The organism is Planctomycetia bacterium (assembly GCA_015200345.1).
In the GTDB taxonomy this organism is placed as follows: domain Bacteria; phylum Planctomycetota; class Phycisphaerae; order UBA1845; family UTPLA1; genus PLA3.
Genome location: CP054187.1, coordinates 3,575,388 through 3,632,907 on the forward strand (window position 1 = coordinate 3,575,388; position 57,520 = coordinate 3,632,907).

The following is a 57,520-nucleotide window of genomic DNA, read 5'->3' on the forward strand; positions in this document are numbered from 1 at the left end:
GCGTTGTCACAGATGACATCCTGCGTCGAGCCGGGGTTGTTGGGCCAGTCGCTGATCATCACCTTCTGATCGCCGCAGACCTGCATCCACATGTCGATGTGCTGCGTGGCGTCGACCGTGGTCGGAAAAGGATCGAAGAACATGTGGTTCAACCCCTAGTACGTGTTCCAGATGTTCGTGATCTGCGGCTCGGTCAATAAAGGATTCTCGTTGACGGTCAGGCGCGTGGCGAACGACTGCGTATTCGCGCTCAAATGGAAATTCCCGCCCCCGTGGATCAACTCGTTCGGCGAGTACAGCGTCTGCAATTCATAATAGCCATGCTTCTTGTAATTCGAGAAGGCGGTCGGAATCACGTCGTCATTGGGTCGCGGCCGGTTGTACCGGTGATCGACAATCACGCGACAATCACCTTGGTACACATAGCGCGGACCGTAATCGCGAATCCAAACCGTGTCCGTCGTCGCGATGAGAAACTTCACGCGGCTCATGTTGGTGCCATTGCCGGACAGCGTGGTTGTGGCCGATGATTGCGCCGTGGCATTGGCCACGACGATGTAAGCGTTTGCATTGCCGGTCGTCGTGATCAGCCGGGCCATCTCGGCGATGATGCTCGTGTAGGACCGCCAATTCAGCAGGATGCCGTCCATTGGCTCGTATTCGGCGACGCAATGCAACGCGCCGGTCGGCGCCGCCGTCGCCACGCGCGGGACGGCCGGGCCGCCGGGGTTCTCGGCAAGCCAGCGCCGCTCGGTCTCGGTCAGGTATCGCGGGATCACGGCATCCGGCGGAAAGACCAGTTCCCCGTCGACGATGACCGGTTCATCCACTTGTGCGATCGCGGAGGAAGAGGCAAGCAGGAATGCAGACAGGCAAAGGATGCCGCACAAAACCAGGCGCATGAGATACTCCGATTCACGGGAGTGTCGACTCCCGAGAGGGACGATGTCGATCCGATCGACGGCGGGGTTGGTGTGGGGCCGGGCACCCTGGTCGATCGATTCCCCAATCCACGTCGGCCATTCTACCGTAAACGTGCGAATCGGATCAAGACAATTCCCCGCCGTCGCTCGGTGCGTTGGCGGACCTAAGCCCAGCGGATAACATCACTTGCATGAGCGCCGCATTCCTTCGCTGCATTCGACCAGCCTGCGCCGCGGCGTACGATCTGGGCGACGAACGCTACGAATGCGGTCGTTGCGGCGGGCTGCTGGATGTCGCGTACGACTGGACTCGTTTGAAGCCGCCGGCGTCATTATCGTTCTTTGAGTCACGCTGGAGCCGCCGGGTCGCGTCGCTCGACTTTTCGGGCGTGTGGCGGTTTCGCGAATTGCTGCCGTTCGCCAACGCGGATGACCTCGTCACGCTTGGCGAGGGCCAGACGCTGTTGCAAGCGGCGAACCCCGCCACGATGGACCTGCCGCTTCAGCCGGGCCGGCTGTACCTGCAATACGAGGGCATGAACCCGTCGGGCAGTTTCAAGGACAACGGCATGGCCGCGGCCTTCACGATGGCCCGGCGATTGGGGCGACCGCTGGTCGGGTGCGCGTCGACGGGCAACACCAGCGCGAGTTTGGCGATGTACGCGGCAAACACGCGGCTGCGCGACGGCCGCGCGATGAAGTCGGTTGTCTTTATCGGCGCAGGCAAGATCGCATTCGGGAAACTCTCCCAGGCGCTGGATCACGGCGCGATCACGCTTCAGATCGACGGCGATTTCGACGCCTGCATGGCGCGCGTGCGCGAGGCGGCCGGGCGGCTGGGTCTCTACCTGATGAACTCGGTGAACCCGTTCCGGCTCGAAGGACAGAAGTCGATCATGTACCGCGTGCTGGAGGGGCTGGGGTGGGAAGTCCCCGACTGGATCGTCGTGCCGGGCGGCAACCTCGGCAACAGCAGTGCGTTCGGAAAAGCATTCATCGAACTGCGCGAGCTGGGGCTGATCCCGCGCATGCCGCGGCTGGCGATCGTCAACGCGCGCGGCGCGAACACGCTGTGCGAGCTCGTAAACGCGCGCGGGTTGCGCTGGAATGGCGGACAATGGGACGCAGCCGGGGCGCAAACGTACTACGCCGAGCAGGCCGCGGCCGGTCGACGCGCGCGGACGGTCGCGACGGCGATTGAGATCGCGCACCCGGTGAACCTCTCGAAAGCGCTTCGATCGCTGGATGCGATGAACGGCGTCGTGTGCGAGGTGAGCGACGAGGAGATCCTCGACGAGAAGGCGCGGATCGGCCGGCACGGCCTGGGCTGCGAGCCGGCCAGCGCCGCCAGCGTGGCCGGGCTGCGCCAGTTGCTTGCGAGGGGCGTTGTCGAGCAGGATGCGCGCGTCGTGTGCATCCTGACCGGTCACGCGCTGAAGGACCCCGACGCGACGGTGACCTACCACGCCGGCGGCGCGAGTGGCCCCGCGCGCGGGCGACATTCGAATCAACCGATCCGCGTCGCGAACGATCTCGACGCGATCTGCCGCGCGATCGAATCCGCTCCGTGAAGCCGGTGAATGGCGATCCGTCGGTGTGGCGAGCAGAGGTATCCGGTGGACGTGAAGCGCGCGTAATCAAAGCAGAAGGAATGATCGAGATGCCAATCAAACTCGCAATCGCCGGCGCGGCGGGGCGCATGGGGCGGCGACTCATCGCGCTGGCGTCGGCCGATGCGGAGTTGACCATCGCCGCGGCGTTGGAGGGGCCGCGTTGCCCGGAACTTGGACGCGACGCGGGCGAGTTGGTGGGCCTTGGCGCGATCGGTGTTCAAGTAACGACGCAAGAACCAAACGACGCGGCGGCGAAGGCAGACGCAACGTTCGACGCCCTGATCGACTTCTCCACGGCGGCGGCCACCGGCGCCTGGATCGACTGGTGCATGAAAGCCAAACGGCCGATCGTGATCGGCACAACGGGTCACGACGCGGCGGCGCAGGCGCGCATTCGCGCGGCGGCGCAGTCCATCGCGGTGCTGAAATCGGCGAACATGAGCGTGGGCGTGAACGTGCTGCTGCGGTTGGCACGCGAGGTGGGCGCGATGCTGGATGATTCGTACGACGTGGAAGTGGTCGAATCGCACCATCGTTTCAAGGTCGACGCGCCCAGCGGAACGGCGCTGGCCCTGATCGAGGCCATTCAGCGCGGGCGAACCGACGCGGGCCGCGCAGCGGGAGAGGTGAACGCATCGCGCGCGGCGAATCCCTCCGAGCCGGGCCAGTCATGGACCGGAAGTGCGCCGCCAGACCCCGCCAAGCCGGCGGTCCCTCGGACCGGCCGCGCGCCCGGCGAGATCGGCGTGCACAGTTTGCGCATCGGCGACACGGTCGGCGAACACAGCGTGCAGTTCGGAAACCTCGGCGAGACGATCACGCTGGCGCACAGTGCGCATTCGCGCGATACGTTCGCGGCGGGGGCACTTCGTGCGGCGAAATGGCTCGTGGGCCGCGCGCCGGGATTGTACGACATGCAGGATGTGCTCTTTGGCGAGCGACGATAGCCGGCGACCGTCACGAGCAAGGGCCGCTCAATCACCGGTACCGCCGCCGATGCTGATCGCGCACTGCGCGTCATCACGGGGAAGATCACAAACCGGCGGCCGCGGATAACAATCCATCCGCCAATTCTCTCCGCGCAACACCCAGTAGCCTCCGTATTGATCGGAGAGGTCCTGCTGCCCGGCCAGATGGATCGCGCCAGCGTGACCATCGACGAAGAGCACGTTGAATAGGTTCGCCTTCCGATGCCAGCCCATCGTGCGGTAGGTCGGCGCATTCCACTTTGCAACTTCGGTGATCGCCTCTTCCAGAATGACCGTCGTTGCGGCGTCCGGCACCTGGGTCGCGGGTCGCATGTAGGGGCCGTAGAAATGTTTTTTGTAGTTCGGCGTATTGTTCGTAAAGTTGATGTGATTGTTCAGGCGGTAGCTGCTGCCGGTCGTAACGTGCGTCGGACGGTTTCGAACCTGCGCGCCGAGAAACCAATCGTCAAAATTGACCGGCGCTTCGGGGATGCCGGAATCGCCGAGACATTGATAGAGATTCCATTTCGTATTACGGCCATCCTGAAACAGGTATTTGTTCAGCAGACGGTTTTCGGCGATAAAATCCGGACTGGCGTACACCAGCATGCCGGTCGCGCCGCCGTATTCAAACTCGCCGTCGTACCACCAGCTGATTTCGGCGCGAGGGTGCACCGGGCTGGTAAACCCCTGCGGATCGTCCGTGCTGTAGGTCGAGAATGCGATTCCCAGCTCGCGCATGTTCGCCAGGCACTTCACCTTCGTCCCCTCGGACCGCGCCGAACCGAGCGCCGGCAGCAGCAGCGCCAGCAGCGTCGCGATGATGGCGATGGCAACGAGCAGTTCCAGCAGCGTGAAGGCGGTGCCCGTGGTGCGACTCCGGCGACGTCGCCTGCCGGCAGGCCCAGGCCGCTCACAACGCGGGGCGATGGATCGGTTCAAACGGAGTGCTCTGCGTCTCATGAGACCCGCTCAATCGGGACTGGTACACACAGCGGTCCGCTGCGGGAGATGATCCCTTCATTGTATCGTGCGAGCCGTCAAATGAGAATGAGCCGGTATGCGGGGACCAACGGGAGTCACGATGACGATGGCAACCAATTGGCTGATCACCGGCGCGGGTGGGCAGTTCGGCAGTGTGCTGCTCGCGCAACTCGTCAGTGCGGGGTACGATGCGCGCGGCTGGGTCTCGCCGCGCGGGCCGAAACCGCGCGCCGGGCGCTGCGAAGCGGTCGATTTGTGCGACGCCGCGAGCGGCTTGGCGCTGCTGGACTCCACCCGGCCGCGTGTGATCGTACACGCTGCGGCGGTAACGAGCGTGCAGGCGGCCTACGACGATCCCGGTGCGGCGCGGCGCACGAACGTCGACGCGACGAAGCGGCTGGCGGAATGGGCGGCGGGTCACGACGCGCGATTGATTTACATCTCCACAGACATGGTGTTCGACGGATCGGCCGCTCCGTACGACGAGTCGGCGGCGACCTGTCCGGTGTCGCGGTACGGTCGATCCAAAGCGGACGCCGAAGAAGCCGTGCGCGCGATCGGCGGTGACGCGCTGATCGTGCGACTGCCGCTGCTGTACGGGCTGCCGGCGGTGGATCGGCCGACGACGTTTGTCGGTCAGTTGGCGGCGCTGCGGGAGGGACGGGCGCTGCGGCTGTTCACCGACGAGTTTCGCACGCCGATCGAGCTGGGCGATGCGGCGCGGGCGGTGATTGAGGCCGCCGCGTCAACAGCGACCGGTGTCTTGCACGTCGCCGGGCCGCAGCGATTGAGCCGGTACGAGATGATCGAGATCGCGGCGCGAGCACTGGCCATCGAGCGGCCGAACCTGACGCCAATCTCGCGCACCGAAGCAGGCGGACCGGAACCGCGCCCGGCCGACTTGAGCCTTTTGTGCCGGCGATTCGAACTGCTGTTCGGCCGCGCGCCGGGTCGGCCGATGGCGGAAACAATGAGACAAATAGTGAAAAGCGAATAGGAGACCGCAGGGTGCGTCCTGGACGCGCCCTGAATCGCGCAAAATGAAAGGGGTTCGCGGCGATCGAGAATCTCTCGGCGCCGCGAACCCCTTTTACAATCCCATTTCTACATTCCGCTATTCGACCTTCCGGCCTACGGACAGCCGTTGCCGAGCAGGCAGTCAACGAACAGGATGCGGTCGTTGCCGCTCAAGTCGCCGCTGGCGTCCATGTCGGCGCAGCCGCAGCCCGGTGCGTAGGCGTCGTTCCCGATCGTGCAGTTGACGAACTGCTGCACATCGAGACCGTCGCGGAACGTGTCGCCGTTCAGATCGCCCTTCAGGGCGCACTGCGGCGCGAACCAGTCGAGCACGCGCTGCATGACGGCCTGTCGATTGGCCGGGGTGCTGATCGCCTCCCACGGGAAGCCGAAGAAGACGGTCTTATAGACCGGCGTCTCCTTGTAGATCGCCGCCTCCGGCGGCGTGCCGGCATTGCCGCTGAAGGCCAGCAGCGCCGTGGCGTTGGGGCTGATCCGATCGCTGAAGTTCGTGAACGGATAGCTCAACGTGTACGGGCCGTAGCCGGAGAACAGGGCGTTCTGCCCGGTGACGGTCGTCTGGTTCACGTCGTTGGTGCCGGGGCTGGCCATGCCGAGGTAGTTCTGCATGAAGGCCGTCGGAACGCCGGTCGGGCTATCCCGATCGTACAGGTAATCCTGGCTGACGATCCACAACCGCTTGCCCGTGTTGAGCCACGCCTCCAGCGCCGCCTCACCAGCCGCGCCGGGGCCGCAGAACCCGCCGAACTCGTCGCCGGTGAACCAGATGACGATCTTGTACGGGCTTAGCTGGGCCGCGGTCGGCTCGTTGTCGGTGTTGTTGGTGTCCCAGACATCGTAACTACGGCCAAGGGCGTCGAGCGCGGCGGTGTAGGTCGCGCGGACATCCGGGCCGTTGTCGTCGTCATCGACGAGGAGAATCTGCGGGAACGATCGCGTCGTGAAGCTCCACTCGGCCGAGTTTGGACCGGTGCCGCAGAGATTGGTCGAGCGCACACGCCAGTAATAAGTCGTGTCGCTTAACAGATCGGCGCCGGGTGTCCACGTTGGATTAAGCAGGCCGGTGGCGCTTTGCACGATGTTCGTGAAGCCGGCGTCGGACGCGACCTCGATCGTGTAGCTGACGCCCTGCGCCGGGACGTTCCACGTGAAGTTCGGCCGAAGTGCCTGATTGGTGACACCATTCGCCGGGGCCGTGAGCGTCGGTGCGGCCGGAGCAGACGTGTAGAGATTCAGCCCGGCGACAACCGAGCGATTGATCGCGCCGGAGACGCCGTCAATCTGAACGTTGTAATTGCCGGCGGAGGCCGCGCCGGTGTTGGAAATGGTCAGCGTCGCCATGCTCGGCGGCGTGACCGGGTTGGGACTGATGTTGGCCGTCGTGCCGCCCGGGTTGCCGCTGACGCTCAACGTCACCGGGTCGGTATAGCCCATGATCGAGCCGACATCGATGGTGTAGACCGCATCGGCCGGGGCACAGACGTCCTGCGGCGAGGGCGAGACCCCGAGCGTGAAGCTCGGATCCTGCGCACAATTGTAGCAGACGAGGGCGAAGTCCTGATCGGTGGCGTCGCCGCTGTTCGGGATTCCGTCGGAGTTGATGTTCGCCGCATTGACGCGAATCAGGTAACCGCCCGGCGCGGTCGGACCGATGAAAACGCCTTCGGTGTTGTTGCGGTCATCCGCCGCACCGCCGGTGATCGACCAGCCGACGCTGTTGAAGACGTTGCCGCGGTACACGTTGGCGCCGTCTTCGACGGTCAGATCGAGGTTGTTGTTCCACGCGGGGGTGCTGCCGCCCAGGCCGTGACCGGGGGCATCGGTCCAGACCAGCATGATCTTGATCGGCTTGGTGGGGTCCTCGGCCGAGACGGAGCGGGTCCACTGCTCGCCGGTGTTGTCGAAGACAGCCGGGTTATCGAAGTAAAGCACCGACAACTGCGGATCGACGACTTTCTGCAGTTCCATGCGGCCCCAGCCCTGCTTGCTGTCGAACGGAGGACCGAGGATGCCGCCGTCGGCGTCGAGTTTGCCGACGAGGTTGCGGGCTTCGGCGATGAAGGCCGCCTTGATTAGCGCGGGGCTGGGATCAGTCGTGTACCCCGGCAGGCCGCGATAGTACTGAATGAACAGGGCGACCGCGCCGGAAACGTGCGGCGAGGCCATGCTCGTGCCGCACAGCAGGCTGTAGCTGTTGGTCGGGTAGGTTGAATCGACGTAGCAACCGGGGGCCACCATGTGCGGAATCTTTCGACCGTCCAGCGCCGGGCCGTGCGCCGTATTCGATGACAGATCGTCGATTTGCAGGATTTGCGCCCCGCCGGGGCTGGTCTGCATCTTGGTGGAGCCGATTGTGAACAGGTTCTTGCCTTCATCTGGCGTGCCTTGGGTGCTGGTGCCGCCGTTGCCGTTCATGAAGGAGAGAACGAACGTCAGAGGTTGATTGCCCGCGGCATTGGGGTCGGCATCGCGCACGCCGACGTCGACCTGTCGCGTCTTCTCGTCGTATCCGAGCGGCGTGCCGGAAGGCCCCCAACTGTTGCCGGAGAGCGACGAACCGTTGTTGTACGACGTGGTCATCAGCAGCAGCATGCCGCCCGCTTGCGTGTACGTCGGGCTGTAGTTCTGCTCGATGAGGTTCGCACCGGGCGCGACGCCGAGGCCGCGCTGGAAGCCGAAGCTGTCGAGTACGCCACTGGTACCGTCTGCGGCCATGATGCCGGCGGTGTGAGTACCGTGAGAACTGGACCCGGTGCCGCAGGAGACGCCGACGCATGGGAGAAAGCGGTTGACGAGGTTCGGGTGCGTGTCCTGCACACCGCCATCGACGTTGGCAATGATGACGCCCGCGCCGTTGACGCCGACGCTGGACAACCAGGCGAGATAACCGGGGAAGGCCTGGTTCGAGCCGTTAACGTTGTTGGCGTTGACTTGATTGCTCATCTCACCGCGAAGTCCGCCATCGGTCGCCTCGGGCTGAATGCTGTAGACGCCTTCCAGTTCGGCTGCATCGCGATACTTGTCACCGGGAAGGACGAACGTCACGTAGGAGAAGGCGGGATCGCTGTCGGCGATGCCGTCGAGCTTTCCGCCCAGCGCCGTGATCGCTTCCACCGTGCGGCCGACGTCAGCGCCTTTATAGACAAGAACAGTTGATGCAACGCCTTCCGCCGGCAGCGAGCGCCAGCGCGGCAGGACTTTGTACGCCGGGAGGAAGTCGCCCGTCCAGCGAACCGCCGGCGCCGCGCGGGTCGCGGTGACGGCCTCCAAGTCGCCATAGACGACGTAGGTGAACGGATGAATATATTGAATGACCTCCATGCCGCTCGCGCGGAGATCGTCGAGCCATTCCTGCTTGGTCGGTCCGACGAATTGAACGAGTCGCAGGTTCGGACCGGCCGATCGCGGGGTCGCCCACTCCTGCGGCAGGGCGGGTTGCGCGACGAGCGGATCGAAGCTCACTTCGCCGAGCGTCAGCGTGTAATCCACACTCGGACCGGGCGCGACGACCTCGGCTGCACGAGCCGATGGCACAAGTGAAGAAGCGATGATGGCAAGAACCAGTACGACCCGGCGATAGATTTGCGTCGTCATTCCCAATCTCCACACCTTGTTTGACATAAGCGGCCGCCCGGCGTCCGGCAGCGGCGCACCATCGCGCGCCGTCTGCCACCCCGGCGGAAGCTTGAACTCAATGCCGGATTGACCTTGATCGGTGATCCAGCCAGCCATGTTAATGATAACAGAATCCGTTATTCGGATGTACAAAAATCCGAGGCGGGCCACCCCCAAAAAGTGGCACGGGTGGGGAAATCGCCCCGGATTGGACCCGATTCGCCGGGCGGGTCAGCCAATGCGGTATCGCCGCTGTTTGAGGTAATCCCAGACGACGTACCGCTCCAGTTCCCGGCCGCCCACGAAAAAGACGCGCCCGGCGGTGCGTTCGGCGAGAGTATTGGCAAACTGCACGTCTTCTTCGGTCTGGCCCCAGCTTGAAAGGAGAAAAACGTTGATCGTAATGCCCTGGTCTCGGCAGGCGGCTCCCTCGCGCAGCGTGAAGTGTTCGGTGCGGCGATCGGGTGGGTAGAGCATATAAAGCTGATTGTCTTCATAGTGGGCCGTGGGCAGGCCGTCGGTGATGAGGATGATCTGACGATTGGGCGTGTCCTGCACCTGGAGCAGGGTGCGCGCGAGGCGCAGGCCCTGCTGGAGGTTCGTGAAATGCGGCGGCAGATCGCGCTCGGTGATGCGTTCGTCGCTCAAATCGGCGCGGAGGCGCACGACGGGATCGTAGATCGTCACCGGCTTGGGCAGCAGCGCGGGGACTTCGGAAACATGCCGGCGTTTGGCGACGGTGTACACCTCGACGAAATCCACGTAGTCGCCGGGGTATTCGCTGCGAATCAGCCCGTGCAAGGCCAGGGCCATGCGCTTGACGTTGATGTATTGCCCGCCGTAGCGCATCGAACCGCTCATGTCCATGACGACGACCGTGGCGCACTTGGGCGTGTTGCGCGTGCGATGGATTTCGATGTCGGCCGGAGTGAGTCGAATTCGCCGCTTGCCGGAAGCCGTTGAAGCGTCGTCCGGGCTGGCAGGTGATTGAGCGGATTTCTGCGTCTGGCGGACCAGCGCGTTGACGAGCGAGCCGGCGACGTCCATGTTCGCGAGCGAATCGCCGAATTCGTAGGGCTTGGTGCGCGGCAATTCGACCGCTCCCTCGCCGGTGATGTCGTCCACGTGCCGGCCGCTGCGCGCCGCCTGAAGATCAGCGAAGATGCGGTCGAGCAGCTTCGATTGAAACACGCGGAAGGCCTTGGGCGTAAGCGCGAACTGCTTGCCGTCGCGCTGCAGGCCCTGTTCCTCGGCGAGGTGACGGACCATTTCCTCGACTTGGCGCTGGAGCGCCTGCAATTCATTCACCTGCTCTTCGTTCGCGAAGCGGGCCAGCTCATCCATGTTGATGAGATAGAGCTTCGCGTTGCGCGCGGCCTCCTTGAGCTGTTCGATCAGGCGATCGATCGTTTCCAGCTCGTCCTTGATTTCGATGGCTTTTTCGACCGACATCGGCGTGCGGCCGGTGAAGGCGTACTTCGCGGCGAGCTGCTCGACTTGAAACGCGTCACCGAGCCGATCCATGAGCGTGACCAGGGCGCGGGCGAATTCGCTTCGCTGCGATTCGCCGTACCAGAGCTTTTCCAGGTCGCGCATCTGGGCCGCGCGCACGGCGCGATCAAAGGCTGCTTGCTTCGCTTTGGGCGGATGGGTATTTCGGGCGGCGGATTCGTAGGCGCGCTGCGCAGCCTGTTTCGCGCCGGCGGTTTCGTACGTCTCAAGAATTTTGCGCTTTCGCTCTTCGAGCATCGCCAGCAGGGAATCAAGGCTCGGCCCGAGGCCGCGAATCTGCGAGGGGTCCAGTTCAATGGCGTTGGCGAGTTCCTCGTCGGTGAAACGGCGCATGCTGCCGTAAGCGAGCATGTGTTCAAAGGCGGGCGAGACGAGGTCCGGCGGTTCGCGCGCGGGCATCGGAAAGCGCTGCGGGTCGTAACCGAGGTAGGTATGGATGATGCCGCCGGGGATCATCGGGTTTTCGAAGCTGGTGACGTTATTGAGTTGAACGGATTCCGGCGGAGATGGTTTGTGCGATTCCACGCTGCAATTATAACAACGCCAAGCCGCGAGTTCATCGATGAACGAATTTTGAGGAAGCAATATTGTTCTTGAACGATTTGCCGGTTGAACCTCATCTTTGAAGGGGGTATTCATTTTTTCACTTTTTCCGCTGGTTGCTGCGTTTCCGCTTCGAGGCTATTTTCCTTTTGAATCTCGCGTTGATGAACCAGGTGAAAGGGTCTGTGCTTTGTATCAAAGGGGTTCCACTTCCGCATTCCTGCTCACGTCGCTCCTGACGTGCGGCTGCGGGCAGCTTTCCCCGTGCCCGAACGAACGACTGAACACCAGCGCCACGCAACCATCGCCGCAGACGTTCGCGGAGCAGCCGTACGTCGGAACCGCGGATGCCTACCAGTTCGGGCCCCTCCAGGTGGTGTCAACAGCGATCGAGCGATGCGATCGCGGCGCGCCGGTCTTGCTTCGCATTCACGCACCAGAGGATCCCGGCCACTACGCAGTCTTGTTGTTTCAGCATGGGTTCATGGTGGAAAGCAGCGCCTACGAAGGCATGTTGCGGCAGATCGCCAGCCACGGATTTGTCGTCGTCGCGCCGCAGATGTACCAGCCCGGCCTGATGGCGCTGTTTGGCACGCCGACTGCATTCGAGGAAGCGGAGGTCGCTTCGGGGCTGGTTGATTGGATGACCGAGCATCTTAGCGCCGTCACCGGCGTGACCGCCCGGGTGGATCGACTCGCGATCGGCGGGCATTCGCGCGGCGGAAAGGTTGCCTGGCTGACGGCTTTGAAGGATGCAACGCGATTTCGGGCGATCATCGGGGTCGATCCGGTGGATGGCCGCGGGGGACCGGCGGGGAATCAACCGCGCGTGGCAGCGGAACCGTTTCCGTTCAATCTGCCGGCGCTGGTGATCGGGGCGGGATTGAACGGCGCCTGCGCACCGACTGGAGACAACTATGTGCAGTTTTACGAGTCGAGCCAGTCTCCCGCGTGGCGAATTGTGGCGAAGAACTATGCCCACGGGGATATGCTGGACGAGCCAGCGGCGGCGGCGTCCGCAGCGTTTTGCGGCACCGGGGCGGATCGCGAGTCGATGCGTCGAGCGACCGCGGGGATGATGGTTCTATTCCTGCGCGAAGCGCTTCAGCGGGGCGGGTCGCCTCCCGGCGACTTGTACGTCGCGAATCCTCCGCCGATTGAGATCGACGCGGTATCAAAGTAAGGCAGAGATTATTCGGCGAGGGTCTGCCGAACGCCCGCTTCGAGCGATGTCGCAATTGCGGCATAGCCGGCTTCGCGCAATCGCGTCATGTCGGCCTGGGTGAAGTTCTGATACTGGCCGGCGACATCGGGCGGCATGTCGATGAAACGGATGCGCGGTTCGCGGTTGAGCGTGGCGAAAACGGCGTGCGCGAGATCGAGAAAGGTTCGCGGCGTGCCGGTGCCGGAGTTGTAAAGGGCGCTGGGGGCGTGGTTGATCCAGAGCCAGATCAGGTGGTCAACGCAATCGCCGACGAAGACAAAATCGCGTCGCTGCTCGCCGTCGCGAATCGCGGGATCGTTTGACTTGAACAGGCGCACCTCGCCGGTGTCGAGAATCTGCCGGCGCGCGTGCCAGACGACGCTGGCCATGCGGTCCTTGTGTCCCTCGCGCGGGCCGTAGACGTTGAAGAACTTGACGCCGGCCCAGCACGGCGGCGCGGGGCGGCCCGCCGTGACCTGTTCCAGCGCCCATTGGTCAAAGTCGTTCTTGCTTTTGCCATAGAGATTGAGCGGTTTCAGCTCGCTCGGCGGGGTGCGATCGTTGAAGCCCATCCTGCCGTCGCCATAGGTCGCGGCGCTGGAGGCATAGATGAGCGATCGATTGTTCGCGGCGCACCAGTTCCAGAGCCGCTGCGTGTAGCGGATGTTGATCTCCTGAAGAAACTCCCAATTTGTTTCGGTCGTTCGGCTGCACGCGCCGAGGTGGAAGACGACATCGGGCTTGAGCCGCCCGGCTTCGAGATCGTCGAGAAACTGATCGTGCCGGAGCACGTCGCCGGCGGGGCGGAGGCGTGCGGCGGGCAGCCCGTTGAGATTCGGCGCTTTGGCGGGCGTGACCTCACGATCGACGAGCATCAGATCGTGCCCGTCGCGCGCCAGGCGGTGCGCCAGGTTCGACCCGATGAAGCCCGCGGCGCCGGTGACGGCGATCAGATTAGACATGCTGCGGCGTCATCTCAAAGAACTTCTGCCAGCGCCGGGCCTCGCGCTTCTTCCACGCCCCCTGGCCGTAGCCGTAGCCGACGATCGCCGGCACCGCCAGCGTCGCCTCGCTGTAGACCATTTGCTCAAAGGCGGTGTCGACCTTGCCCCAGCTTGAGGCCTCTTTGAGCGTGCTGCTGGAGAGGGCGCCGTCGCGTACGTCGGCCACGGTGACCTGAATCGCATAGCGGTGCATCTCGACGTCCTGTCCGAGGATTTCCGCGGCGACGACAACGTCCTGCGTGAAGTTCTTGGGCACACCGCCGCCGATCATGAAGATGCCGGTGCGCGGGCACTGAATCTTCAACTGCGTCAGTTCATAAAAATCGCGCCCGCCGTCCCAGATGACGTGATCCTTGCCGCCGCGCTCGGCGATGTGCGCCACCAATCCGAAACCGGCCGAGCAATCCGAAAAGGCCGGGGCGAAGATCGGCACGTCGTTCTCGTAGGCCGCGAGCAGGATCGAATCACGATTCTTGCCGTTCTGGTCGAGGTAGCGGCCGAACTCGCGGAGCAATTCGCGCGAGGAATAGGCCCGCGGCATGAGGCCGTCGAAGATTTGCTTGGTGACGTCGTCGCAGATGCGCAGCTCGTCTTCGTCAATGAACGTATCGTAGATGCGGTCGATGTGCAGTTCGCGGAGCGTGTCGTCCTCCATGCCCGACTTGAAGCGATCCGGAGCGAGGTAATGCTTGAAGCCCAGTCCCTCGAAGAAGTCCTGATCGATCAGGTTGGCCCCGGTGCTGACGATGCAATCGACCATGCGGTTGCGCACCATGTCGGCAAAGACCTTCTTCAGCCCCGCCGAGACCAGCGAACCGGCCATGCAGAGGATGATGCCGCAATCGGCATCGTTGAGCATCATGTTGTAGATCGTGGCAGCGCGGTGCAAATCGCGGCTGCTGTAGGCCATGTGCTCCATCGAGCCGACAAGCTTGGCGTAGTCGAACTTGGTGATGTCAATGTGTTCGATGGGCGTGGTCAGCAGTTCTTTTTTCGTGGCCATGGTGCTCCTCGATTTCCGGTTCTCGACCGGCGCAGGCTGCGCGTTCGCGTTTCGTTTCCCGAGTCAAATAGATTACTGCAATGCACGGCTCGTGAAAAGCGGTGCAAACGAGGGTGCATGAGAATGGTTGTGGATCAGGCGAGCGGGCCGACGGCGGCTTCGATTTCGTTGAGGAACGCCCGATCCTGCACCAGCGCCAACGCGTTCTGAATGTCTTGTCCAAAGGCCCGATCGGCCGTCGCAAACGGGATGACGCGGCGCACCGCGGCGTGCGCCGCCAGCGGGCCGATCCCGGGCTTGAGCGGCGCGCGGAAGTCCAATGCCTGCGCAGCGGTGAGTAACTCGATCGCCAGCACGATCTCGGCGTTGTCGATGGACTGTCGGCATTTCAGCGCGCCGTTGGCGCCCATGCTGACGTGGTCCTCCTGACCGAGACTGGTTGGAATGGAATCGGTGGAGGCCGGCGCGGCCAGCAGCTTGCACTCGTTCACCAGCGCGGCGGCCGTGTACTGGGGGATCATCAGTCCGCTATTGATTCCGGTGTCGTTGAGCAACAGCGGCGGCAATCCGTCGTGGCCGGAGAGTAACAAGTAGGTTCGCCGCTCGGAGATGTTGGCCCATTCCGAGAGGGCGATCGCGAGATAGTCGAGCGTCATGGCGAGGGGTTCGCCGTGGAACAGTCCGCCCGAGATGACCTCGTCGTCGACGAGAACGGGATTGTCCGTGACCGCGCCGGCCTCTCGCTCGAAGACCTCCGTCGCATGCCGCAGCGCATCGCGGCAGGCACCGTGAACCTGGGGAATGCAGCGCAGGCTGTAGGGATCCTGCACTTTGTCGCAATTCGCATGAGACGGGAGGATTTCGCTGCGGGCGAGGAGTTTGCGCATGTTCGAGGCCGTCTCCGCCGCGCCGGGGTGCGGTCGAAGTTGCATCAACCGGTCGTCAAACGGACGAGCACTGCCACGAAGCGCCTCCAGCGACATGCTCGCGACGAGATCCGCCGTCTTGGCGAGTCGCGCCGCGCGGATTGCAATGGAGGCTGCGTACGCCAGCATGAACTGCGTGCCGTTGATCAGGGCGAGGCCGTCCTTGGCGGCGAGTTTGACCGGCGCGATGCCGTTCGCCGCGAAGGCCTGTTCGGCGGGGAGGACCTGCCCGTTCGCACGAATCTGCCCCCGGCCGATGAGCGGGAGGACAAGGTGCGCCAGCGGGGCGAGGTCTCCCGATGCACCGAGTGAGCCGCGTGTGGGGACGACGGGCAGCAGATCCGCGTTGAGCATGTGAACGAGGCACTCGACGCAAGCGGGCTGCACGCCGCTGGCGCCGCGAGCGAGGGCGTTAATCTTGAAGAGCAGCATCAGGCGCACGAGGTCGTCTGGCACGGGGGGGCCGACGCCGACGGCGTGGGAGATGAGCAGGTTTTCCTGCAACGTGGTGAGCCGGTCGTTCGGGATGCGGATGTTGCAGAGCTTGCCGAAACCGGTGTTGACGCCGTAGATCGCGGCGCCGGATGAAATCAGTTTGTCTATTTGACCTCGCGAAGCGGCCATGGCCGCGACGGCCTTGGGAGCGAGGGTCACACGCAGCGGCTGACCGAGCGTGGCATCCAGCGATTTGAAGGGAATCGGCGAGCCATCGAGGATCAGGGCATGGGGGCTGGTCATGGGTGCGAAGTATAAGGAATCGGCGCGCCGGTGTGGAATCGCCGCCGCGAGGTGATCGCGCGATCAGGGCGACGGCGTCAAGCGGGCGGGCGCTCGTGAGGTGAGCGCGTCAAGCGAGGCACGGGCCTGCCCGTCGGAGGGGTCGATCGCGAGAGCGGCCTGGTAGTGAGCGATGGCGTCATCGAGCCGGCCTTGCCGTTCGGCGATCCATCCGAGTCCGCGATGGGCGGGAGCGTAGTCGGGCTTGGTATGGAGGGCGGCGGTGTAATGTGTTTCAGCATCTTCGATTCGATTCTGGCGGGCGCGGGTGTTGGCAAGATTGAAATGCGCCCGCGCGAGGAGCCGGCGCGGGGTTCGGGGCGTGGCGGCGGTGAGGGCCCGTTCGAATTCGGCGGCTGCGCCGGTGAGATCGTTCAGGTCCGTCAGGGCATTGCCTAGCTGGATGGACGATTCGATTTCGTGAGGCGCGGCGGCTTGGGCACGGCGGTACAGCGCGATCGCGTCCTGTATACGACCGGCGTCGTGCAGCAGTCGGCCGAGGTTGTAGAGGGCGTCGGCATGGTTGGGATCGAGCCGGAGGGCGGTCTCGAAGGCGCGGCGGGCGTCATCGTCGCGGCCGGCGAGGCTCAAGGCGTTGCCGAGGTTGTTGAAGGCGCGGGCGTTGGTGGGTTGTTTGACGGTGACGTTGGTCCACATGGTGATGGGGTCGCGGTAATCGCGATTGCGCAGGAAGGTAAGCGTCATCAGGCAAGCCGTGGCGAGCATGACGAGCGGGATGCGGGCGCGTCGCCATGGATGGCGCATCGCGCGATGAACGGCGACGACGACGATGGCGATGATCGGCGCGAGCGGCAGGTACATGCGGTGCTCGAAGATCACGTCCTTGATGGGAATGAAGCTGGATGTCGGCGCCAGCAGGATAAAGAACGCCAGCAAGGCAAAGCCGAGCGCGTGGCGGCGCAGCGCTGTGATGGCGGCCGTTCCCAGCAATGCGAGAATGACCAGTCCCTGGGGGACGAATTGCATCGGCGTGCGCGCAACCGGCCAGTCGTAATCGAGGCAGAGCGGATGCGGCCAGAGCGTGAGCCGAAGGTAGTGAAGAATGACGCCGGCCTGGGTTTTGAGATAGTCAAGTGGCGAAATGCCTTTGAAGGCGAAGCCGGTCGCGGCATACGGGTCGGCTCCGACGGCCGCGGCGAACGTGCCGCCTGCCAAGGGGACGATCCACGCTGCGGCGATCAACAGATGGACGGGCCAGCGATGAATGGCGCTCGTTCCCTGGCGAGGCGCGATCACGATCCAATCAAAAAGGAAGAGGATGATCGGCATGACCAGGGCGGTTTGCTTGGTGGCCATGCCCAAGGCGCAAGCGCCTGCGGCGACGCTGGCCCAGCCGAACCGGCTCCGGGTCGCACGGCGTGGGCTGTTACGCTCGGCGGCGGTGGCGGCGCGGTGAAAGGCGTAGAGGGCAACCAGACAGAACAGTGCGGCGAGCGATTCGGTCCGTTGCACGATGTAGGTGACTGCCTGGGTCTGGAGCGGATGCACGAGCCAGAAGAGGGCAATGACCAGTGCGAGGGATGACGCACTCGCGGTCTGGAGTGCCGGGTCCGGTGGTAGGTCCGAGCGAAGCATCGAGAAGACGCGACGCAGGATAGCAAACAGCGTCAGACCCGCCAGGAGATGGATGACGAAGTTGACGACGTGGTAGCCGATCGGTTCGAGGCCGCCGACGGCGTAGTTGAGGGCGAACGAAAGGGAGGCCACCGGCCGCGTGTTGTTGTCAAAAAAACGCGACCAGGGGCGCAACGAAGTGATCGTTTCATTCTGCGTGATTTCTGCGGCATCGTCGAAGAGGAAGGCGCCTCCAAAGCCGGGCAGATAGGCGATCATCGCTGCCGTGGCCAGGATCAGGCAGGCGACGGGAACAGGGATGCGAGCCGGTGCGGGGTCGCGTGCCGACTCGTCCGAAACCGGCGCCGCGGCGCGGTGAGGCTGCGGATTCGTATGTGAGTTGGGCGAGCGTCGGCGTGCGCGTCGAGCCATGATGGCGCGTACGATACCGCGGGAATCGGGCGGCAGCACGCCGGCGCATGGTCCGAATGGGACGCCGTCGGCTCGGAACCAAGGCGGTAGAATGGTCGATAGAAAGACCAGAGAAAGACCGGGGCAGCCGACCCGCGCCGGGACGGAGACCTCGCGACCATGCCATGATTTCATCGCCGCAGCCAGCTTCTGATTGTGCCTTGCTGCCCGACTCCGTTCGGAAGCAGACATACGTCATCATCGCGGCATACAACGAGGCGTCGGCGATCGAGGGCGTCGCGCGCGGCGTGCTGGAATACGTCGATCACGTCGTCGTGGTCGACGATGGGTCCAGGGATGCGACCTTTGAAGCGGCCGGCCGCGTCACGCCCCATGTGTTGCGTCACGCGATAAATCGGGGCCAGGGCGCGGCGCTTCAAACGGGCATCGACTACGCTCTGCGCCGCGGCGCGGAATACCTCGTCACGTTCGACGCCGACGGCCAGCACCAGGCCGAGGACCTCCCCGCGATGATCGGTCCGATCGCGGCTGGCGAGTGCGACATTACGCTGGGTTCGCGGTTTCTGGGCGAGGCGGAAAACGTTCCGATGACGCGGCGATGGATGTTGCGTCTGGGCGTTGTGTTTACATGGTTGACGAGCGGCAAGCGTCTGACCGACACGCACAACGGGTTTCGCGCGTTTTCGCGCCGCGCGGCCGAGCGGATACACATCACGCTTGACGGCATGGCGCACGCCAGCGAGCTGCTGGATCAGGTGGCGTCGAGTGGTCTGCCGTTCCGTGAGGTGCCGGTACGGATTCGCTACACGGAATACTCGCTTGCAAAGGGACAATCGTCGCGCGGGGCGCTGCGCATTGTGATGCAATATCTGCTTGGAAGGGTGATTCGATGAATTACTTTCAACTGGTCGTGCTGGCGGTCCTGGCGGGGTTGCTGGCAGTGAACATTGTCTGCGTCGTGCGCGGCTGGACGACGAAACGCGCAAGCCTGCTTTGGGCTTCGCTGTGCGTGCTGGCGGGCGTCGCGACGGCCTGGCCCGCGTCGACGGGGTGGGTGGCGCAGCGTTTGGGAATCGGGCGTGGCGCGGACCTTGTTTTCTATTGCGCCGTGGTGGTAATGATGATCGGCTTTTGGATGGTCTATCTGCGTCTGCGCCATCTGGGGCGCGAGATGACGCAACTGGTGCGGCACCTGGCGATTGTGGAGGCGGAGCGCCGGACGACGCGCGGGCCGGATGTCAGTTGACGCAGCTGCCCGTGAGCAGGCAGTTGACGAACGCCGTCAGATCGCTGGACGAGAGCGTATTGTTCCCGTCGAAATCGGCGGCGCAGGCGCTGGGGGAGCCGGGCGCGCTGGGGTTCAGCCATTCTTCGACGTAGCCGCTGATGTCGCCGCCGTTGCGAAGGGTGTCGAAGTTCATGTCACCCTTCAGGACACCGGCGCAAAGATTCTGGCACGCGTCGGCGATGCTGTCGCCGTTGCCGTCGGAGCAGTCGGTCGGGTAACCCTTCCAGGAGGCATTGGGAATCTGACCGCACTCCGCCTGGGTGATGAACAGGCAGAAATTGTTCGCCAGACAGCACGCTGCGTTCGGCTGTGGGCAACTGACGTTCTGGCAAAGCGAATTGTTGCCTTGCCAGATGCCGCCGAGGTTCTCGCATTCACTGGGAGACGTGCCGTCGACGCAGACGCCGTCGGGCCGGCAGCAGGCGCCATCGGGGAAACAGATCGTCGTCGCGCAGGTCGTGCCGAGACCCTGTGGGAAGCCGCCGGCTCCATTGCAATTCGAGAGCGACAGATCAACACAGCCCGACGGCTGGAAACAACAGGCCTGGTTGCAGGCGCTGGTCGTGCAGGTGCTGTTCGGGCCTTTCCACAGGCCGCCCTGCTGCTGGCACTGGCTAAGAGTCAGGTTCGGGACGCAATTGCCATTCGGAACGCAGCACGCGCCGGGCGTGTCGGTGCAATCGACGACCGCTCGGATGATAAAATCGCCGCTGACGCCAAGGAAACAGGAGTTAAACCATGCGCTCGGTGGAATCGCGAAGATTCCGTTCTTCTGCGGCTGGCACCCGGAGCCGACGTCGGTGCAGACGCTGGGGCCGTTGGTCGGGCTGGGGTTGTTCGCGAACTGGAAGCTCACGACGAACCGCTGGCCATTGGTAACGGGAATGCTGATCGGGATGGTCTGTTGTTCGTCAATGTATCGAAACTCATTGATGGCGTTGTCGGTCATCACGGGTCCTTCGAGCGTCAACAGGACCGGGCCGGGCGTCGGGAAGGTGCCGTCGGCATGGATGGTAATGTTCTCTTCGAGGCTCTGACCGGTGGTGCCCGATACCGATCGCCAGAGGATCTGAACGGCGACGATGTTGCCGCCGCAGGGCGAGGTGAGCCATGCGGCCGCGCGTTCGTTCGCGACAAAACCCGCCTGCACGTTGACGTTTCCCGGCGGGTCAAAACTGTCGTTGCGGACGACGACTTCGTTCGCGTGGGTCGTTTGAAGAGCAAGCGCCAGCAGGATGGTGCCAGCGCATCCGAACGGAAACCCGGACTTGGATTGCATTCTCGTCACCCTCACCCTCACGAGCTTGTTTCAAAACACGGCTGCACGGCTGCACGGCTGCCACACACGGCTGCCACGATCCAGCCGATTACTCAATTGTTACAGAACGGCGGCGTGAAATCAATGGTTTTGACCATTGGAATCCCGCTGAACCGCTTGCGGGGCTGTGTGTTATCACGAATCAACAAGCGGCGGGTATACACGGACCCCGAACCATGCGTCAGAGCCGCGAACGGAGTTGCTTGAGAAACCCAATCAGAACAGGTCGAGGGAGCACAGGCAGACCGTAGGCGTTGGAATCGTCGCGAGCGATTTCATCGAGGGCGATCAGGGCGGCGTTCTTGTGCTTAGCGAGCTGGGCGGCGAATTCGTCGGCTTGTTCGAGCTTGCCGGCGCTCATGGCGTCGACAAAACGAACAATGAGCAGGGCGACTTCTTTGGAGGTGACCGCGCTGTTGGAGGCGGACGGTCCGGATCCGGCCGGGAAGGATCGTTGCGTACCAGTCGACGCAGGATTGCCCGTGCGCGTCGAGGGTTTGCCGCTGGATTCTCCGGGAATGCTTCGTTCGTGAAGCAACCGGCGTTGAAAGGCGGCGTCTTCCAATGCGGCCTTTTTGCGGCGTTGCTCTTCGGCATCGTCAATCGGCGCGAGATCGAGTTCGTCATCCTCGGTCACGGGCCGCGGGATGTAATTGACGCCCTGGCAGTGCGGGCATTTGCCCATTTTTCCGGCGGCTTCATCCGGCGCCTTGATCAAGTGGTTGCAATGCGTGCAGTGGATTTCAATGGGCATGGGCAGTGACCTGCCTTCAGGCGTTGTCCGGCCCCGCGCCGCGAGCGGGTGCTCCCCGCGAAGCGCCCTCGCGCGACTCCCTGGCCCGCCAGATTAATCGTATCGGGACTTCCTCGAAGGGTAAAGCTTCGCGAATGCGCTTTTCCACGAATCGGCGGTACTGCTCCTTGATCAGCGCCGTGTTGTTCACAAACAAGACGATGGTCGGCGGCGCCACCGAGATTTGCGTCGCGTAGTACAGCTTCGGTTGCCCGCCGTGCTTGCCGGCCATCGGCTGCTGCGCGGCGACGGCCTCTTCGATGACGCGATTGAGCTGGCCGGTCGTGACGCGCTGCCGCGCCTGATTGAAAAGCGACTGCGCAAGTTCGATGGTCGATCGAATGTTGCGGCCGGCGACGGCAGTCGTGAAGGCGATGGGGGCGTAAGCCAGGTGGGGCATCGTCTTGGAGAGATACTCGCCGTAGGCTTCGGCGTCGGCGCGGCCCTTGGCGAGGTCCCACTTGTTGATGACCAGCACGCAGGGTTTGAACTCCTCGACAATGTAACCGGCGAGTTTCTTGTCCACGTCGCTGATGGGAACGGTGGCGTCAATGAGAAAGAGCGCGACGTCGCTTCGTCGGATCGAGGCGAGGGCGCGGCTGTAGCCGTAGAATTCGACATCCGTCTTGTGCTTGCCTTTCTTCATCAGCCCGGCGGTGTCGATGGCGAGGAACTCGCGGCCATCGAGGTTGACGCGCACGTCGATGCTGTCGCGCGTGGTGCCGGGGACTTCGGAGACGATGACCCGCTCCTCGCCGGCCAGGGCGTTGATGAAGGTGCTTTTGCCGACGTTCCGCCGCCCGACGAGACAGAGCTTCATCACCGGGTCGGGGGCTTTGTCCGGCGCGAGATCGCCGACGCGCTCAAGGATCAGCTCCATGAGTTCGCGGCGATGGCGCGCGTGCAGCGCCGAGACGCAGAACGGTTCGCCGAAGCCCAGCGCGATGAAATGCCCGGCGAGATGTTCGATCGCCTCGGTGTCGGCCTTGTTGGCCACGAGTTGTACGGGCGTCTTGACGCCGCGCAGCAGCCGGGCGACTTCCAAATCCAGCGGGGTGATCTCGGCGCGGATGTCGACGACGAACAGAATGAGCGCCGCGCCGTCGATGGCGAAGCGAATTTGCTGTTCGACGTGTTCGGTGAGATTGTCCTGATCTTCGATTCCGTAGCCGCCGGTGTCGATCAGCTCGAAATAGCGGTCATCCAGATCGCAGACGGCCGAGACGCGATCGCGCGTGACGCCGGGCGTGGGATCGACAATGCTGACTCGGCGACGCGCCAGCAGGTTCAGCAGCGAGCTTTTGCCGACGTTCGGCCGGCCGACAATGGCAACCACAGGCAATGACATGCCGGGATTGTAAGGGCGATGCGCGTTAAACGGGGGGTTCCCCTCGCGAACGCTTAAGGACGCGGCATGGGCGCGCTGGTCGGCGTAGGCGAGCCGACGGTGCGGAGCCGGGCCAGCCGCTCGGCCGCTTCGGCGTGGTCCGGTTGCAGCCGAAGGACCGATTGCAGTTCGGCGGCTGCGTCGGCAGCGCGGCCCAGGCCCTCCAGCAACAGCGCGCGATTGAACCGGGCGACGACGTAATCGGGATTGATTTGAATGGCCCGGTCGAGGCATTTCAGGGCGTCGGCGTCGTTACCGAGCGCCGCCAGGACGGTGGCGAGATCGTTGCAGGCCTCGGCGTGGTCGGGCTTCACGGCGATGGTACGGCGAAAGAACTCGCCGGCAACGGTCAGGTTGTTCATGAAAAAGTTGGCACGGCCGATGCCGTAGAGCGTTTCGGCGGATTGGGGTTGCAACTCGAGCGCGCGGGTGTACGACGTCAGCGCGTCAGCGTATCGGCCTGCGGCTTCGTAGGCGGCGCCGATGCGGCGAAGGCAGGTCGGGAAATCAGGGCGGGCTTCGAGAACGGATTGATAATGCGGAACGGCGTCAGCCGGGCGATTAAGAGCCATGAGTGCGTCAGCGAGGCCGAAGTGGGCTTTGAGATGGCGGGGATTGATTTCCAGCGCGCGCTGGTAGTAAGGAATGGCCTCTGCGGGGCGGCGGGCGATCGACAAGATATCGCCATAGTTTGTGTGAGAGGATGGGAGGTCGGGGCGGGCGTCGAGCACGCGGCGCGCGTGATCGAGTGCGGTGGCGGTATCGCCCCGTTCGGCGAGCGTTTTGGCGAGATTGCCGTGGGCCATCCAGCAGTCGGGGTTGTGCGCGAGGGTGTGTCGCCAGAGCGTTTCGATGTCGCGATAGATTCGCGCTTGGCGAAAGGTGAGCGTGCCGAGCGTGGTGAGAATGGCGATTACAGCGAGGCTAAGCGTACTCACGTTCGCTCGGTCCTGGTCCTGGCGGCGAGAGAAGATTCGCGGAATCGCAGCGGCGATGAGCGTGAGCGGTCCGATCGCGGCGAGGTACTGAAAGTGGTCGGCGACGAAGGAGAATCGCATCGGGTAGACGTTGAAGAAGCCCAGCGCGGGGAAGAGCGTGCCACCGAAGAAGAGCGCGGCGGTGAGAGGGCCGCGACCGATCCGATGGCGCAGCACGAACAGCGTGGCAATGAGCGCGACGGCGGCCACGGGGAATGCGTACTGCCACCATTGCGAATCATCAATCGTCCAGCGCGGGTAGATGAACACGAGCGGATGAGGCCAGAGGAGCTTGGCGAGGTAGAACCAGCATGCGCGGCCGGCGATGAGGAAGCGATCGGCGATGGAAAAGTTCCAATCCGCGCCTTCGGCGCCGACTTCGGACCGTTCCATCCAGGCGGTGAGCGCGGCCGCAGCGATGGCGAGGGCGAACATCGGCAGCGTCGGGAGGACTTGTCGGCGCGTGAGTCTGCCCGTCTTCCACCATGCGATCAGGAGAATCGCGGCTGGGAGGGAGGCGGTGACGGTCTTGCTAAGCAGCGCGCAGACGAAGAGCGCCAGCGCGAGGAGGTACGTTTTTCTCCCGGTCGCTCTGCTTGCTGTTGCGGTTTGCGGGGGGCTTGGTGGCGTCCCTACATCGAGATCGCCGCGACGTTGCATCCATCGGATGTAAACGATCGCCGCGGTGAGATAGAAGAATGCCGACAAGACGTTCTTTCGTTCGGTGACCCATGCCACCGATTCGACACTGATCGGGTGAAGGGCGAAGAGCGTCGCTGCCAGCCACGCGCCGCGCAAGTGCAATCGACGCAGGAGCTGCCAGAGAACGACTGCGTTAGCCGCGTGGAGCAGGATGTTGACGGCGTGATAACCGATCGGGTTCAGTCGATAGAGGCGGTATTCGATCCAGAACGATGTATGCACGAGCGGGTAGTATTGGGGCGTGGCGCCGAGGTCGAACCAGATACGGTTCAAACCGTCCTGCGTTCGGAGGACCGGGTTCTGCGTGACGTAATGATCGTCGTCCCAGATGAAGCCCGCGGAGATGGCGGGCAGATACGCGACGAACACGAGCGCGACGAGCAACGGCCCGGCAAACCAGGGGCTGGGTGCGAGGGGGGGCGCCGTATCGTGCTTCGCCATGCCGGAATTGTCGCCGAAAAACGAGCCTACTGCGCGGTGGGCAGTCGGAGATCGGCGGAGTTGAAGAGGGCTTCGAAGGCGTAGCCCGCGTTGCGGATGTTGTCGGCCGCGCCTTGGCCGCGATCGACGACGGCGACGATCTTTTCGACGGTCGCTCCGGCGGCGGCGAGGTCGCGCGCGGCTTCAAGCACTTGCCCGCCGGTCGTGGCGATGTCTTCAACAAGCAGGACCACGTCGCCGGGATTGAGCCGGCCCTCGTGGGTCTTGCCGGTGCCGTAATCTTTCTTCGCGTTGCGCAGGATGACGAAGGGTTTGTTGGAGGCCAAGGACGCGGCGGCTGCCAGGGCGACGCCGCCCAGCTCCGCGCCGGCGAACAGGGTCGTTTTCGGCGTCGCCTTCTGCGCGAACAATCGGCCCAGCTCGGCGAGGATGTCGGGCTGGGTTTCGAAGAGGTACTTGTCCACGTAGAAACTGGACTTCTTGCCGGATCGCAGGGTGAATTCGCCTTCGAGGTAAGCGACGGCCCGGATTCGTTCCGCGAGTTCTTGTTTGGTCATGGTTGGCTCCAGCCATTGCAAGGGGGGGCGGTGGTTGCGACTCGTCCTGGCGGGTCTACACGTTGATTTGCGGCTTTCGTCGCGCGATGTCGGCGAACTTTTTCTTTAATGGGGCGATGACCTTTTTGAGGAATTCATCGACCTGCATCGGGGCGAGGCCGACGTGCCGCGCGGGATCGAGGATCGAATCCAGCCGAACACCCGAAAACGCCCGGTCGCCGCTGATGCGTTTCAGGAGATCGTTGGGTCGACCGTGTTGTTTGACCTCCAACCCCGCGGCGTGGGAATGGAGGCGGAGCTTTTCGTGCAAGGCCTGTCGGTCGCCGCCCTTGGCGGCCGCGGCGAGGAGGATTTCCTCGGTGGCGATGAAGGGCAGCTCGGCCTCGACGCGCGCGGCGATGACCTTTGGATTCACAACGAGGCCGGCCGCGACGCGCGCGACGATCTGAAGCATGCCGTCGGTCGCGAGAAAGGCTTCGGGAATCAGCAGTCGCTTGTTGCTGGAATCGTCGAGGGTGCGCTCGAGCCATTGCTCGGCGGCGTTCAGATAGGCGGACTGTGCAAGGCTGATGACGAAACGTGCCAGACCTGTGGCACGCTCGCAGAGCATGGGGTTGCGTTTGTAGGGCATGGCCGAGCTGCCGATCTGGTCCGACTCGAACGGCTCTTCCATTTCCTTCAGCCCGGCGAGGAGGCGCAGGTCGTTGGCGAATTTGTGGACGCCCGCGGCGATGTTCGCCAGGGTGGAGATGACCTGCGCGTCGAGCTTGCGCGAGTAGGTCTGGCCGGTGACCGGCTCGCAGCCATCAAAGAGCAGTTTCTGTGCGACGAGTTGTTCGAGCCGGCGGACCTTCGCGGCGTTGCCCTTGAACAGCCCGAGGAATCCCGCTTGCGTGCCGGTCGCGCCGCGGATGCCGCGAAAGGGCATGCCATGCCGCAGCCGTTCGACCTCGTTCAGATCGCGGACGAAATCCCAGCACCACAGGCAGATGCGTTTGCCGACGGTCGTGAGCTGCGCGGGTTGAAAATGCGTGTAGCCCAGACACGGCAGCGCGCGGTGTCGCGCCGCCTGTTCCGCGAAGCGGTCGATGATTTCGAGCAACCAGCTTCGGATGAGGCGCAGCCCCTGGCGCATGATGATCAGGTCGGCGTTGTCGACGATGTCCATGCTCGTGGCGCCGAGGTGCAGGATGCCGCGAGCGGCCGGGGACTGATCGCCGAAAGCGTGCAGATGGGCCATCACGTCGTGGCGCAGGCGCTGTTCGTGTTTGGCCGCGGCGTCGAAATCGACGTCGTCCATCACGGCGCGAAGCGCGCGAATCTGCTTCTCGGTGATCGGCAGTCCGAGTTCGCGCTGCGCCTCGGCCAGGGCGATCCAGATTTGCCGCCAGGTGCGGACGCGATGCAAGGGCGAGAAGAGCGCGATCATCTCGGCCGAGGCGTTGCGCGCGACCAGCGGGCTTTGATAGACGTCGCCGCTCGACGGCGACCGGTCGCGTTGACGACGCTTTGCCTTCATGGGGTGCGGGGTTTCAGACCCAGGAGCTTGTGGAGGTAGGCGTGGTATTGTTTCTCGAATCCGTCGATGTCCTCGGTGAGGTAGGCGCGAAAGATGGCCTCGCCGGTGGACATGCGGGCGTCGGTGTCGGCGGCGAGGTAGGCGCGGGCCTTGCGATCCATGTCTTCGGTGCCCAGTTCGTTCAGAAGTTGTCGGAACGCATCGCGATAGAGGTTGTCCTGTGAATCGCGCATCAGGAAGAGCACGAGTGACCACTCCTGCGCGTAATAATTCTGCACGTGGGTGGAACTTTGCTGGACCGCGATGCCCGCGTTGGTGGAGAGAATCTCGCGAAGCGGAATGAGCGTTTGCGCGATCAGCGCTTCGCGCAAGGCCGGAATCCGAAGTGTGTTCTTTTCGGGCTTGAACAGGGCACGATTGGCGGCGTCCACGTCGAACGATTCGAAGTAACAGGCAAGCCCCTCGTTCAGCCAGGCGGGGATGTTCTTGCCGCGCGTGACTTCGAGGTATTGATGCAGGCCTTCGTGGGCCAGGATGGACAGGCTGGCACGCTGGGAGGAGTAATGCGAGATCGTGACGCCGCGTTCTGAAAACCCGCCGGAGCGAATTTTTTTGTAAGTCGGGGCGCGGGGGCCGGTGAACTCCTCGGTGAAGCGCTCCCACTGCCAGCGCGTGCCGAAGAAATAAGTGGGCAGCGGCTGTTCGAGGCTGTGCCGGGTGGGGATCATCTCCTCGTAGGCGTCCCAGCAGGATTCCAGGAAGGTCGGCAGGGCGTTGACGAAACGCTCGTTTTTGCAAGTTGTATAAACAACATAGTGTGACGACGTCAGTTTCTTGCCCGGCGTGCCTCGGTAGGTCCAATCCTCGGTCTTGAAGACCACCGGCTGGGGCGGGGCCAGCTGCGAACACGCTGTACCCAGCAGCGGCGCGACGAGCAGGCAGGATCGCGCGATGAAGCGAAGGCGCATGACAAAGAAATGAATCGCTCGGGTCGCTTCCATGCGGACGTATGCTAGAAGACGCGCGGCTCGGCTGCAAGCGCGTGTCGCATCATCGCGGCGACTGGGCGCGACCGCACCCTCGACGGCGCTGGATGACGCTCCTATCATCAACGGACCAGTTGAGGGGAGACCATTCATCCGATACAGGGGCGATTTTCATGATGCAGAAATCCGATTCATCGGTAGAGAAAGTGATCATCATCGGATCCGGACCCGCGGGCTGGACGGCGGCGATCTACGCAGCGCGAGCCAATCTGTCGCCGCTTGTGTTCGCCGGTCGGCCCAAGAGCACGCCGTCGCTGACGCTGCCGGGCGGGCAGTTGATGCTCACGACCGAGGTGGAGAATTATCCGGGATTTCCCGAAGGCATCATGGGCCCGGCGATGATGTCCAATTTCGAGCGGCAGGCGGTTCGCTTCGGCACGCGCATCGTCACCGACGATGGGCTGAACCCGGACGTGTCCAACCCCGACGACGGCCATTCGTCGAAATACCAGGATTGCAAGGCGGTCGATTTTTCGTCGCGGCCGTTCAAGGTGATTGCCGAAGACGACACGGTCTATCGGGCGCACAGCGTGATTGTCTCGACGGGAGCGACGGCCAACTGGCTGGGGCTGAAAAACGAGTTGCGCCTGGCGCGGAGCGGCGGGGGCGTGAGCGCGTGCGCCGTGTGCGATGGCGCGATTCCGATTTTTCGCAACAAGGAGCTGGCGGTCGTGGGCGGGGGCGATTCGGCGGTGGAAGAGGCGACGTATTTGACGAAGTACGCCAGCAAAGTACACATGATCCATCGTCGCGACGCGCTTCGGGCGAGCAAGATCATGGCGAAGCGTGCCCATGAAAACCCCAAGATCGCGTTTCATTGGAACAAGACCGTCATAGACGTACTGGGCGATACGATGATCTCGGGACTTCGGCTGAAGGACACCAAGACGGGTGAGGAGAGCACGCTTCCGGTCGGCGGCTTGTTCATCGCCATCGGTCATACGCCGGCGACGGGATTTTTGAATGGGCAGCTCGAACTCGACGCGAAGGGTTATATCAAGTTGAAAGACCCGTACCGCTCCACGACGAACATCGACGGAGTTTTCGCCGCGGGCGATTGCGTGGACAGCGTCTATCGGCAGGCGGTGACCGCCGCGGGCATGGGGTGCAAGGCCGCGATCGACGCCGAGCGCTGGCTGGCGGACCAGGGCGTGCATTGAACCGGCGTTGAGGCAGTGCGTCAGAACGCCTTGATGCGGAGCTGGCCCTTCTTGGCGAGATCAAGCACCTCGCGCAGGTCGTCCATCATCTTCGTCATGCGGCGGAAGGTCAGCAGCATTTCTTCATAGAGACGGTTGTCGTTCATCATCAGGCCGACGGTGCCTTTGCCTTCGTTCATTCGGGCCAGCGCCGTATCCATGCGCGACGCCACGGACGACATCTGCTCCGCCACGGTCGTGAGCTTTTGCAGGAACGCCGTCGCCTGCGCCGCGGCCTGCTTTCCTTCGTTCGTGAAGGCGCGCAGGTCATCAGCGACCTTGACGCCGGATTCCGTCATCGTGCGGGCGTTGGCAATGGCGGCTCGAATGTTGGCCTGATTCTCGGCGTCGCCGGCGATGGATTCGATCGACTTGAGCGCCGCATCGAGCCGCTGCACGACCGTGTCGATGTTGGCGTTGACGGCCTTGGCGTCCACGTCGGAGAGCTGGCGCGATTCGAGCATTCGGGCGAGGTTCTCCGCGACGGGCTTGAGCGACGCCGCGAGATCGCCGATATCGGCGGTTGCCTTCTCAAGCGTCAGTTGCGTTTGTTTTGGAATGATCGAATCGAGCGGGTTCAGCGTTCGACCGAAGATCTCCGCCGTGCCGTCGGTCGGGAGATGACGCGTGTCATGCGGGTCCATGATAATGAGCTGGAGAACGGGTCGGCCAAAACCCATGATGTTCGACGTGACGCCCAGTTCGCAGGCCGCCGGCAGGGCGAAGTCCTTCAGGGCCGCGATCACGACGACGACGCCCTTCTCCAGCCGCTGGGGATCGACGAAGCGTACATCGACGGTCTCTCCGACGCGCTTGCCGCCAAGCGTGACGCTTTGGCCGGGTTGCACGCCGACCACGCCATCGGGAAAAACGGCGTTGACCGTGTAGGTGTCGGCGAAGAAAGATCGCCCGCCGCCGAACGCGAAAACCATCGCGGTCAGGATGAGGATTCCCGTCAGGACAAAGAATCCGACGATCACGTTGTAACCGGCTTTTTGGGTCATGGCGTTGTCCTTGCAGTCGTTCGTCAGCGGTCTGGGACCGGCCGTCAAGAGGGCGCGTCCTCGACGCACCCGGAAACTCACATGTCCAGTGCCTTCAAGTCCTGTTCATCCGCCTTGCCGTCGACGAATCGCCGAACGCGTCGGTCATCGCACGACTTGTACCACGCTGCATCGGCATCGGCGATGATCTTCCCGTGGTGCAGCATGATGATCCGGTCCGCGACCTTGTACGCGCTGGTCATGTCGTGCGTGACCACGAGGCTGGTCACGTTCAACTCACGATTGAGCTTGATGATCAGCTCGTTGATGACATCGGCACGAACCGGGTCGAGGCCGGTCGTCGGCTCGTCGTACAGCACCACCTCCGGTGACAGGGCGATTGCGCGGGCCAGGGCGACGCGTTTTTTCTGGCCGCCGGAAAGTTCGCCGGGGCGGCGATTCTGAAGGCCGTCCAGCCCGACCATTTTGAGTTTCTGCGCCACCAGTTCGTCCAGTTTCTCGGGCGTCAGGTCTTGATCGCCGTGTTGGGTAATCGGGAAGGCGACGTTTTCCGCGACGGTCATCGAGTCAAACAGCGCGCCCATCTGGAACAGGAACCCAAAGCGCTTGCGCGATTCCACCAGTTCCTGTTCGGACAGGTGGTCGATCCGGCGGCCGTGAAAATGGACTTCTCCGGCGTCGGGCCGCAGCAGGGCGACGAGGTGCTTGAGCAGGACGCTTTTGCCGGTGCCGGATTCGCCGATGACGACGGTTGTCTTGCCACGGGCGATCGCCAGGTCGACTCCGTCCAGCACGGTGAGCGCGCCGAATCGCTTGCTGACGCCTCGCAGCTCGATGATCGTCTCGGAGTGGTTCCTGGAAGTAGTGGTCATCGACGCGTCACGTCAAATCAGCGGGCGGAAGCCCCACAGCTTGATGCTGATGGCCTGGAGAATCTCGGCCAGCACATAGTCCAATGCAAGAATCGCCACGAACGACGCGACGAACGCTTCGGTGCAGGCGCGGCCGACGCCCTCGGCGCCGGGGCGGCAGTTGAATCCCTTGTAACAACTGATCAGCCCCAGAGCGGAGCCGAAGAAAAAGCCCTTGAGCGTACCACTGAAGATATCGTAGTTGTCGACGGCGGCCGCGGTGTTTTCCCAGTAGGGTCCGCTGTCCACGCCGCGCTGGATGACGGAGATGAACCAGCCGCCGATGGAGCCGGTCAGGTCGGCGTACAGCGTGAGAATCGGCGCGAGCAGGAAACACGCCAGGACGCGCGGCGCAACGAGGTATCGAATCGGGTTGACGCCCATGCTGCGCAGCGCGTCGATCTGCTCGGTGACGTTCATCGTGCCCAACTCGGCTGTCAGCGCGCCGCCGATGCGTCCCGCCAGCATGATGCCGGCCAGCACGGGACCCAGCTCGCGCACGACGGAGAGGTTCACGACCGAACCCATGCGGTCTTCCAGCCCGGCGGCCATGAACTGCTCGATGGCCTGCACGGCGAGCACCATTCCCACAAATGCGCCGGTGATGAGCACGACGGGCAGCGAGCGATAGCCGACCTCGTACATCTGGGGGATGAGCAGGTTCCATTGCTGGCGGTCGAACAGGCCGCGGAACATCCAGCCGAAGGCGCGCGCGGAAAAGACGGTGAAATCGCCGAGGTTCTCGGCGATCTGAATGAATCGAACGAGGGATCGTCGGCTGACGGATGGTGCGGCGTTGGACACGGGCTGGATGCTCCCTCATCAGGCCCGCAGAGCAGGCGGACCGCTTTCTAACCGGGTTATTACCGGGCTGTCAATTGCAGGGCAATTTAACGCCAAGTGTATTACACGGGAAGGGTTAGGGCGCTGCGTTCATTCAATCGAATCGATCAGCCGAGCCCGGCAACCCGGGCTGCCTCATCGTTGAAACCGACGATCAACGTGTCGCCGGAGACCATCGCGGGGGCGCGGAGGTTTCCCGTGGGGCCGAGCAGGGCGGCGAGCAGTTCCTCGCGAGGCGGGGGCTTGGTCATGTCGAACGTCAGGAGGTTCTTCCCTTTTGCGACGACGATTTTCTTCGCGGCGCGCGCCAGGCGCAGCGCGTCCGCAGGACCGAGCCGCTCCTTGCGGGCGTCGAGCTGCTTTGCGGGCGTGAGTTTTTTCTTCGCAAGGAACCCTTGCGATTTCGCGCAGCCCGTTCAGTTCGCGCGGTGGTAATACCAGTCGACGGCTTGTTTGGACATCGATCTACCCTCCGAAATGACGTGGCGGGCGGCGCCCACCCTGCAAGCACGCATAGCGGTGGTTCGCGCAGGGCGTACAATGGCCGCCATGTTTGACTTTGTTGATTTACCCGACCGCGTCCGAATCGGCAAGGGCGTGTACATCGCCCCGACGGCGTACGTCGGCGGCGAGGTCACGATCGGCGATCAATCGACCGTGATGCACCACGTGGTGATTCGCGGCGATGTTTCGGCGATCACGGTCGGCCGCCGTGTGAACGTGCAGGACGGCACGGTGCTGCATACCAATCGCGGCGTGCCGATGGACATCGAGGACGAAGTCAGCATCGGCCATCGCGCCGTGGTGCATTGCCGACGGGTGGGCGCGGGGACGCTGATCGGCATCGGCGCGATCGTGCTGGACGATTGTGAGATCGGGCGCGGCTGTTTGATAGCGGCCGGTGCGTTGCTTCCACCGCGGACAATCATTCCCGACGGCAAGGTCGTGATGGGCGCGCCGGGGCGCGTGGTGCGCGATTTGAAGGACGAAGAGAAGCTGTACCTGCGCGAGGTGATAGAGAGCTACGTTCATCTCGGACGATTGCACGGAAGCGGGATGTATCCCAATCGCGCGCAGCCGTGAAATTGGCGGCGCTGCGGCGACGCATGTAGATTGTTCACGTGAATCCGCCCGTAACCCTGGTCATCCCCGGTCGAAACTGCGCGGGCACGCTGCGGCCCTGCCTGGAGGCGGTGGCGCGAATCGCGGCGGACGGCGCGTCGGGCTTGCGCGAGGTGATTTTTGTTGATGACGGCTCGACGGACGATACGGCGCGGATCGCGCAGGAGTTCGCGGCGCGATTGGGCGGTCTTCGGATCCTGACGGGGATCGGCGGCGGACCGGGCGCCGCGCGAAATCTCGGCTGGCGCGAGGCGGTCCATCCGCTCATCTGGTTCATCGATTCGGATTGCGTGGCGGAGCCGGATGCGCTGGCGCGGTTGTTGCCGCACATGGTCGATGCACAGGTCGGGGGCGTGGGGGGCAGCTACGGGAACATGCGGCCGGATTCGCTGCTGGCATGCTTGATTCACGAGGAAATTCTCGCGCGGCACCGGTCGATGGCGACGGAAGTCAACTTTCTGGGCGGGTTCAACGTATTGTATCGGCGTGTGGCGCTGGAGCGCGCGGGGGGCTTCGACGAACGATATTTTAACGGGCCGGGATCACCGGGAGCCGAGGACGCCGAGCTGTCGTTTCGCGTGGCGGCGGCGGGTTACGGATTGCGGTTTGAGATTGCGTCGCGCGTGCGGCATTTTCATCCGACGAGCTTGCGACGTTACCTGCGAGCTCAACGGCATCATGGATACTGGCGCGTGTTCCTGCATTTGCGCTATCGTGATCGGGCGGCCGGCGATGATTACAGCAAGTGGACGGATCATGTTCAGCCGCCGCTGGCCCTGTTCATGATCTCGTCGACTCTCGTCTATGCTGCGGCGCATCTTCCCCGGTGGCTTGAGTTGGTCGCTGGCTCGTCGGTCGCCAGGTCGGGAAGTCTTTCAGACGCGATACGGCTGATCGGTCCTGCGGCGGGCGGGGTGGTTGCGGTCTTCGCATTGCTGTTGGTCGTCGTTCAGATTCCTCTGACGCTGCGATTGCTCCGGCAAAGCGGGAAGTGGACGTACTTGGCGTTCGCTCCGTTGGGGTTCATCCGGGCGATGTGGCGGGCGGTGGGCATGGTTCAGGGGATGCTGGCTTATCCGTTTCGCGGTCCGCGCCGCGCGGGAGGTGGCGCGCGATGATGCACGCGTCGCTTCTGTTCTGGATGGCGCTGGCGCTGCCGGGTTACGCAGTCGTTCGGCGCTGGGATCCCGAGGCGACTCGCAGCGGCCTGCTTGGGACCGTCGGATTGTCGTATCTCGCTTCGTTCGCGATTCTGACCGTGATCGTGATTCCGTTGTACATCGTTCGCGCGCCGCTGGGCGTCTTCAGCGGGGCAATCGTTCTGCTGGTCGCGGCATCGATTTTGGACCTGTCGCGGCGGGGCGGCTGGAAAGAGGGCTGGCTTCTGCTGAAGGAGGCGCGCGGGGTCCCGCTTGTGCTGGTGCTGCCGGCGCTCGTCCTCGATCTTCGCAATGGCGGGTTCCTCGGCGGCGATGCGGTGATTCACCTCTCGCGGATTCGCCACCTGATCGATCACGGATTGTCCAACCGTGACCCGTTTGTGGTGGGCGACTACTTTTTCCCGGTTTATCACACGAACATCGTGCATGCGCTGTATGCGTCGGCATCGCAGTTGACCGGTGTGCCGCATCTGGAAGTCTGGGTCGCGAGCAGCGCGTGGGCGAAGCTGTTGATTATTACCGGTGTCTATTACCTGGCGTGGGTGATTTTCTCGAATCAAACCTGTGCCTGGCTCGCGGCCCTGTTCTGTCTCGTCGCGCGCGCGCCGGTAACCTTCGCGATGTATCCCAACCAGCTCGCTCCGTACTGGCTGCTGCCGATGACGATCGCGCTGGCCATCCGAGCGAGCGGATCGACCGTTCGAGGTCGAGACGCGATCGGGCTTGGCGCGACGGTCCTGGTCATCGGCTCGATGCACGGGCTTTACGCGGCGTTCGCGGTCATGGCGGCCGGGCCGATCCTGGCGTGGTCGATGGTACGGCACATGATGCGCCGCTCCGGCCGCGCAGGTGCGACGGCGGTCTGCCTGCTCGCGTTGACGATCGGCCTGCCGTTCGGGCTGGTTTCCAAACTCAAGACGGCGACGGTGCAGGAAAAAATCAAAGTGTATGACCTCACGCCGGAGCCGTCGGGCGACTATGTGCAAACGGCCGGCGGCGGATGGGCGCGGAGGATTGAGACGCTGCCGTCGTTCCTAGGCGGATCGTTGGTCGGATCGGCGGTGCTTCTGGCATCGGTCGGCATGGCGATTTTTTCCGGGCGAGCGATCGGCGTGCGGGCCGTGCAGGCGTTGTCCGTACCGGTGATCGCGACGGTGATGCTGTTTGTGCCGCCGCTCTGCACACTGCTGATGCGCGTGTTCGGGGAGGAGTGGGTGGTCTCGCGGTATGAGATCGTCACATCGCTGGCTTTTTATGTGCTCGTGCCGGGTGGTGTGGCGATGGCGTTGATGCGCTGGCGCAGCGGTGTGTTGATGCGGGCGGGGCTTTGCACGGCGGCTCTCGTGGGCGCGTGGTGTCAAACGACGTATGAAGCGCCGTGGACGTGGAGCGATGCGGTGCGGACGGCGATGAAACCTGCGGCGGAGCGCGAGCAAGTCCTGCGGGAGCTGATGGAGGTCGGCGAACTGGTCCGGCGTCACGTTCCGCGCGGGGCGGTTGTGTTAAGCGAGCCGATGGCGTGCCTGTGGTTCACGATGTCGGCCGACTGCCGGATCATCGCCTCGCCCAGCGCGTCCAACGGCGTGCCGGAACTCGACAGACGTCTGAAAGACATGCACGACCTGCTGCAACCGGGGACGGACTGGCAGCGCCGGCGCGAATTGCTTCGGCAGTACAACGTTCAGTATTTCGTGCCGACGGCCGGGGTGAACGCCGACTGGGTCCGGCCGCACATCGCAGCCATCACGCAGACCGGCGAGCTGACGTTCATTCGGCTGAAACGCTAAGTGGTGCCGCAAGGTCCATTCACGTGTGGCGCAGGCGTCTCGCCTGTGATTCACCGGCGGGACGCCGGACCACCCCCCGATGAATCATTTTGCGGCTCTGCTTAGGAACGCGGCGAGACGTCGGGGGCCGATTCCGCCGAATGGTGCGCGGTGCGATACTCCTCGAATCGGCGGCCCATCAATCCCGCGAGGATGCCCAGCCCGTAGGCGATATGCCGATAGCCGGTGACGCGCATATGTTTACCGGCCACGAGACCCACCGCCGCTTGCACCGTGCCGATCCCGAGCCACGCCAGTGCTTTGCAGAAGAGAATCGCATGCGTTCGCAGTGTTCGGCCGTCCAGATCGCGCGCGACGAGCACGCCGGCGTTTCCCGTGCGATACATGCGGCGAACGAGCCAGCGGGCGTTGGTGCGCTCGGGCGTGATGAACTCCAGCACCTCGGCCTTGGCGGCCCAGACGATCTTACAGCCGGCGCGATGCAGGCGCGTGAAGAACTCGCTGTCGCTGCCGCCGATGAGACCAAAGTGCTCGCCGAAGCGGTGGCCCCCCTCGCGGCAAGGCGACGCCCGCCAGAGGACGCTGCCGCCGAAGGCGTAGTCGAGCACCGCGCCGTCCGGGTGTGAACGCGGCTCGAAGAATCGGCCGCGGACCACCCATGCCGGAGGAGAATGCTCGAACCGCGGATGAACCGGTCCTGCAACGATATCGGCGGCGTGGTCTCGCTGGATGCGGAGCAGCTCGTCGAGCCATGTTGGTGCGGGCTGCTCGTCGTCGTCGATGAGTGCCAGGAAGTCGACGTCCGGGTCGGTTGCCAGCGCCAGCGTGATGGCTGCGTTGCGCGCGGGAGAGATGCCTCGACGGGACTCGATTCCGTAGTGAATCGGCCATCGAAGCAGCGGGCGCAGGGCATCGCACGTTGCGCGAGCCGATCCATCCGCATCGTTATCGATCACGACCAGCCTCACGCTCGGCGGTGCGTCCTGAAACACTTGCTGGTTGAGCGCGAGGAGCAGCCGTCGCAATCCATCCGGCCGGCGGCAGGTGGTGATCATCACGGCGACGGTGGGCGTCATGCGAACGAATCGTACGCGCGCGGGCCGAGCTTTGGTAGGGTGCGCAGCGGGGGTTATCATCGGCACAATGAGCAGTGGCGAGTCGAGCGACATCCCCGAGGCATCGGTCGTGATCCCGACGTTCAATCGCTGCGCGGTGCTGGAGCGGTGCCTGGCGGCTCTGGCGAGGCAAACGCGCGCGAATTTCGAGGTGATCGTGGTAGACGACGGCTCAACGGATGACACCGTCGCGATGCTGGAGCGGCTGCGCGCGGCGCATCCGGGGCTGCGACTGCGATGGTTCGTGAACGAGTCCAATCGAGGAGCCAACGCAAGCCGCAATCGCGGTACGGAGGCCGCGCAGGGGTCGATCGTCGCGTTTCTGGACAGCGATTGCGTGGCCGAGCCGGATTGGCTGGAGCGGCTGCTGGAGGGGTTCTCGCACGAGCGAGTTGCCGCCGTCACCGGGCTGGTGCTGGACTTGCCTCCGACTAATGTCTATGAACTGGCGTTCAAGGGGACCAATCGCGTGCACGGGCGCGGCGCGGCGAGCCGGCTGGTGGGGGGGAACATGGCGGTTCGTCGCGCGCTGCTGCGGCGCATCAACTGGGACGAGGATCGTCGATTCCAGGCGATGGAGCGCGCGGGGGTGCCGGACGTGACGAACTCCGGGGGCTGCGACGAAGAGGGGATTTATCTGATCCTGAAATGGGCGGGTTATGAACAGCGCGTGGTGCCCGCGGCGCGGGTGCTGCACGAACACACGTATGATCGCCGGGCATTTTATCGACAGGCGTATTACGGCGGCGGCTCGGCGGCGCACCTCGTGTGGAAGTATCGCCTTTGGCATCGCCTGGATATCGTGCCATTGATCGTCGCGTACCTGCTGCTGCTCGGCACGGCGGCGTTGCCGCGCCTCGCGGGGGGGGCGGGAGCGATTCTGGCGGTTTGGTTGGCGGCGGTGAGTTACAACGAAATCGCGCGCAAGAACAAGACGTTGATTGAAACCCTTCGTTCGCTTCCATGGGTCATCGCGTATTATCACGTTCGCGCGCTGGGCTATGCGCGCGAGACCGTGCGCCTCTGGACCGGGCGGAGACGGATCGCGCGCATCCGAAGAGCCGATGCCGTGAAACAACTTAACGAGGAAAGGCCGCCCCATGGCTGACGCCGTGTATGACTCGATTGTCGCCATGTTGAACGCGGCGGGCGTGCCGTATCGGGCTGTGCATCACGAACCGACGTATACGTCGGAGGAGTCGGCTCGGGCGCGTGGTGAGGACGTGCGCCTCGGCGGCAAGGCGTTGCTCGTGAAGGCGGGTGATGTCTTTCGCCTGTTTGTGTTGAGCGCGGCGCTGAAGCTCGATGCCGACGCGCTCAAGCGGCGCTTCGGCGTCAGGAAAACGCGCTTTGCCACCGCGGAGGAGTTGAAGGAGCTGACCGGTCTCGTGCCTGGTTCGGTGCCGCCGTTCGGCCGACCGATTCTGCCGTTCGATTTGTTCATTGACGAGTCGATCACACGCAACGAGAAGATCGCGTTCAACGCGGGCAGCCTGACTGACAGTTTGATTCTCGCGACGGCGGATTACCTGCGCGTGGCTGGCGGAGAAGTGTTCGCGTTCGGTCGAGAGGCGTGAAACAAGTTTTACAGTTTTCGAAATGCGTCCAGCGCGCGATCGAGATGCTCGCGTTCGTGCGCGGCGGAGATTTGCACGCGAAGGCGGGCCGTCCCCTCCGGTACGACGGGATATCCGAAGCCGATGACGAAAACGCCCAGTTCCAACAGGCGCTGACTGGCAGCGATGGCCTTGGCGGTCGGTCCGAGGATGATCGGCGTGATGGCGCTGGGGCTGTTGATCGCTTCAAAGCCGAGCTTGGCGAGTCCCTCGCGCAGATAAGCAACATTGGCGCGAAGCTTGTTGAGGCGTGATGCGTCGCGCGTCAGGATGTCGATGGCGGCTTGCGCCGCGGCGGCCGACGCGGGCGGCAACCCGTTGGAGAAGATCTGCGGCCGGCTCTTTTGCAGCATCAGTTCAACCAGGTTTGATCGCGAGGCGACGTAGCCCCCGGCCGCGCCGCCCAATGCCTTGCCGAGCGTGCCGGTCATGACGTCGATCTTGCCGAGCAGGCCGTAATGTTCGGCGACGCCCTTGCCGGTCGGTCCGCAGACGCCGACGCCGTGCGAGTCATCCACGATGAGCAGCGCGCCGTGTTCGGCGCAGAGCCGGTGAATGACATCGAGTTTGGCGATATCGCCTTCCATCGAAAAGACACCGTCGGTGACCACGAGCTTGAGCGGTGTATCGGCGTGTTCTTTCAGGGCGGCTTCCAGCCCGGCGACGTCGGAATGTTTATAGACTGCTGACTTTGATGCCTTGTTGATCTGCCGGCCGAGGCGAATCGCGTCGATGATGCTCGCGTGGTTGAGTTCGTCGCTGATGGCCACCACGCGGTCGCCGCCGATGGCCATCAGCGTGGCGATGGCTGCTTCGTTGGCATTCCAGCAGGAGACGTAGGTCGTGGCGGCATCGGTGCCGGAGAGGGCTGCAATGCGCTGTTCGAGCGTGCGATGATAATCAAACGTGCCGCAGATGAATCGCACCGAGCCGGTGCCTGCGCCCCAGCGTCGCGTCGCCTGTTCGGCCGCGGCGACGACTTCAGGATGGTTCGCCAGGCCGAGGTAGTCGTTGGAACAGAGAACGACGACTTCGCCGAGGCCGTCGATTCGCGAGATCGCGCCCATCGGCGCGAGCAGATTGCGAAACGTCTTGAACTGGCCGGCCGCGCGGAGCGTGCCCAAGTCGGCGTCGATGGCGTTCCAGAAGGGGGTCGTGCTCATGGCTGGACGTTGCCCGTGGGGCTACTCCACGTTGAGAATGACCTTGATCGCGTCACCGGTGGCCATGGCCTTGAAACCCTGCTCGAAATCCGCGAGCGGGAACTCGTGCGTGATGATCGGCTTCAGGTTCACGCGGCCGGAAAGGATCAACTGCTCGGCCTGGTACCACGTCTCGTACATTCGCCGGCCGTTGATGCCGAGGATGCGGCTTGCCTTAAAGATGACATGATCGTTGAAATTGATCGGCACGGGTCCTTTGGGCAGGCCCAGGATGGCCATCGTGCCGCAGTTGCGCAGTGCGGCGAGCGCGCCGTTGATGGCCGAGGCCGCGCCGCTCATTTCGCAGACGACTTCCGGACCGAGGCCGTCGGTGAGATCGCGGACCTGCTCGATCCAGCGGTCGCCGGAGGAAACGAGACAATGGTCTGCACCGAGCTGCCGGGCGATTTCCAACCGGCGCTCGTCGAGGTCGGCGACGATCAATCGCGACGCGCCGGCCGCCTTGGCGACCGAGACCGCCATCAGGCCGATGATGCCGACGCCGGTGATGAGAACGCTTTTGCCCGAAACGCCCGCGGCCATCACCGTATGCACCGCGTTGCCCAGCGGGTCCAGGATGGCGGCGACGTCATCGGGGATGTCCTCGTGCAGCGGCCAGACGTTTGCGGCGGGCACAGCGAGGTACTGCGCGAACGTGCCGTCGCGGTCGATGCCAATGATGCGAACCTTGTCGCAGACGTGGGCGTTGCCGGTGCGGCAGGCCTGGCAGACGCCGCAGTGGATGTGCCCCTCGACGCTCACGCGCCGGCCGATGGTGATCGAATCGACCGAGGAGCCGACGGCCTCGACCGTGCCCATGACTTCGTGGCCGATGACGATGCCGATCTTGACGCGCGACTGCGCCCAGGGGCCCCATTCAAAGATGCCCCGATCGGTGCCGCAGATGCCGGCTTTGCGCACCTTGATCAATACATCGTGCGGGCCGAGGGCGGGAATGGGCAGGTCGGTGCAGTAGTCCAGCCCGACGTCCGGGCGCGTCTTTCGCAGGCCGACCATGAAGCCTTTCGCGGCGGGGGTTTGCACGGGTGACGGCCGGGTCAGGGTTGACATTTAGTTACCAGTCTTTTTTTGCTCGCTCTGGGCGGCAGCCTGGCGCTGCTCGATTGAGGCGATGGACTCCAGCCGCTGCTGAAGCTCATCATACAGCACGTCCACCATTTTGTGACCGGCGCTGTCCTTGGCGTCGCCCGCGGCGCCGGCCCGCTTCATGACGCTTTCCAGTACCGAATCAGCCGCCTTCTGCTGGTCCGCCGTGTACTTGAACCTGGCCGCGCATTGCTTCACGAAATCGGCCCAGGTGCTCGTCGCCGGAGCCGGCTTGATCTCGCGCGGCGGGGCCGGCGGCTGGACCGGCTGCGGCGGCGGATTGACGACGGCGGCGGGCATGACGGGCCGCTCGGGAACCTCGCGCTCGGCGGAGACAGGTGCCGTTGGTTGAGCGGGATTCTGTGCCATGGGTGTGGGCTGATTGGTGGCGGTGGGCGGAACGGTCTGCGGGTTTTCATCCTGCTGGGTCAGCGCCTGCACGTCCATCGGCGCGGCGCGCGGAATGATCGGCTTGGGCGTGATGGGAAGCGGCGGGACCAGGAACGCATCCAGTTTGGCGAGGTCAACCGGCGTCGCACCGGGAATGCCCGCAAGCTCGGCATTGAGTTTTGCGTGGCCGGCCGCAATGCGATCCGCGCTCAACGATCCCTCGGCCATCTTCGCGACCTTGGCGAGGCTCAATGGGCCCATGGCGTAGTATCGGGCGGCCTGGGCGCGCAGCCGGCTCATGACCTCGGTGCGCTTCTCCGGCGAATACTCTGGATTCTCGGAGGCGATGCCCAATGCGAGTCCCATGCGCGAAAGCGTGAGAGCGACATCAAATCGATACTTGTCCTGAAGCTTCGCCGCTTCGGCGAGCGATTTCTGAATCGCGGCCATCGCGGCAGGATCGGGTGCGTAGAAGTGGCGAACGAAGCGCTCGCGGTCCGCGATCAGCTTCGCGGTGTCCTGCTCCGTGGCAGGCAGGTAGAACTTGTCCTTGTCCGCGTTTTGAGCGTCCTTGCTTAACGGCACGTCTTGCGCCGATGCAAGGGCATGAACGGCGAACGAAGAAACCAAGACAACGAGGTAAAGCCGAGAACGGTTCAGTGCCATGATTCGCCTCGATACGGTCAGATGCGTCAACGCGGCCGAAAGCCTCGTCCCAAGTCTCGGCATTCTCGGCTAGGCTGCGCGCGGAGTCAATTGAACCACGAATTGGCAGGGGGGGATCCAACAGGATGCGGACCCGCAACCCGGCCCTGACAATATTGTTACATTCGCCGGGTCAGACCAGCCGAGTACCGCCGCGGCGCGTGACCCATTGGTCGTATTCTCCGCGGCAGTAGCGGTCGGTCATTCCGGCGATGTAATCACAGGCCACGCGCTGGGGCGTTTGGTCGCCGATGCGCGCGGAAAACCGCGCGGGCATCTTCGCGGGGTCCTTCACGAATACCGCGAACAATTCCGAAACGACTCGCCTTGCCTCGTCATCCATCCGCGCCACGCTCGGATGCCGATAGACCGCGTCGCGCAACAGGTTCTGATGGACATCGAGCTTCGCCTCCATGGCTGACGAAAACGCCACGGAGTCGGTGGGGCTGGTTCGTGCGGCATCGGGCGAGTCGATTCCCGCCGATTCGATCCGCCGGCGCGATTCCGCCGCCGCGTCGTCAATCAACAGGCGGTTCATTTCATCCAGCACCGGCCGGCGAATCGCGTGAGTCGGCGCGCCGGGCCACACCGCCTGCACGCGTTCGGCCGCTTCGGCCCAGAGCGGACTGGCCACGAGCTGGTCGGACGATAGGACGCTTTCGCGCAGGTCGCCGCCGTCGCCGTGCCAGGAGAGGTCAAACAGGGCGTCCTCGGTGTCGTGCAGTGCGTAGGCGATGGCATCGCCGAGGTTGGCGATCTGCCCCTCGATCGGCGGTCGAGGCCCGGATGCCAGCAGCTCGCGCGCGGCGTCATCATTCACTGGCGCCGCTTGATCGGGATGGTCGTACCGCGTGTGATGCTTGATAAGCGATTCGCGCAGTTCGTAGGAGAGATTCAATCCGCGAAAGGGCGGGTAGGGATGTTCGAGGTAATCGACGACGCGCAGGGATTGCAAGTTGTGTTCAAAGCCGCCGTGATCCGCCATGCACTGCGCCAGCGCGATTTCGCCGGCATGACCAAAGGGCGGATGGCCCAGGTCGTGCGCCAGGGCGATCGCGCCAGCCAGCCTGGCGTTCGCGCCGATGGCTCGCGCGAGCCGCTGCGATTGCGCGACGACTTCGAGCGTATGCGTGAGCCGCGTGCGGAAGTGATCGCTCAATCCGGTAACAAACACCTGCGTTTTGTGCATCAGCCGGCGAAACGCCGTACTGGAGAGGATGCGAGCGCGGTCCAATTCGAAGGGGCTGTCACCGCCGGCGAAGGGGTCGGGGTGTTGCCGTCCGCGCGAGGCGGCTTCGGCAACGGCGAATGGAGCGAGTTGTTCGGTTGCGCGAGACATGGCAGTTTACTTTTTAGCGCTGGGCAGGCCCAGTTGCCTTGCCCCCTCGCGGAGTTTCACAAGCAACCGGTCGAGCGCCTCGGGAATGACGCGGACATCGCCGAGAACGGCCATGAAGTTCGTATCGCCATTCCAGCGTGGGATCACATGGACGTGAACATGGCCCGGCAGCCCCGCGCCGGCACAGCGGCCGAAGTTGATGCCGACGTTGAATCCCTGCGGCGTGATGACGTGTCGCAGCAGCGCCTGGGCGTCGCGCGTGGTCCGGAAGAGCGCGGCGAGCAAATCATCGGACAGATCGGTCAGCTCCGCGCGGTGTTCCAGCGGCGCGATGAGCAGGTGGCCGTTGGTGTAGGGAAAGCGATTGAGCAATGCCATCGTGTCGGTTGTGCGCCAGATGACGTGATGGGTGTCGTCCGCCTCGGGCCGGGCGGCGTAGTCGCAGAGGAAGCACTCGGATGCTGCATCGCCGTCTTTTAGCGACTCGATGTACTGCATTCGCCAGGGCGCCCAGAGGTTGTCGGCGAACTCGCTCATGATCGGTAAAGAATAACGGCTTGGGACCGGCGGGTCGAAGGGGGTGTGCTCGAATGGTTGTTCGGCCGGTCACTCAATGCGTCGCGCCTTGAGTGCTTCGATTTCGTCGCGCAGCGCCTGTACTTCCGCTTTGATTTGCTGCAAGCCGCTCCGCAGGGATTCGATTTCGCTCAACGGCGACGCATGGGAGCTTGTTGTTCGAGCCATTGGCGCGGAATCGACCGCTTCCTCGACGACCGCACTCACGGCGATCGAATCCTCGCCGCACAACAAATGCCCGTGGCGAATCGCAGACTGACCCGGCTGCCGCGGCAGGACGGCCACAAACGGCGGGTCGCTTGTTTGTAATTCGGTGAGCAGTTCGTTGACGTAGTCAAGGGCCTCCAGCCGGAACATGCGCGAGGCATTGGCGCGCAGCTCGCCAGCGGTCTGCGGCCCGCGCAGAAATAATTCCGCCATGATCGCCCGCTGCGGCGTGGACCAGCCGAAGCGTTTCTCGACTTCGTGGATGAATCGGTTGACGCGCGAGTTGCGATCGGGCGGCGCTTGCGAAACGAGCTGCCATCGCGTCAGGCCGTGCAGCGCGGTGGATACATCGGCCTCGGTATAGTGCGTGATCGGATCGCGATTGTTCTTCTGATTGCAGGCCGCCGTGATGGCGTTGATCGTCATGGGGTAATACTCGGGCAGGGCGAGCGACTTCTCGATCAGCACGCCCAGCACGCGGGCTTCCTGCGGTGTGAGGGTGACAGCCATGCGAGCGGGTCTCCGTCAGCAAGTCGGTTTCCACTACGATAACCGGTCGCGCGGGCGTTGAAAAAGCGCCGTCACACGCGCGGTCCCGCTCGGATAGAATGACAGCGCGCCCGTTGAAACGGGGTCGCAGGAGACGCCGATGCAGAGCGAACCGCATCGCACCCATGACGCCATCGAGACAAATACGTTTGACGGCCTACGCTAATTGCGCGGGTTGAGCGGGCAAGCTCCCGCGGGGAGTGCTCGCGCAGGTGCTGCGCGAATTGCCGGCCACGTCGCACCCCGACCTGCTGATCGGACCCGAGCATTTTTCCGACGCGGGCGTGTACCGATTGCGCGCCGATCTCGCCATCGTGCAGACAACGGATTTCTTCCCGCCGCTGGTGGATGATCCGTACACCTTCGGTCAGATCGCGGCAGCCAACAGTCTGTCGGATTGCTACGCGATGGGCGCGACGCCGATCACGTGCCTCAACATCGTGGGGTTTCCGGATAAAGATGTTCCGCTTGAGATTCTCGACGCCATTCTTGCGGGCGGGGCGAGCAAGGTCGCGGAGGCCGGCGCGGTGATCCTCGGCGGCCATTCCGTGCGGGACGCAGAGATCAAGTACGGCTTGGCGGTGACGGGGACGGTGCATCCCGAGCAAGTGCTGACCAATCGCGGGGCACGACCGGGCGACGTGCTGATTCTGACGAAGCCGATCGGATCGGGGATCCTGGCCAGCGCGGCGAAGAATGAGAAGATTTCGCAGGACGAATTCGCCGAGGCGATCACGGTGATGACGGAATTGAACGCCGCCGCGTCGCGGGTGGCAGTGCGCGTCGGCGCGCATGCTGTGACGGACATCACGGGGTTCGGATTGATCGGGCATGCGTTTGAACTGGCCGAGGCGTCGAGCGTGACAGTTGAGCTGTCTGCGTCGCGCGTGCCGCTGATGAAGCGGGCGCGCGAGTTGGCGGAGGCGGGCGTGGTCACGCGGGCATGGAAGCAGACGCTGGAGAGCCTGGGTACGGGGTATGCGAACGAGGGGGTGGACGGTGTGCTGGAGAAAGTGCTCGCCGATGCGCAGACCTCGGGCGGATTGCTGCTGTCGATCCCTGCGCACGATGCGGAGCGTGTTTTAACTGAATTGCGAAATGAAGGCGTGGCATCGCCGGCGGCCGTCGGCGAGGTTCATCCCAAGTCGGTTACAGTTCTGAATTTGCGACCATAGCTCGGTGCGTGCGGACGAAGGGAGTGGCCCGAAAAGGCTGCACAAAGGACAACCGGCGAAGTCGTCAGCACGGAAGGCTTTAGCCGTAAGCCAATTCTGGTAAGCGACTTATGAAAATATCGGATTTTGATATTGACGGGGTTCGCCTGTTTCGATTACTTTGTTGAGTGTTCAACAAAATGGCAGGCGAGAAACGAAACACACGGAAGAAGATCGTTGAAACTGCTCGAGCACTGTTCCATGAGCGCGGCTATCACGCGACCGGCTTGGCGGAAATCCTCAAAGCGTCGGGCGTGGGCGCGGGGAGCCTGTATCACTTCTTCGCATCGAAGGAAGAACTGCTCTCGGCGGTGCTCGATTGGTACCTCGAGATGCTTTACCCCGGTGTCATGGACGGGCCGTTTGCGTCGACAACCGATCCGATCGGCCGCGTGGTGGCGGTGTTGAAGGGGTATCGCGAGATGCTTCTGATGACGGATTTCAATCTGGGCTGCCCGATCGGCAATCTCGCGCTGGAGCTGGGCGCGGGGGCGGGGCCGGTGGTTCGAGAGAAGATCGCGCAGAACTTCACGAACTGGTGCGCGGCCCTGGAGAAGTGCCTCGTGGAGGCGGGCGACCGGCTTCCTGCGGACGTGGATCGCGCGGCGCTGGCGCGATTTGCTCTCACGGTCATGGAAGGGGGCATCATGCAGGCGCGGTCGCATCGCGACATTCGGTACTATGACGCATCAGTGGCACAATTCGAGGACTATCTGAACCGGTTGCAAGCACAGGCCCGACAGGAGAAACAAGTGCGCGGCGAGGGGTAGGCGCCTCCGGCGCGCGAAGACTGGAGAATGAGATGGACAGCAGGACGTATGACACAGGAGTTGTTCGCAGGACGAAGAACGTTGCTTCCGTTGCCGCGTGGGTCGCGGCGTTGGCGATGTGGGCGCAGACCGCCCCGTCACTTGCGGGTGGCGATGATGCGCCGCAGCAGCGCGTCCTGCACAAGGAGATCGTGATCGACGCGCCGGTCAGCCGGATTTGGGAATGCTGGACGGACTCGGTCGAGATGGCCAGATTCTTCTCGCCCGATTCGAAAATCGAAATGCGCATCGGAGGAGCGTACGAGTGTTACATGGGCATGAAGGAGCCTGACGAGTCCGGCGGCCGCGGATCGGAGGGCTGCAAGCTGTTGAGCTTCATCCCCAACGAGCTGTTGGCGTTCGAGTGGAACTTTCCGCCGAAGGTGTCGGCCCTGCGCAACGCCCATGAGAAGACGTTTGTCGTGCTTCAATTCTTAACGGAGAAGGCCGGCAGAACCCGGGTGATTCTCGATCAGGTCGGATGGAAGAAGGGAAAGGACTGGGACGCCGGATATGAGTATTTCAACGCAGCCTGGGGGATGGTGCTGAAGAATCTGAAGGAACATCTTGAAGCAGAGGATGCGACCGATGACCGCCCGGATGACGTGCCGCCGCTCAAGACGTGGCAGGACGGAGCTGTGAAAGTTACGTCAGTCGAGGGGCGGGAGAAGAAACAATGCTTTGAACTCGAAATCGCTGCGCCGGTGGAAGAAGTGTGGAAAGTTCTCGCCACAACCGACGGCCTCAAGCGACTGGGCGGCCAAGATCCGCTGGTTGAATTGAAGCCGGGCGGAGCATGGGCATTCTGGCCGAAGTCGCCTAACAAGGTCCTCGCGTATGTGCCGCACGCGGTGTTATCGACGCGCGGCAGTGCGCCGCCGAAATTCCCGACGGTGCAGAAAGAAGGCACGTGGGGAGCGTTTTATTTTGAGCCGGTGGGAGACTCGAAAACGAAGTTGCGACTCACGGTCGTCGGCTGGCGAGCCGGTGAGAAGGAATGGGACGACGCGTATGAGTACTTTCTGAAGAACAATCCCGTATTCCTGAAGATGGTCGCGAAGGCGTTGGGCGATGCCGGACCAGCAGGCGATTCCGCTAGCGCGCAGCAGTCGAGCGCGCCTCGCGCCGACGTGACCGCGGCAGGCGATGAGAAAGCGGGCAACATCCTCCGTCATTCGGCGATCATCGATGCGCCGGTGGAAGAAGTCTGGAAGGCCTTCACGACCAAGGAGGGCATGGAGTCGTGGATGGTCGCGCACGCGGAGATTGACTTGCGCGTCGGCGGCAGGATGCGCACGCACTACAGCCCGGACGGTGTGATCGGCGACGAGAACACCATTGAGAACATCATCTTGAGTTACGAACCGAACCGGATGCTTTCGATCAAGGTCGGCAAGCCGCCGGCCAATTTTCCCTTCAAGGCGGCCGTAAAGCACATGTGGACGGTCGTTCATTTCGAGCCGGTTGATGGCGACCGGACGCGCGTGACGGTTTGCGGCATGGGTTACGGCGACGATGAAGACTCCCGGAAGCTGCGAGCGTTTTTTGACAAAGGCAACGACTGGACCGTCAAACAGTTGCAGGCGAAGTTTGCGAAGTCCCGCAAGGCGGGCGGGGCGGGCAATCCGCGGCCGGAACCGGAGGAAGGCGATCCGGATTCGAATGCCGCGACCGATGTCGGCGCGAGTCTCGACCCGCAGTTCGAGTCCTATCTGGCCCATGTCGCGGCGGCATCGGTTCGGCGGTGGCTGGATGCCGCGCCGCGCGATCGCGAGGTGTACGGATTGAGTTTTTCACGCGATGGCCAACGGCTGGCCTCGGCGTCGTATGACCAGACGGTGCGATTGTGGGATGTCGCAACGGGGGTGCAGGCCGCGATGCTCATCCGCTCGCCCGAGTCGGCTTACGACGTGGATTTCTGTCCGGATGGGACGCGACTGTGTGCGTCATTCGTGGATGGGACCGTACGTATTCTCGACAGCATTTCGCTGGCGAAGCGCGTGCAGGAGCGCGTGACCTTATCGTCGCGTCGGAATTCTCCCGGCGCGAATTGAACGCAGTTGTTGGATGCACACTTACCGGAAAGGCAGGATTCAACCATGAACGCCCGAAACAAGTCCATGGTCCCCATGACCGCCGTCGGCACGATGGCTCAGATTGCGATGGTCGTCGCGGGGCATTATAGCGAGTTCATTAAGAACAATGTCTTCGCCATCGGCGGGATGCTGATCTCGCTCGCGGTCGCGGCGGTGTGGGCTGCGAAGGGCGCGGCATCGAAAGGAAACGCCTTCGGCGGTGGTGCGCTGGTCGGCGGACTCTGCGCGATCCTCGGCATCGCCGTGTCCGTCATCTTGGGTGATACCGACGCAGCCGTACTCGGTTTCGGCACGGCCGGTTCCGCCGTGGCGGGCGGCATCGGCGGAATCGCCACGTTCGCGCTAGGCGGCCGCAAGGTCGCGACCGCGGGTTGACCAATCGTCACGGCCCGGCGACGTACGCGGTCTTGAAACCCTCGACATCCAGGCCGTTTACTTCGCCGTCGCCGTTCAGGTCCGGCCCGCTGCACTGTGACGTTGAGACGGGGTTGTTCAGCATGGCGTCGACAAAAAGGTTGACGTCTTCGTCATCCACGCGCAGGTCGTTGTTCATGTCGCCGGCCTTGCCGAAGCACCAGATGAAGAGGCCGCGCTCGATGTCGCTGCCGAGGACGATCCCGCTGGGCAGGAAGGGGTAATTGTCCCACAAGCCGTTGAAGCCCGCGTTGTCGTTTGCGTCGTAGGTGTCGAAGAAGGCGACATGGATCGGCGCGGTCGGGTTGATCGCGTCGAAGATGCGCAGGCCGCTGCGATAATTCGACTCAAAGATGTAGCGCCCCTTCACGTAGAGATTGTGATCGACTGCCGGCAGACCGCTGGAGAAGGAGCCGACCTGTACCGGTGCCGAGAGATTGCTGATGCTGATGATGCGCGTGGCGGGGTTGCCGTCGGTTTCATCGTTCAGATAAAGATACTGTTTGTCCTCCGAGACCCAGCCCTGGTGGGAGAACGACGGCCCGTTGTATTGATAATTCGCGGTCAGGGTGATGATGTTCTGCTTGTCGGTGACGTCGAGAATCGTCAGGCCGGCCGCTCCGCCGCTGGAGCTGTTCTCGGTGAACCCGAAGACGATCTCCTTGCCGGCGTAAGGGCCGCTGGTGTACGTCACGGCCTGGCATTCGTGGAAGTATCGACCGGAAACGGCCGTCGTGACGAACGCGGGCGCAGCGGGGTTGGCGAGGCTGTAGATGCGAAGACCGAGGGTGCTGCCGCCGCCGCAGCGATAGGCGTATCCGCTGGCCTGATTGATTTCGAGCGTGTGCGTGCGCGAGGAGCCGGGCGTGTTGACGCGCGTGACGAATGTCACTATACCGTCATCAATCTGCGACAAATCGTACACTTCCAGCCCGGTGTTGGTCGCCTCGCTGACGACGTAGGCGTATTGGTCGTACACCTTGATGTCGCGCCACGAACTGGCGGCGCACGATGCGCAGTCCGGCACGACGGTGACGATTTGCGCGTTGGCCGGATCGGTCACCTCGACAAAGCCCGTGCCGCCCGACAGGCCGATGATGGCGTACTCTCGGCCGGACTTGGACACGTATCCTTCGCACGTGTTCGCCGAGGTGAAGGCCGCGTCGAAGGTCGTCACCGGAAACCAGCTCAAAAGTTGCACGTTTAGCGAGTCGAATCCCTGAAGCTGCGGCTTGCTGCCGCCCGCGGTCCAGGCCGGGCCTTCGTAGACCGGCTCTTCGGTGCCCGTGCCGCAGCCGCAGAAGTACAGACAGCCGCAAGAGGAACCGCATCCGCATCCGCCGCGCGGACAGCCGCCGTCGCCGCCGGCGAGCGCGACGGACGGTGTCAAATAACTACAAAAAGATAAATAAAGCACGGCCGCCAGCCATGCAACGACGATTCGACCTTGCCTTGAACGCACTCCACGTTCCTCCAGTTGAGTTTCCACCGGGGATGACCACCCACGGAGTGATTATACCAGATCGCCGCGCCGAGATCGTGCGCAAAACTCCGCGATTTAGCTACCCGGAAGGGATAATCACGATCGCCTTCGACGGCGTCGTCGGGCAATACTGCTCACAAATTCCGCAGCCGATGCATCCGCGGCCGTGATTCCCTGCGGCGTCGGGGTCGATGACCTCGACGCGGCCGGACTTGTCGAGTCGAATGGCGGTGGCACCGAGCGGGCACTTGTAGAGGCACTCAACGCAGGGTTGGCCGCTGGTGCGGACGCACACGGCGTGATCGACGCGTGCGAGGCCCATGCGAATGGCAAAGCGATCCACCAGCTTCAGCGCGCCGCTGGGGCAGACCTTCATGCAGGCCAGTTCGTCGCAGACAACGCAGGCTTGGCGCACCGGTGTCACGATCGGCGTGCCGCGCACACGGTCGTCGATGCTGACCGAGAGCGTGATCGCGTCGGCCGGGCAGCTCTCGGCGCAGCGGCCGCATCGATGACAGGTGTCGAGAAACTCAATTTCGGGCAGCGCGCCGGGCGGACGAAGCAGGACCGGAGCGATGAAGGACTCCGGCAGGCGTTTTTCGATGGCGTCGGCCAGCGGGCGCATCAGGCGGCGGAGGCTCTCGGCGAAAAATCCGCGGCGATCCTGCGGCGGGAGGTTGTCGAGCGGTTCGGGCATTTTGTTATTGTACGCGCCGGCATGCGTTCCCGTGCAAATGCGTTCTGACGACTTGTTCCGCGCTTGGTTTTCTTCATTCGCATCCGCTAGATTACCTTGCAAACCAACGTCAATGGAGCATCGTCATGGCCCAGCCGGCCGACGCCGAGACCATCGCCACCGCCGAGAACGTCTTTCGCGAGTTCCTGCGAGATCGCGGCCTGAAATACACCGACGAGCGGCAGGACATCCTCCGTGCCGTCATGCAAAACGACGAGCACTTCGAGGCCGAGCAATTGTTGCTCGACATGCGCCAGAAAGATTCCCGCGTCGGCAAGGCGACGGTCTATCGAACGCTCAAGCTGCTCGTCGCCTGCGGAATCGTGAAAGAGGTGCATTTCTCAAATAAGCAGGTTCACTACGAACACACCTACGGCCAGGATCCGCACGACCACATGGTCTGTCGGCGGTGCGGGCGCATTATCGAGTTCGGCGCGGCCGACGTGGTGCGGCTCCGCGCAGCGCTGGCGGCGCAGCATCGTTTTCACGCGCTGGCGCATCGCTTTCAAATCACGGGGCTGTGTGAGGCGTGTGTGAAAAGCTGCCCGATCGGCCTGCGAGCACAGACGATCGTCGGCCCGCGCGGCTCGGCCAAACCGCAGCGGACTAACACAAAGCGGCGTAAGTGAGGATCGTCAGAATGATGATCTTCGCCCGCCGGCGAACAAATGCAGTGACGAGATCCGCCACGACGACGACCATCCTTCATCCCCCCGCTCGCCGCGCCGCCGGTTATGGGCGGATTGCGCCGGCCTCACTCAAGAGGGGGATAGTGCAAAGGGCGGAGTGCCATGACGTTGCCGATGGGCCGCGGCGCGGGCCGACCGCGCAAGTGGCGTCGCAGCAGCGAATTGTGAAGTGGCAGATGGGTTGCGGAAGTTGATCGGCCTTGGCGCGGTTACGCAGGGGTGTTGCGTTCATTCAACGCGAATGTTGGACGGTTGCAACGACCGAATATGTCGTGTCGACAAAGGTCAACGAGCGCGATCAATTCGATTCGCGGACGCACAGGCAGCTCGCGCCGATCTTCGTGTCGGCCCGTGCCCATGCCTTCGCCAGTCGCGCCTCGATCCTGGATGCTTCGTCCGTTGCTCCGCGGGAACGAAGACATTTGCCGAGACCGAACAGCGACCAGCCGTTTTCCGGCCAGTGCTCCAGATCCTCGCGATAAACCTTCTCCGCTTCGTCGTGGCGCCCGGCGCTCACCAGCACCGCGCCAAGCGTATGCCGCACCGGCTGAATCCAATCCGGCGGCTCGGTGTAGAGCAGCGTATCTTCAATCGTCACCGCCTCGCGCAACTCGCGAACGGCCGCATCGATTTCGCCGCGCGCGAAGGCGATCTCGCCGGCCAGCACGTGATCGGCGATCTTCATGATCGTTACGCCTTTGTTCGCGCCCATCAGCGCATCGGGCGGCACGCGCTTCGCCGCGGCGCGAAAGGCGGACTGCTCGACGGCGGCCGGGCCAAGCTGATGTTTGGCCGCATAGGCCACGCCGCGCGAGAAGTGCCACATCGCCTTGCTGATCGGCAGCCCGGCTGGCGGCGGCGGCTCGCGGAGAATGTCATCCCACAGGCCGAACCGTTTGAGCGCGTCGATCGCCGCGCCCATGTACGGATCGGCGAACTGCGGCATGTCGCGAATGAAGCCCGGCGGAATCCTGGCCAGCATCTCGCGGGCCGCGCTGACGGCTCGCTCACGCCGACCTTCCATCATGCACGCGAACATCAGGAAATGCGCGTTGTGTGCCATGTAACCGGCATACAGTCCCTGCGTCGGCATGATCGCGCGATAGGTCGTGTCCGCCACGATCGCCCGCTCGTTCTGATCCGCCGCCTTCGTCCAGTTGCCGACCTGCACGTCAATGTGTGACGGCATGTGCTGCAAGTGACCTGATTGCGGCACCCGGTCGCGAAGCCGATCCGCCGCGGCGACGGCCTTTTCCGGCGTCGGCGACCCCTCCAGCGCGTGGATGTACAAATGCAGCGCCCCGGGGTGATTCGGCGAAATCGCCAGCACCGCGTCGAGCACCTCAATGATCTCCGTCACGCGGCCTTTCGGCGAGCCGTCCTTGTTCCAAAGATCCCACGGCTGCAAATCCATCAACGCTTCGGCGTACAGCGAGCCGACATCGACGTCGTTCGGATACGCCTGCCAGACTCTCTGCATGGCCGCGGCGTAGGCTTCGTCGAGCGGCTTGCGGTCGGCCGGTTGCGGATCGGCGTAGCGCGTGGCGACCGCGTCGATCAGCGCGCGCTCGACGAGGCTGGCCTTGTCGCGCAGCGCCTGGGCGCGCTTCACCGCTTCGACGGCGGTTTTCTCGCGCTGCGGCGTGACGATCATGTTGTTGATGTGCGGGCCGTTGCAGAGCGCGACGCCCCAGTGCGCCATGGCGCAGTCCGGGTCGAGGCGAGCGGCCGTTTTGAACGAGCGAATCGCTTCGTCGTGGTTGAAGGCGTAGGCCCAGGTGAGGCCCTGGTTGAAGTATCGCTGCGCGCTGGGCGAGGTCGTCGTGACGGGTCGCTCGTGATCACCCATTCCGTCGAACAGCACGGCGATGTCTTCGCGCGGCGGCTGCGCGGCGGGCTGGATGCAGCCGGGGAGGAGGGTGAACAAGGTTAACGTCGCGACCAATATGACGCGGGTCATGACAATTTCTCCTTCGAATCGAATGCGCCCGCGTCATTGTATCCCTCATGCGATGCGTGCGAAACCAGTCCGCGGTTCGCGTGTAGCCGAATCCTTCGGATCACCGATATACTGCCGCGTTTCAGCGCCGCGACCATCCGGAAGCGCCGAGGAACGAAACCTCGTGAGGCGAGAAGCGGTCGAGTCACGCAGCCCAGGGAATTGCAATGCCCAAAGACACAGCCAAAATGGAAAAGATCGTCGCCCTCTGCAAGCGGCGCGGGTTTATTTTTCAATCCTCCGAAATCTACGGCGGCATCAACGGCTTCTGGGATTACGGCCCCCTTGGCGTCGAGTTGAAACGAAACATCAAGGACGCCTGGTGGAACGACATGGTCCAGCACCCACCCGTCGGCCCCGACGGCCGCGAGATCAGCATGGTCGGCGTCGACTGCTCGATCATCATGAACCCGAAGGTGTGGGAAGCCAGCGGCCACGCGACGGGGTTCGCGGATCCGATGATTGATTGCAAGACCGAAGGGTGCAAGGGGCGTTTTCGGGCCGATCAAATCAGCGAATCGCAATGCCCGCTCAAACCAAGCAAATGTCCGGGAAAGCACGACAAGTGCCAACTGACTGAGGCTCGTCAATTCAATCTGATGTTTGAATCTCATGCCGGCGCGATCAAAGACGACGCCAACAAAGTCTGGCTTCGCCCCGAGACCGCCCAGGGCATCTTCGCCAACTTCAAGAACGTCTGCGATTCCACGCGCGTGAAGATTCCCTTCGGCATCGCCCAGGTCGGCAAGGCCTTTCGAAACGAGATCAACCCGCGGAATTATACCTTTCGCAGCCGCGAGTTCGAACAAATGGAGATCGAATTCTTCTGCCACGAAAAGGACGCGATGAAATGGTGGGAGTGGTGGCGCGACGTGCGGATCAACTGGTACAAGTCGCTGGGTCTCGCCGGCGAGAATCTCAAACCGCGCAACCAGGACGAAAAAGAACTGGCTCACTACAGCAAGGCCTGCACCGATATTGAGTATTACTTCCCCTTCGCCGACGAGCCGCAGGAGCTGGAGGGCGTCGCCCATCGCGGCTGCTTCGACCTCACGCAGCACCAGACCCACAGCGGCAAGGACATGACCTACTTCGACGACGAGACCAAGGAGCGCTTCACGCCGACGGTGATCGAGCCGTCCGCCGGAGCCGACCGCAGCACGCTCGCGTTCATCTGCGAGGCGTACACGGTGGACGAATCGCGCCCCTCGCCGGAACTGATGAAGTTTCATCCGCGCCTGGCGCCGATCAAGGCGGCGGTCTTTCCGCTGGTGAACAAGGACGGTCTGCCGGAGATCGCCGAGCCGCTGTTCCGTGAGATTCGCAAGCGCTGGCCGGCGCAGTACGACTCGAAGCAGAGCATCGGCAAGCGCTACGCACGGATGGACGAAGCCGGCACGCCGTATTGCTTCACCGTCGACGGCCAGACCAAGGAAGACGGCACGGTGACGGTGCGCGATCGGGATACGGGCAGGCAGGAGCGGATCGACAAATCGCGCGTGGTAGAGTTTCTGGCGGATCAGCTTACCGGGGCATCCAAGTGAAACACCGCAACGGTGTTCGTATCAGGGTGGTCGTCGCGCGGACGGGTCGCCCGGCGGCACATCACCGCAATCCCTCCGGAGCCGAAGCAGGGATCGGCTCTGGCCACGTCCCCCCGGCGGTTTCGACCGGCATTGATTCCGGGGCTTGTCACGAAGTTTCTTCCGCTTGAGTTCGACCACTGTCTTCAGATAACATGAGAGCGTCGTTCGGGCATCGTGATCCTGGATGGTCCATCTTCGCGTCGCCCGATGGTCTCTGCTATTCCGCGGAGGAGTGCCATGCGACGCGGACGCATCCTGTCTATCCGTCTGTCCATCGTTGTTTACCTGACCCTTCCCCTTCTGATGACAGCCGCCGCCCGCGCGGCGAGCGGTCCGGCCGAATCCGGGCCATTTGATGACCGCGTGCCCGACGGGCTAAGCGCCTCCGACTGGTCGAGCATCCGCGCGGTGTATGAGGCCAATCGCCATGCGGCCTTCCCGATCGCGGGTGGCTGGCAGGCCCGCAACCCCGGCCAGCAGTGGATCACGCGCTCGACGGCCGCGGCTTTCTCACCGCGCCTGATTCCGGTGAGTGGTCGTGGGGGCTGGAGCTGGTGAGCTACGGCCGGGCGAATGATCCGAGCCGCGCGTGAGCAAGCGGGTTCGATTCGTGAACCCGCGTTCCCGTCGCGCGAACATGAAGAGGCCGCTTGCATAGGGTCGCGGTACGGACCGCCGGCCTGCGTCGAGGCCGCTGGCGGGCGCGTGTCGTATCAGTGGGACGACGCGGCGACCGAGTGGTACGTGAATGACCGGCGCGGTCTGGAGCACGGCTACACGGTGCACCGGCGGCCGGAGGTATCTCGAGTCGAGGCGTCCGCGCGCATGGCTGCGCGCGCGGGCTGAAGCCCGCGGCTCTTTGGAGGAGCCATTGACATTCACCTTGGCGGTGCGTGGCGACCTGCGTCCGCGGGTGAGCGGGGACGGTCGGAATGTGACGTTTGTCGATCAATCCGGCGCGGCGGTGGTGACCTACGTGGGGCTGACGGTCTTCGATGCCGCCGGCAGGATCGTCCCTGCGTGGTTCGAGGCAGCCGGCGATGAGATGTCGGTTGATTCGAACCCGCTTGCTCACGCGCGCGGCTCGGTTGATCGACATGGGCTTCGGCTGATCGTTGATGATGCAAACGCGGTCTATCCGCTGACCATCGACCCGATCGCCCAGCAGGCGTATCTGAAGGCCTCCAACACCGGGGCGGACGACCAGTTCGGCCAGTCGGTGGCGGTCAGCGGCGACGCGGTGGTGGTCGGGGCGTACCGGGAGGACAGCAGCGCTACGGGCGTGAACGGCAACGGAGCCGACAACGGCGCCGGCGACTCCGGCGCGGCCTACGTCTTCGTCCGCAGCGGCGGGGTCTGGAGCCAGCAGGCCTATCTGAAGGCCTCCAACACCGGGGCGAACGACCAGTTCGGCTACTCGGTGGCCGTCAGCGGCGACACGGTGGTGGTCGGGGCGTTCCGGGAGGACAGCAGCGCCACCGGCGTGAACGGCAACCAGGCCGACAACAGCGCCAGCA

Annotated in this window: 51 protein-coding genes (2 of these 51 only partly in view); 21 read left to right on the plus strand and 30 right to left on the minus strand. The window is 63.6% G+C overall.

Features of this window, described 5'->3' with window-relative positions; translation table 11 throughout:
• Both HRU71_14590 and HRU71_14595 read right to left on the minus strand, forming a co-directional pair.
• On the minus strand, positions 1-143 hold the 5' portion of the coding sequence (locus HRU71_14590; protein QOJ04640.1) for an agmatine deiminase family protein. The gene continues 790 nt to the left of window position 1, outside the view; 143 of the gene's 933 nt are visible here — the first part of the coding sequence; its start codon is at positions 141-143; its stop codon lies off the left edge, out of view.
• A gap of 12 nt (positions 144-155) precedes the next feature.
• The gene (locus HRU71_14595; GenBank protein QOJ04641.1) at positions 156-902 is read right to left on the minus strand and encodes an agmatine deiminase family protein; all 747 of its coding nucleotides are present in this window, start codon (positions 900-902) and stop codon (positions 156-158) included.
• A gap of 212 nt (positions 903-1,114) precedes the next feature.
• Here HRU71_14595 and thrC point away from each other — a divergent pair, with 212 nt between their 5' ends.
• A complete protein-coding gene (thrC, locus tag HRU71_14600; protein ID QOJ04642.1) occupies positions 1,115-2,494 on the plus strand; it encodes a threonine synthase in 1,380 nt (459 codons plus the stop codon).
• Positions 2,495-2,574: 80 nt separating this feature from the next.
• Positions 2,575-3,483 carry a 4-hydroxy-tetrahydrodipicolinate reductase gene (gene dapB / locus HRU71_14605; protein ID QOJ04643.1) on the plus strand — a complete coding sequence of 303 codons (909 nt, stop codon included), beginning with the start codon at positions 2,575-2,577 and terminating at the stop codon, positions 3,481-3,483.
• A gap of 27 nt (positions 3,484-3,510) precedes the next feature.
• Here the strand turns inward: dapB and HRU71_14610 are convergent, their stop codons facing one another.
• Complete coding sequence (locus HRU71_14610) at positions 3,511-4,467, minus strand: prepilin-type N-terminal cleavage/methylation domain-containing protein (protein QOJ04644.1); 957 nt, start codon at positions 4,465-4,467, stop codon at positions 3,511-3,513.
• Between the two features lie 121 nt (positions 4,468-4,588).
• Here HRU71_14610 and HRU71_14615 point away from each other — a divergent pair, with 121 nt between their 5' ends.
• The gene (locus HRU71_14615; protein ID QOJ04645.1) at positions 4,589-5,485 is read left to right on the plus strand and encodes an SDR family oxidoreductase; all 897 of its coding nucleotides are present in this window, start codon (positions 4,589-4,591) and stop codon (positions 5,483-5,485) included.
• Between the two features lie 134 nt (positions 5,486-5,619).
• Here the strand turns inward: HRU71_14615 and HRU71_14620 are convergent, their stop codons facing one another.
• Positions 5,620-9,120, minus strand: coding sequence for a S8 family serine peptidase (locus HRU71_14620; GenBank protein QOJ04646.1), 3,501 nt, complete (start codon positions 9,118-9,120; stop codon positions 5,620-5,622).
• A gap of 252 nt (positions 9,121-9,372) precedes the next feature.
• Entirely contained in the window at positions 9,373-11,109 is a 1,737-nt protein-coding gene (locus HRU71_14625) for a VWA domain-containing protein (protein ID QOJ05029.1), read from the minus strand.
• A gap of 277 nt (positions 11,110-11,386) precedes the next feature.
• Here HRU71_14625 and HRU71_14630 point away from each other — a divergent pair, with 277 nt between their 5' ends.
• Positions 11,387-12,379 carry a dienelactone hydrolase family protein gene (locus tag HRU71_14630; GenBank protein ID QOJ04647.1) on the plus strand — a complete coding sequence of 331 codons (993 nt, stop codon included), beginning with the start codon at positions 11,387-11,389 and terminating at the stop codon, positions 12,377-12,379.
• An 8-nt stretch (positions 12,380-12,387) separates the two neighbouring features.
• On the opposite strand, the gene rfaD is transcribed toward HRU71_14630, so the two are convergent.
• The 4 genes from rfaD to HRU71_14650 form a co-directional block, all read right to left on the minus strand.
• The gene (gene rfaD / locus HRU71_14635; GenBank protein QOJ05030.1) at positions 12,388-13,353 is read right to left on the minus strand and encodes an ADP-glyceromanno-heptose 6-epimerase; all 966 of its coding nucleotides are present in this window, start codon (positions 13,351-13,353) and stop codon (positions 12,388-12,390) included.
• A gap of 1 nt (position 13,354) precedes the next feature.
• Complete coding sequence (locus HRU71_14640; GenBank protein QOJ04648.1) at positions 13,355-14,407, minus strand: deoxyhypusine synthase; 1,053 nt, start codon at positions 14,405-14,407, stop codon at positions 13,355-13,357.
• Between the two features lie 134 nt (positions 14,408-14,541).
• Positions 14,542-16,071 carry a histidine ammonia-lyase gene (gene hutH / locus HRU71_14645; protein ID QOJ04649.1) on the minus strand — a complete coding sequence of 510 codons (1,530 nt, stop codon included), beginning with the start codon at positions 16,069-16,071 and terminating at the stop codon, positions 14,542-14,544.
• Positions 16,072-16,134: 63 nt separating this feature from the next.
• Complete coding sequence (locus HRU71_14650; protein QOJ04650.1) at positions 16,135-18,117, minus strand: tetratricopeptide repeat protein; 1,983 nt, start codon at positions 18,115-18,117, stop codon at positions 16,135-16,137.
• A 200-nt stretch (positions 18,118-18,317) separates the two neighbouring features.
• Between HRU71_14650 and HRU71_14655 the strand changes: the two genes are divergently transcribed.
• Both HRU71_14655 and HRU71_14660 read left to right on the plus strand, forming a co-directional pair.
• A complete protein-coding gene (locus HRU71_14655) occupies positions 18,318-19,010 on the plus strand; it encodes a glycosyltransferase family 2 protein (protein ID QOJ04651.1) in 693 nt (230 codons plus the stop codon).
• Positions 19,007-19,363, plus strand: a complete 357-nt coding sequence (locus HRU71_14660) for a DUF2304 domain-containing protein (GenBank protein QOJ04652.1) — start codon at positions 19,007-19,009, stop codon at positions 19,361-19,363. The genes HRU71_14655 and HRU71_14660 overlap by 4 nt, the downstream gene beginning before the upstream one ends.
• Here the strand turns inward: HRU71_14660 and HRU71_14665 are convergent.
• From HRU71_14665 to HRU71_14695, 7 genes are all read right to left on the minus strand, one after another.
• Positions 19,356-20,684, minus strand: a complete 1,329-nt coding sequence (locus tag HRU71_14665; GenBank protein QOJ04653.1) for a hypothetical protein — start codon at positions 20,682-20,684, stop codon at positions 19,356-19,358. The two genes, HRU71_14660 and HRU71_14665, sit on opposite strands and share 8 nt — an antisense overlap.
• 220 nt (positions 20,685-20,904) lie before the next feature.
• Positions 20,905-21,477, minus strand: a complete 573-nt coding sequence (locus HRU71_14670) for a hypothetical protein (GenBank protein ID QOJ04654.1) — start codon at positions 21,475-21,477, stop codon at positions 20,905-20,907.
• Positions 21,478-21,493: 16 nt separating this feature from the next.
• On the minus strand, positions 21,494-22,864 hold the full coding sequence (der, locus tag HRU71_14675) for a ribosome biogenesis GTPase Der (protein ID QOJ04655.1): 1,371 nt from the start codon (positions 22,862-22,864) through the stop codon (positions 21,494-21,496).
• 53 nt (positions 22,865-22,917) lie between these two features.
• The gene (locus HRU71_14680; protein ID QOJ04656.1) at positions 22,918-25,023 is read right to left on the minus strand and encodes a tetratricopeptide repeat protein; all 2,106 of its coding nucleotides are present in this window, start codon (positions 25,021-25,023) and stop codon (positions 22,918-22,920) included.
• A 26-nt stretch (positions 25,024-25,049) separates the two neighbouring features.
• Complete coding sequence (gene pyrE / locus HRU71_14685) at positions 25,050-25,580, minus strand: orotate phosphoribosyltransferase (GenBank protein QOJ04657.1); 531 nt, start codon at positions 25,578-25,580, stop codon at positions 25,050-25,052.
• A 55-nt stretch (positions 25,581-25,635) separates the two neighbouring features.
• Positions 25,636-27,099 (minus strand): adenylosuccinate lyase, encoded by a 1,464-nt coding sequence (locus tag HRU71_14690; GenBank protein QOJ04658.1) that lies wholly within the window; start codon positions 27,097-27,099, stop codon positions 25,636-25,638.
• Positions 27,096-28,100 carry a DUF1570 domain-containing protein gene (locus HRU71_14695; GenBank protein QOJ04659.1) on the minus strand — a complete coding sequence of 335 codons (1,005 nt, stop codon included), beginning with the start codon at positions 28,098-28,100 and terminating at the stop codon, positions 27,096-27,098. The genes HRU71_14690 and HRU71_14695 overlap by 4 nt, the downstream gene beginning before the upstream one ends.
• Before the next feature lie 161 nt (positions 28,101-28,261).
• Between HRU71_14695 and HRU71_14700 the strand changes: the two genes are divergently transcribed.
• Positions 28,262-29,305 (plus strand): thioredoxin-disulfide reductase, encoded by a 1,044-nt coding sequence (locus HRU71_14700; protein ID QOJ05031.1) that lies wholly within the window; start codon positions 28,262-28,264, stop codon positions 29,303-29,305.
• A 20-nt stretch (positions 29,306-29,325) separates the two neighbouring features.
• Here the strand turns inward: HRU71_14700 and HRU71_14705 are convergent, their stop codons facing one another.
• From HRU71_14705 to HRU71_14720, 4 genes are all read right to left on the minus strand, one after another.
• Complete coding sequence (locus HRU71_14705; GenBank protein ID QOJ04660.1) at positions 29,326-30,348, minus strand: hypothetical protein; 1,023 nt, start codon at positions 30,346-30,348, stop codon at positions 29,326-29,328.
• Between the two features lie 77 nt (positions 30,349-30,425).
• Positions 30,426-31,220, minus strand: a complete 795-nt coding sequence (locus HRU71_14710) for an ABC transporter ATP-binding protein (protein QOJ04661.1) — start codon at positions 31,218-31,220, stop codon at positions 30,426-30,428.
• A 12-nt stretch (positions 31,221-31,232) separates the two neighbouring features.
• A complete protein-coding gene (locus HRU71_14715) occupies positions 31,233-31,955 on the minus strand; it encodes an ABC transporter permease (protein QOJ05032.1) in 723 nt (240 codons plus the stop codon).
• 254 nt (positions 31,956-32,209) lie between these two features.
• Positions 32,210-32,353, minus strand: a complete 144-nt coding sequence (locus HRU71_14720) for a hypothetical protein (GenBank protein QOJ04662.1) — start codon at positions 32,351-32,353, stop codon at positions 32,210-32,212.
• 298 nt (positions 32,354-32,651) lie between these two features.
• On the opposite strand from HRU71_14720, the gene HRU71_14725 reads away from it, so the two are divergent.
• From HRU71_14725 to HRU71_14735, 3 genes are read left to right on the plus strand one after another with little or no spacing between them, the layout of a single operon-like run.
• Positions 32,652-33,185: a gamma carbonic anhydrase family protein gene (locus HRU71_14725; GenBank protein ID QOJ04663.1), complete on the plus strand. Its 534-nt coding sequence runs from the start codon at positions 32,652-32,654 to the stop codon at positions 33,183-33,185.
• A 38-nt stretch (positions 33,186-33,223) separates the two neighbouring features.
• Positions 33,224-34,342 (plus strand): glycosyltransferase, encoded by a 1,119-nt coding sequence (locus tag HRU71_14730; protein QOJ04664.1) that lies wholly within the window; start codon positions 33,224-33,226, stop codon positions 34,340-34,342.
• Entirely contained in the window at positions 34,339-36,171 is a 1,833-nt protein-coding gene (locus tag HRU71_14735; protein QOJ04665.1) for a hypothetical protein, read from the plus strand. Before HRU71_14730 ends, HRU71_14735 begins: the two co-directional genes overlap by 4 nt.
• A 101-nt stretch (positions 36,172-36,272) precedes the next feature.
• Here HRU71_14735 and HRU71_14740 read toward each other — a convergent pair whose 3' ends face one another.
• Positions 36,273-37,247, minus strand: a complete 975-nt coding sequence (locus tag HRU71_14740) for a glycosyltransferase family 2 protein (protein QOJ04666.1) — start codon at positions 37,245-37,247, stop codon at positions 36,273-36,275.
• On the opposite strand from HRU71_14740, the gene HRU71_14745 reads away from it, so the two are divergent.
• A complete protein-coding gene (locus HRU71_14745) occupies positions 37,246-38,394 on the plus strand; it encodes a glycosyltransferase family 2 protein (GenBank protein ID QOJ04667.1) in 1,149 nt (382 codons plus the stop codon). The two genes, HRU71_14740 and HRU71_14745, sit on opposite strands and share 2 nt — an antisense overlap.
• Positions 38,387-38,863 (plus strand): hypothetical protein, encoded by a 477-nt coding sequence (locus tag HRU71_14750; protein QOJ04668.1) that lies wholly within the window; start codon positions 38,387-38,389, stop codon positions 38,861-38,863. Before HRU71_14745 ends, HRU71_14750 begins: the two co-directional genes overlap by 8 nt.
• An 8-nt stretch (positions 38,864-38,871) precedes the next feature.
• Here HRU71_14750 and HRU71_14755 read toward each other — a convergent pair whose 3' ends face one another.
• The 6 genes from HRU71_14755 to HRU71_14780 form a co-directional block, all read right to left on the minus strand.
• Positions 38,872-40,065 carry an aminotransferase class I/II-fold pyridoxal phosphate-dependent enzyme gene (locus HRU71_14755; GenBank protein QOJ04669.1) on the minus strand — a complete coding sequence of 398 codons (1,194 nt, stop codon included), beginning with the start codon at positions 40,063-40,065 and terminating at the stop codon, positions 38,872-38,874.
• Between the two features lie 21 nt (positions 40,066-40,086).
• Positions 40,087-41,175, minus strand: coding sequence for an L-threonine 3-dehydrogenase (gene tdh, locus HRU71_14760; protein ID QOJ04670.1), 1,089 nt, complete (start codon positions 41,173-41,175; stop codon positions 40,087-40,089).
• The gene (locus tag HRU71_14765; protein ID QOJ04671.1) at positions 41,176-42,267 is read right to left on the minus strand and encodes a hypothetical protein; all 1,092 of its coding nucleotides are present in this window, start codon (positions 42,265-42,267) and stop codon (positions 41,176-41,178) included.
• Positions 42,268-42,439: 172 nt separating this feature from the next.
• Complete coding sequence (gene dgt, locus HRU71_14770; protein QOJ04672.1) at positions 42,440-43,645, minus strand: dNTP triphosphohydrolase; 1,206 nt, start codon at positions 43,643-43,645, stop codon at positions 42,440-42,442.
• Between the two features lie 6 nt (positions 43,646-43,651).
• Positions 43,652-44,182: an HIT domain-containing protein gene (locus tag HRU71_14775; protein ID QOJ04673.1), complete on the minus strand. Its 531-nt coding sequence runs from the start codon at positions 44,180-44,182 to the stop codon at positions 43,652-43,654.
• 69 nt (positions 44,183-44,251) lie between these two features.
• Complete coding sequence (locus HRU71_14780) at positions 44,252-44,938, minus strand: YceH family protein (GenBank protein QOJ04674.1); 687 nt, start codon at positions 44,936-44,938, stop codon at positions 44,252-44,254.
• Between the two features lie 164 nt (positions 44,939-45,102).
• On the opposite strand from HRU71_14780, the gene selD reads away from it, so the two are divergent.
• From selD to HRU71_14800, 4 genes are all read left to right on the plus strand, one after another.
• Positions 45,103-46,152 (plus strand): selenide, water dikinase SelD, encoded by a 1,050-nt coding sequence (gene selD, locus HRU71_14785; protein ID QOJ04675.1) that lies wholly within the window; start codon positions 45,103-45,105, stop codon positions 46,150-46,152.
• Between the two features lie 179 nt (positions 46,153-46,331).
• Complete coding sequence (locus HRU71_14790) at positions 46,332-46,961, plus strand: TetR/AcrR family transcriptional regulator (GenBank protein QOJ04676.1); 630 nt, start codon at positions 46,332-46,334, stop codon at positions 46,959-46,961.
• A gap of 32 nt (positions 46,962-46,993) precedes the next feature.
• Positions 46,994-49,054, plus strand: coding sequence for an SRPBCC domain-containing protein (locus HRU71_14795; GenBank protein QOJ04677.1), 2,061 nt, complete (start codon positions 46,994-46,996; stop codon positions 49,052-49,054).
• A gap of 75 nt (positions 49,055-49,129) precedes the next feature.
• Complete coding sequence (locus HRU71_14800; GenBank protein QOJ04678.1) at positions 49,130-49,471, plus strand: hypothetical protein; 342 nt, start codon at positions 49,130-49,132, stop codon at positions 49,469-49,471.
• Between the two features lie 7 nt (positions 49,472-49,478).
• Here HRU71_14800 and HRU71_14805 read toward each other — a convergent pair whose 3' ends face one another.
• Positions 49,479-50,972, minus strand: coding sequence for a choice-of-anchor B family protein (locus HRU71_14805; GenBank protein ID QOJ04679.1), 1,494 nt, complete (start codon positions 50,970-50,972; stop codon positions 49,479-49,481).
• A gap of 100 nt (positions 50,973-51,072) precedes the next feature.
• Entirely contained in the window at positions 51,073-51,690 is a 618-nt protein-coding gene (locus tag HRU71_14810; protein QOJ04680.1) for a 4Fe-4S dicluster domain-containing protein, read from the minus strand.
• A 125-nt stretch (positions 51,691-51,815) separates the two neighbouring features.
• Between HRU71_14810 and HRU71_14815 the strand changes: the two genes are divergently transcribed.
• Complete coding sequence (locus HRU71_14815) at positions 51,816-52,358, plus strand: transcriptional repressor (protein ID QOJ04681.1); 543 nt, start codon at positions 51,816-51,818, stop codon at positions 52,356-52,358.
• A 358-nt stretch (positions 52,359-52,716) separates the two neighbouring features.
• Here the strand turns inward: HRU71_14815 and HRU71_14820 are convergent, their stop codons facing one another.
• On the minus strand, positions 52,717-54,378 hold the full coding sequence (locus tag HRU71_14820; protein QOJ04682.1) for a tetratricopeptide repeat protein: 1,662 nt from the start codon (positions 54,376-54,378) through the stop codon (positions 52,717-52,719).
• A 227-nt stretch (positions 54,379-54,605) separates the two neighbouring features.
• Here HRU71_14820 and HRU71_14825 point away from each other — a divergent pair, with 227 nt between their 5' ends.
• The 4 genes from HRU71_14825 to HRU71_14840 all read left to right on the plus strand — a co-directional run.
• Positions 54,606-55,961 carry a glycine--tRNA ligase gene (locus HRU71_14825; protein QOJ05033.1) on the plus strand — a complete coding sequence of 452 codons (1,356 nt, stop codon included), beginning with the start codon at positions 54,606-54,608 and terminating at the stop codon, positions 55,959-55,961.
• A 279-nt stretch (positions 55,962-56,240) separates the two neighbouring features.
• Complete coding sequence (locus tag HRU71_14830; GenBank protein ID QOJ04683.1) at positions 56,241-56,561, plus strand: hypothetical protein; 321 nt, start codon at positions 56,241-56,243, stop codon at positions 56,559-56,561.
• A 15-nt stretch (positions 56,562-56,576) separates the two neighbouring features.
• On the plus strand, positions 56,577-56,849 hold the full coding sequence (locus HRU71_14835; protein QOJ04684.1) for a hypothetical protein: 273 nt from the start codon (positions 56,577-56,579) through the stop codon (positions 56,847-56,849).
• A gap of 199 nt (positions 56,850-57,048) precedes the next feature.
• Positions 57,049-57,520 carry the 5' end (the start) of an FG-GAP repeat protein gene (locus HRU71_14840; GenBank protein QOJ05034.1) on the plus strand. The gene runs 1,598 nt beyond the window's last position, so 472 of the gene's 2,070 nt are visible here — the first part of the coding sequence; the start codon lies at positions 57,049-57,051; the stop codon falls past the right edge of the window.

Bases quoted from the DNA above. Each gene is read 5' to 3' on its own strand.
- HRU71_14595 (QOJ04641.1), bottom strand. From the start codon at position 902: ATGCGCCTGGTTTTGTGCGGCATCCTTTGCCTGTCTGCATTCCTGCTT.
- thrC (QOJ04642.1), top strand. From the start codon at position 1,115: ATGAGCGCCGCATTCCTTCGCTGCATTCGACCAGCCTGCGCCGCGGCG.
- dapB (QOJ04643.1), top strand. From the start codon at position 2,575: ATGATCGAGATGCCAATCAAACTCGCAATCGCCGGCGCGGCGGGGCGC.
- HRU71_14610 (QOJ04644.1), bottom strand. From the start codon at position 4,467: ATGAGACGCAGAGCACTCCGTTTGAACCGATCCATCGCCCCGCGTTGT.
- HRU71_14615 (QOJ04645.1), top strand. From the start codon at position 4,589: ATGACGATGGCAACCAATTGGCTGATCACCGGCGCGGGTGGGCAGTTC.
- HRU71_14620 (QOJ04646.1), bottom strand. From the start codon at position 9,120: ATGACGACGCAAATCTATCGCCGGGTCGTACTGGTTCTTGCCATCATC.
- HRU71_14625 (QOJ05029.1), bottom strand. From the start codon at position 11,109: ATGATCCCCGGCGGCATCATCCATACCTACCTCGGTTACGACCCGCAG.
- HRU71_14640 (QOJ04648.1), bottom strand. From the start codon at position 14,407: ATGGCCACGAAAAAAGAACTGCTGACCACGCCCATCGAACACATTGAC.
- hutH (QOJ04649.1), bottom strand. From the start codon at position 16,071: ATGACCAGCCCCCATGCCCTGATCCTCGATGGCTCGCCGATTCCCTTC.
- HRU71_14650 (QOJ04650.1), bottom strand. From the start codon at position 18,117: ATGGCTCGACGCGCACGCCGACGCTCGCCCAACTCACATACGAATCCG.
- HRU71_14660 (QOJ04652.1), top strand. From the start codon at position 19,007: ATGAATTACTTTCAACTGGTCGTGCTGGCGGTCCTGGCGGGGTTGCTG.
- HRU71_14665 (QOJ04653.1), bottom strand. From the start codon at position 20,684: ATGCAATCCAAGTCCGGGTTTCCGTTCGGATGCGCTGGCACCATCCTG.
- HRU71_14670 (QOJ04654.1), bottom strand. From the start codon at position 21,477: ATGCCCATTGAAATCCACTGCACGCATTGCAACCACTTGATCAAGGCG.
- der (QOJ04655.1), bottom strand. From the start codon at position 22,864: ATGTCATTGCCTGTGGTTGCCATTGTCGGCCGGCCGAACGTCGGCAAA.
- HRU71_14680 (QOJ04656.1), bottom strand. From the start codon at position 25,023: ATGGCGAAGCACGATACGGCGCCCCCCCTCGCACCCAGCCCCTGGTTT.
- pyrE (QOJ04657.1), bottom strand. From the start codon at position 25,580: ATGACCAAACAAGAACTCGCGGAACGAATCCGGGCCGTCGCTTACCTC.
- HRU71_14690 (QOJ04658.1), bottom strand. From the start codon at position 27,099: ATGAAGGCAAAGCGTCGTCAACGCGACCGGTCGCCGTCGAGCGGCGAC.
- HRU71_14695 (QOJ04659.1), bottom strand. From the start codon at position 28,100: ATGGAAGCGACCCGAGCGATTCATTTCTTTGTCATGCGCCTTCGCTTC.
- HRU71_14700 (QOJ05031.1), top strand. From the start codon at position 28,262: ATGCAGAAATCCGATTCATCGGTAGAGAAAGTGATCATCATCGGATCC.
- HRU71_14705 (QOJ04660.1), bottom strand. From the start codon at position 30,348: ATGACCCAAAAAGCCGGTTACAACGTGATCGTCGGATTCTTTGTCCTG.
- HRU71_14710 (QOJ04661.1), bottom strand. From the start codon at position 31,220: ATGACCACTACTTCCAGGAACCACTCCGAGACGATCATCGAGCTGCGA.
- HRU71_14715 (QOJ05032.1), bottom strand. From the start codon at position 31,955: ATGTTCCGCGGCCTGTTCGACCGCCAGCAATGGAACCTGCTCATCCCC.
- HRU71_14720 (QOJ04662.1), bottom strand. From the start codon at position 32,353: ATGACCAAGCCCCCGCCTCGCGAGGAACTGCTCGCCGCCCTGCTCGGC.
- HRU71_14725 (QOJ04663.1), top strand. From the start codon at position 32,652: ATGTTTGACTTTGTTGATTTACCCGACCGCGTCCGAATCGGCAAGGGC.
- HRU71_14735 (QOJ04665.1), top strand. From the start codon at position 34,339: ATGATGCACGCGTCGCTTCTGTTCTGGATGGCGCTGGCGCTGCCGGGT.
- HRU71_14745 (QOJ04667.1), top strand. From the start codon at position 37,246: ATGCGAACGAATCGTACGCGCGCGGGCCGAGCTTTGGTAGGGTGCGCA.
- HRU71_14740 (QOJ04666.1), bottom strand. From the start codon at position 37,247: ATGACGCCCACCGTCGCCGTGATGATCACCACCTGCCGCCGGCCGGAT.
- HRU71_14750 (QOJ04668.1), top strand. From the start codon at position 38,387: ATGGCTGACGCCGTGTATGACTCGATTGTCGCCATGTTGAACGCGGCG.
- HRU71_14755 (QOJ04669.1), bottom strand. From the start codon at position 40,065: ATGAGCACGACCCCCTTCTGGAACGCCATCGACGCCGACTTGGGCACG.
- tdh (QOJ04670.1), bottom strand. From the start codon at position 41,175: ATGTCAACCCTGACCCGGCCGTCACCCGTGCAAACCCCCGCCGCGAAA.
- HRU71_14765 (QOJ04671.1), bottom strand. From the start codon at position 42,267: ATGGCACTGAACCGTTCTCGGCTTTACCTCGTTGTCTTGGTTTCTTCG.
- dgt (QOJ04672.1), bottom strand. From the start codon at position 43,645: ATGTCTCGCGCAACCGAACAACTCGCTCCATTCGCCGTTGCCGAAGCC.
- HRU71_14775 (QOJ04673.1), bottom strand. From the start codon at position 44,182: ATGAGCGAGTTCGCCGACAACCTCTGGGCGCCCTGGCGAATGCAGTAC.
- HRU71_14780 (QOJ04674.1), bottom strand. From the start codon at position 44,938: ATGGCTGTCACCCTCACACCGCAGGAAGCCCGCGTGCTGGGCGTGCTG.
- HRU71_14790 (QOJ04676.1), top strand. From the start codon at position 46,332: ATGGCAGGCGAGAAACGAAACACACGGAAGAAGATCGTTGAAACTGCT.
- HRU71_14795 (QOJ04677.1), top strand. From the start codon at position 46,994: ATGGACAGCAGGACGTATGACACAGGAGTTGTTCGCAGGACGAAGAAC.
- HRU71_14800 (QOJ04678.1), top strand. From the start codon at position 49,130: ATGACCGCCGTCGGCACGATGGCTCAGATTGCGATGGTCGTCGCGGGG.
- HRU71_14810 (QOJ04680.1), bottom strand. From the start codon at position 51,690: ATGCCCGAACCGCTCGACAACCTCCCGCCGCAGGATCGCCGCGGATTT.
- HRU71_14815 (QOJ04681.1), top strand. From the start codon at position 51,816: ATGGCCCAGCCGGCCGACGCCGAGACCATCGCCACCGCCGAGAACGTC.
- HRU71_14820 (QOJ04682.1), bottom strand. From the start codon at position 54,378: ATGACCCGCGTCATATTGGTCGCGACGTTAACCTTGTTCACCCTCCTC.
- HRU71_14825 (QOJ05033.1), top strand. From the start codon at position 54,606: ATGGAAAAGATCGTCGCCCTCTGCAAGCGGCGCGGGTTTATTTTTCAA.
- HRU71_14830 (QOJ04683.1), top strand. From the start codon at position 56,241: ATGCGACGCGGACGCATCCTGTCTATCCGTCTGTCCATCGTTGTTTAC.
- HRU71_14835 (QOJ04684.1), top strand. From the start codon at position 56,577: ATGATCCGAGCCGCGCGTGAGCAAGCGGGTTCGATTCGTGAACCCGCG.